Source organism: Pseudomonas sp. GW822-FHT02G04 (assembly GCF_058802085.1).
The window spans coordinates 115,343-173,013 of sequence record NZ_JBXANU010000011.1 but is presented as its reverse complement, the minus strand read 5'-3'; the positions used below and the strand labels follow the sequence as shown (position 1 = coordinate 173,013).

The window sequence follows — 57,671 nt, the reverse complement described above, 5'->3', positions numbered from 1 at the left end:
GCTAATCCCCCTCACTGGTTCAGGCGGAAATCCTTTTCGGCCGCGGCGAAGCGCGAAAGCATGCCGCTGGTCGGTGCGCCCATTTTGCTGACGATGTAGATCGCCAGGCTGGCGAAGATGAAACCAGGGATGATTTCGTACAGGCCCAGCAGTTCGAAGTGTTTCCAGACGATCACAGTGATCGCGCCGACCAGGATGCCGGCCAGCGCGCCGTTGCGGGTCATGTTTTTCCAGATCACGGAGATCAGGACAACTGGACCGAACGCAGCACCGAAACCTGCCCAGGCGTAGCTGACCAGACCCAGTACACGGTTTTCCGGGTTAGCCGCCAGAGCGATAGCGATCAGGGCAACCAGCAGCACCATGGCACGACCGACCCAGACCAGCTCAACCTGAGAAGCACTTTTACGCAGGAAAGTTTTGTAGAAGTCTTCGGTCAGGGCACTCGAGCACACCAGCAGTTGGCAGCTCAGCGTACTCATCACTGCCGCCAAAATGGCCGACAGCAGCACACCGGCAACCCACGGGTTGAACAGGATTTTCGCCAGTTCGATGAACACACGTTCGTGGTTTTCGCTCACGGGCATGGCCACGGCAGGGTGTGCCGAGAAGTAAGCGATGCCGAAGAATCCTACAGCGACGGTGCCGCCCAGGCACAGGATCATCCAGGTCATGGAGATGCGACGAGCGTTGGCGATCGACTTGACCGAATCCGCCGCCATGAAACGCGCCAGGATGTGCGGCTGGCCGAAGTAGCCCAAGCCCCAGCCCATCAACGAAATCACGCCGATAAAGGTGGTGTTTTTCAGCATGTCGAAGTTGCTTGGGTCTTGCGCTTCAATGGCCAGGAACGTGGTGTCGATGCCGCCAGTGGCCAGCAGAACGATGATCGGCGTCAGCAACAGGGCGAAGATCATCAGCGTGGCTTGTACGGTGTCGGTCCAGCTCACTGCCAGGAAACCACCAACGAAGGTGTAGGCAATCGTCGCCGCAGCACCGGCCCACAGCGCTGTCTCGTAGGACATGCCGAAGGTGCTTTCAAACAGACGAGCGCCAGCGACGATGCCGGAAGCGCAGTAGATGGTGAAGAACACCAGGATCACGACCGCGGAGATAATCCGCAGCAGGCCGCTTTTATCTTCGAAACGGCTGGAGAAGTAGTCCGGTAGGGTCAGCGCATCGCCGTTGTGCTCGGTCTGCACGCGCAGACGGCCGGCGACGAACAGCCAGTTCAGGTAAGCACCGACGATCAGGCCGATGGCGATCCAGCTTTCGGAAAGACCGGACATGTAGATAGCGCCCGGCAGGCCCATCAACAACCAGCCGCTCATGTCGGAAGCACCGGCAGAGAGTGCGGTCACGACGCTGCCCAGGCTACGACCGCCCAGAATGTAGTCAGAAAGGTTGTTGGTGGAGCGATAGGCCATGAAGCCGATCAGCACCATTGCTGCGATGTAGATCACGAACGTGATCAGGGTTGGGTTGCTTACGCTCATTGAGTTACGCCCTGGCATTGTTTTTATGTAGCGGCGGCGTGAACCGCTCGCAAACGATGACGTTTGACAGACGATTCGGGGGCCCGCGCATTTATGACTGATGTTTCCCCAGGAAAGCCATCAGCCGGTGCACCGATCTTTTTGACCGGTTGCACCTTGGCCGCGAATGCTATTCAACAATGCAAATAAGGTGCAACCAGTTTCGTTCGAATAAGTTGCACCTAATCGGATTTACCTGAAAACAGTCGGTTTTTGCTCCTTTTTAGGGCGTTTTCCGGATTGAGCTAGAAGCAAAAGCACCAAGCAGGAGCCGTACCGGTGTATCAGAATTTATTTCCTGACGAGCTGCTTATTATTCCGGCAAAAAAAGGGTTGCACCCGGTTGCACCTCAACCAACGCACAGCTAATCTTGCCGTCAGCTGATGCCACGCGGTCGTGGCAAACATGAGGATAAAAATATGGCTACCACCACCCTTGGGGTCAAACTTGACGACCCGACCCGCGAACGCCTCAAGGCCGCCGCGACCTCGATTGATCGCACGCCGCACTGGCTGATCAAGCAGGCAATTTTCAATTACCTGGAAAAACTCGAGGGTGGTGCAACCCTATCCGAGCTGAATGGTTTGAACAGCAAGGAAGTTGACGAGGTGGGCGAGGTCCACGTCGATCACGCGCACCAATGCTTCCTGGAATTCGCTGAAAGCATCCTGCCGCAATCGGTGCTGCGCGCCTCGATCACTGCCGCTTACCGTCGCCCGGAACCTGAAGTGGTGCCGATGCTGATCGAGCAGGCGCGCCTGCCGGCACCGATGGCCGAAGCCACCAACAAGCTCGCCGCCTCGATTGCCGAGAAACTGCGCAATCAGAAGAGCGCCGGCGGCCGTGCCGGGATTGTTCAGGGCCTGCTGCAGGAATTTTCCCTGTCGTCCCAGGAAGGCGTGGCGCTGATGTGCCTGGCCGAAGCGCTGCTGCGCATCCCGGACAAAGGCACTCGCGACGCCTTGATCCGCGACAAGATCAGCACCGGCAACTGGCAGCCACACTTGGGCAACAGCCCGTCGCTGTTCGTCAACGCCGCCACCTGGGGCTTGTTGCTGACCGGCAAACTGGTCGCCACCCACAACGAAGCCGGCCTGACCTCCTCCCTGAGCCGCATCATTGGCAAAAGCGGCGAACCGATGATCCGCAAGGGCGTCGACATGGCCATGCGCCTGATGGGCGAGCAGTTCGTCACCGGCGAAACCATCGCCGAAGCCCTGGCCAACGCCAGCAAGTTCGAAGCCAAAGGCTTCCGCTATTCCTACGACATGCTGGGTGAAGCCGCGCTCACCGAGCACGATGCGCAGAAGTACCTGGCCTCGTACGAACAAGCCATCCATGCGATCGGCAAAGCCTCTCACGGTCGTGGGATTTATGAAGGCCCGGGCATTTCCATCAAGCTCTCGGCCCTGCACCCGCGTTACAGCCGCGCCCAGTACGAGCGCGTGATGGACGAGCTGTACCCGCGCCTGCTGTCGTTGACCCTGCTGGCCAAGCAATACGACATCGGCCTGAACATCGACGCCGAAGAAGCCGACCGCCTCGAGTTGTCGCTGGATCTGCTGGAGCGCCTGTGCTTCGAGCCGCAACTGACTGGCTGGAACGGCATCGGTTTCGTGATCCAGGCTTACCAGAAGCGTTGCCCGTACGTGATCGACTACGTGATCGACCTGGCTCGCCGCAGCCGTCATCGCCTGATGATCCGCCTGGTGAAAGGCGCGTACTGGGACAGCGAAATCAAACGCGCCCAGGTCGAGGGCCTGGAAGGCTATCCGGTCTACACCCGTAAGGTGTACACCGACGTTTCCTACATCGCCTGCGCACGCAAGCTGCTGTCGGTGCCGGAAGTCATCTACCCGCAATTCGCCACGCACAACGCCCACACCCTGTCGGCCATCTACCACATCGCCGGTCAGAACTATTACCCGGGTCAGTACGAATTCCAGTGCCTGCACGGCATGGGCGAACCGCTGTACGAACAGGTTGTAGGCAAAGTCTCCGACGGCAAGCTGAACCGTCCGTGCCGCGTTTACGCTCCGGTCGGCACCCACGAAACACTGCTGGCGTACCTGGTGCGTCGTCTGCTGGAAAACGGTGCGAACACCTCGTTCGTCAACCGCATCGCCGACCAATCTATTTCGATTCAGGAGCTGGTGGCCGATCCAGTGGCCAGCATCGAGCAAATGGCGACGCTGGAAGGCGGCTTCGGCCTGCCGCACCCGCGTATTCCGCTGCCGCGTGATCTTTATGGTGCCGAGCGCGCCAACTCCAGCGGCATCGACATGGCCAACGAACATCGCCTGGCTTCGCTGTCCTGCGCTCTGCTCGCCACAGCCCATAACAACTGGAAAGCCGCGCCGATGCTCGGTTGCGCCTCCAGCACTGAAACCCCTGCGCCAGTCCTCAACCCGTCCGATCTGCGTGACGTGGTGGGCCATGTGCAGGAAGCCACCGTCGAAGACGTCGACAACGCGATCCAATGCGCCTTGAATGCTGCGCCGATCTGGCAGGCCACGCCGCCAGCCGAACGCGCCGCAATCCTGGAACGTGCCGCCGATTTGATGGAAGGCGAGATCCAGCCGCTGATGGGCCTGTTGGCTCGCGAAGCCGGCAAGACCTTCGCCAACGCCATCGCCGAAGTGCGTGAAGCCGTGGACTTCCTGCGTTATTACGCGGTGCAGGCACGCAACGATTTCACCAACGACGCCCACCGCCCATTGGGCCCAGTGGTGTGCATCAGCCCGTGGAACTTCCCGCTGGCAATCTTCAGTGGCCAAGTGGCTGCTGCTTTGGCCGCCGGTAACCCGGTACTGGCCAAGCCTGCCGAGCAAACCCCGCTGGTCGCTGCTCAAGCCGTGCGCCTGCTGCTCGAAGCCGGGATTCCGGAAGGCGTGCTGCAACTGCTGCCGGGCCGTGGCGAAACCGTCGGCGCCCGTCTGGTCGGCGACGATCGGGTCAAAGGCGTGATGTTCACCGGTTCCACCGAAGTCGCGCGCCTGCTGCAACGCAACGTCGCCGGTCGTCTGGATGCCCAGGGCCGTCCGATCCCGTTGATCGCTGAAACCGGCGGCCAGAACGCGATGATCGTCGACTCCTCGGCACTGACCGAACAAGTGGTCATCGACGTGGTGTCGTCGGCGTTCGACAGCGCCGGTCAACGTTGCTCGGCGCTGCGAGTGCTGTGCTTGCAGGAAGATTCCGCTGACCGTGTCATCGAAATGCTCAAGGGCGCCATGGCGGAATGCCGACTCGGTAACCCGGAGCGCCTGTCCGTGGACATTGGCCCGGTGATCGACGCCGAAGCCAAGGCCGGCATCGAGAAGCACATCCAGACCATGCGCGACAAAGGTCGCAACGTGTACCAGGTGGCGATCGCCAACAGCGAAGAAGTCAAACGCGGCACCTTCGTGATGCCGACCCTGATCGAACTGGAAAGCTTCGACGAGCTGCAACGGGAGATCTTTGGCCCGGTGCTGCACGTGGTGCGCTACAAGCGCAAAGACATCGACCAACTGATCGGCCAGATCAACGCATCCGGCTACGGCCTGACCCTGGGCGTGCATACTCGCATCGACGAGACCATCGCCAAGGTGATCGACAACGTCAACGCCGGTAACGTCTACGTCAACCGCAACATCGTCGGTGCCGTGGTCGGCGTGCAACCGTTCGGCGGCGAAGGCCTGTCGGGTACCGGTCCGAAGGCCGGTGGTCCGCTGTATCTGTACCGCCTGCTGTCGACGCGTCCTACCGATGCGATCGAACAATCCTTCGCTCGCGGCGATGCCATCGCAGCGCCGGACGTGCGTCTGCGCGATGCCATGAGCCAACCGTTGACCGCGCTGAAAGCCTGGGCCGACAGCAACAAGCTCGCGGACCTGAGCGCCCTGTGCGTGCAGTTCGCGGCGCAATCCCAGAGCGGGATCACCCGCGTGCTGGCCGGCCCGACCGGCGAGCGCAACAGCTACGCCATCCTGCCGCGCGAACACGTACTGTGCCTGGCGGACGTCGAAGGTGATCTGCTAACTCAACTGGCCGCAGTATTGGCCGTCGGCGGTTCGGCGGTGTGGCCGGACGCTGAACCGGGCAAGGCCTTGTTCGCACGTCTGCCGAAGGAAGTTCAGACGCGGATCAAGCGGGTTGCCGACTGGACCAAAGACGAAGTGGTGGTTGATGCAGTTCTGCATCATGGCCATTCCGATCAGCTGCGTGCGGTGTGCCAGCAAGTGGCCAAGCGTGCGGGGGCGATTGTCGGGGTTCATGGTTTGTCGCAGGGTGAGACCAACATTGCACTGGAGCGTCTGGTGATCGAGCGGGCGTTGAGCGTGAACACCGCTGCGGCGGGTGGTAACGCCAGTTTGATGACTATCGGTTAACTCCCTCGTGATCGTTCCCACGCGCAGCAAAGGAATGCAGCCCGGGACGCTCCGCGTCCCATCGGTGCCAGGCTCGAAATCGGCAGCGCGGCTGGAACGCGGAGCGTCCCTTGAGGCATTCCCACGCAGAGCGTGGGAACGATCATCCGTCAGCAACATAAAAATGGGCGCCCTCACCGGCGCCCATTTTTTTGGCCTCTCCATCACCGTTGTCAATCATCCTGTTCAGCCTCTATTCCCACGCCTAGACTCGGTCCATCCCAATTAAAGGTAGGCCGCCATGTCCGAGACGTTGCTCAGTTCCCGCAATCTGGCTTTCGAGCTGTATGAAGTCCTTGATGCCGAGGGCCTGACCCAACGTGAGCGTTTCGCCGAGCACAATCGCGAGACCTTCGATGCCGCCATCGGCACCGCCCGCAACATCGCCGAGAAGTTCTTCGCCCCACACAACCGCAAGGGCGACGAGAACGAGCCGCGCTATGAGGACGGTCAGGCGATCCTGATTCCGGAAGTGAAACCGGCGGTGGATGCCTTCCTCGAAGCCGGTTTCCTCAACGCCGCGCGCAGTTTCGATGCCGGCGGTATGCAACTTCCTACACTACTGTCCCAGGCTTGCTTCGCGCACTTTCAATCGGCCAACGCGGCGTCGACCTCCTACCCGTTCCTGACCATGGGCGCGGCCAACCTGATCGAAAGCTTCGGCACCGATGAGCAGAAGCAACGCTTCCTGCAACCGATGATCGACGGTCGCTTCTTCGGCACCATGGCGCTGACCGAGCCGCACGCCGGCTCGTCACTGTCGGATATTCGTACCCGCGCCGAGCCTGCGTCCGACGGTACCTATCGACTCAAGGGCAACAAGATCTTCATCTCCGGCGGCGATCACCCGCTGTCGGAAAACATCGTGCACATGGTGTTGGCCAAGTTGCCGGACGCACCGGCCGGGGTGAAAGGTATTTCGCTGTTTATCGTGCCCAAGTTTTTGGTCAACGATGACGGCAGTCTCGGCAAGCGCAACGATGTGCTGCTGGCCGGGCTGTTCCACAAGATGGGCTGGCGCGGCACCACCTCCACCGCGCTGAACTTCGGCGATAACGGCGAGTGTGTCGGCTATCTGGTGGGCAAGCCGCACCATGGCTTGAGCTACATGTTCCAGATGATGAACGAGGCGCGGATCGGCGTCGGCATGGGCGCGGTGATGCTGGGTTACGCCGGCTATCTGTATTCCCTGGAATACGCCCGCGAGCGTCCGCAAGGTCGGGTGCCGGACAGCAAGGATCCGACTACGGCACCGGTGGCAATCATTCAGCACGCCGACGTCAAACGCATGCTGCTGACCCAGAAAGCCTACGTCGAAGGCGCGTTCGACCTCGGCTTGTACGCGGCGCGGCTGTTCGACGACACCACGACGCTTGAGGGCGAAGCCGAGCGCAAACAGGCCCATGAGCTATTGGATTTGCTGACACCGATCGTCAAATCCTGGCCGTCGGAGTTTTGCCTGAAGGCCAACGAACTGGCGATCCAGATTCTCGGCGGTCACGGCTACACCCGCGAGTATCCGGTGGAGCAGTATTACCGCGACAACCGTCTGAACCCGATCCATGAGGGCACCCACGGCATTCAGTCGCTGGACTTGCTGGGGCGCAAACTGGCGCAGAACGGCGGCGCGGGGCTCAAGCAACTGATCCGTCTGATCGCCGACACCGCCGAGCGGGCGCAGGCGCATGAGTCGCTGACTCCATTGCGTGAACCGCTGGAAAAACTGGTGGCGCGCCTGCAAACCGTGACCATCGGTCTGCTGACCGATCTGGCTCAGGGCAAGGTCAACAGCAGCCTGGCGAACTCGGCGCTGTACCTGAAAGTGTTCGGTCATACGGTGATCGGCTGGCGCTGGCTGGAACAGGCGATTCGCGCCGAGGAAGGGTTGGCCAAAGGGAACGCGGCGGATGTGAGCTTCTATAAAGGCAAGCTACAGGCGGCGCGGTATTTCCTGACGTGGGAAGTGCCGGGTTGCCACCATGAACTGGCAATTCTTGAGGCGCGGGATGATGTGTGTCTGAGCATGCAGGATGAGTGGTTCTGACCCGCTGACACCGATCGTTCCCACGCTCTGCGTCACGGCCGCGGAAGGGACGCGGAGCGTCCCGGGCTGCATTCCCACGCAGCGCGTGGGTACGATCAATTAGCTCAACTTGAACCCACCCATCTGCCGCGCCAAATCATCGGCCAAACGCTGCAACGTCTGACAGTCTTCACGGCAAGCCCTGACCTCCCCCGCCGTGGCTCGAGCCAGGTCGGAGATCCCCTGCACGTTGCGGTTGATCTCTTCGGTCACCACCGACTGCTCTTCCGTCGCCGTGGCCACCTGATGGTTCATGTCGCTGATGCGCTCGACCTGCCCGGTAATCGCCGTCAACGACGCCCCGGTGCGTTGGCTCGACTCAACTCCTGTGCCGGTCGCCGCTTGCCCGGCGTGCATTGAAGACACCGCATTTTCCGCCCCCTGCTTGAGGCTGCCGATCATCTGCTGAATTTCGTCGGTGGACGACTGAGTCCGCCGCGCCAGGGTCCGCACTTCATCGGCCACCACCGCAAAGCCGCGCCCCATGTCCCCGGCCCGTGCCGCTTCGATGGCCGCGTTGAGCGCCAGCAAGTTGGTCTGCTCGGAAATCCCGCGAATCACCGCCAGCACTTGATCGATGGACGCCACCTGATGGGCCAACTCGCCCACCGCTCCAGCGGCGACACCAATTTCGTCGGACATACTTTCTATATGCCTGATCGACCCGCCCACCACTTCCCGCGCCTGCAGCGCTTCATCCCGCGCTGTTTGCGAAGCAACCGCCGCGTTGCCGGCGTTCTGCGCGATTTCCTGCACGGTCAGGCCCATCTCGTGAACGGCGGTGGCGACCATGTCGGTCATTTCCTGCTGACGTCCGGAACGCTCAGCGGTGTTGTCCACCACCCGCGCCACCTGACCGACCGCCGTGCGCAAATGTTCACTGGTGGTCAGCACTTCGCCGATCATCTCGCGCTGACTTTCCAGGAACCGATTGAAACCGCGAGCGAGATCACCCAGCTCATCGGCGCGACTGGAATCTAACCGGTGGGTCAAATCTCCACCACCGCTACCGATGGCTACCAGCGCCGCTGTTACCTGACGAATCGGTCGCACCAATCCACGGGCCAGCAATACCACCAGCAACAGGCACACCAGCGCCACCGCGAGGCCAATGCCGCTGCTCATCCACATCGCCCGACGAGCTTCGGCGTAGATCTGCGACTGCGGCACTTCGGCCACCAGGGTCCAGCCCAGATCACGCAGCGGCAGGCTCAAGGCCAGAAACTCTTCGCCATCGCGGGCAAAACTGCTGCTGCCAGACGCGGCGGAGGTCATCACCGCTTGCGCCGCCGAGGCGCCGATCTGTTCGACCAGCGTACGTTTGCCGCTGAACTGTGCCTCGGGATGAACCTGGATCAAACCGTCGGAACGCACGAGATAGACCTTGCCGCGCTCACCGAAGTTGAAATTCTGGATCAACTCCGACAGCTCTTTCATGCTCAGGCCCAGCCCGGCAACGCCCACGACTTTGCCGGCCTGTTCGACCTTGAGGTCGATGAACAGCGCCAACTCGCCGGTGGCGGTGTCATTGTCGATATTGAGGGTGCGCGGCTGATTGCCGTCAAGGAACGAATAGAACCAGGCGTCATTGGGATTGGAGCGGCTAAGCGTGCGGTCCAGGCCCTTTTCGGTGAAGTAATGGTTTGAAGTGGCACCGATGATCAGCGCGGTAAAGGCCTTGTGCTCGGCACGGATGCCTTCCAGATAACTGACGAAACCGGCGGTCTGGGTGCCGTTTTCACCCCCGGCCAGCCAGTCGCGCACCATGCTGTTACTGGCGATGTCCTTGGCGGCGGTGAGGGGCTGGACGAGGATGCGCTCGATGTCGTTGCGCATCGCTTCGATGCTCGACGGCAGCGCCTGCTCGACCAGATAGCGCTGGGCGAGGCGGTTGACCACGAGGGTATAAATGCCAACCACGATCAGAATACTGACCAGCAGGGCGGTGCCCATGCTCAGGATCAACTGCCATTGAATACTGCGTCGCCAGAACTGCATGGAGCACCCCCAAAGAATAAGAGGCTGAAACACTGCAACAGCCATGCCGATTGTATACAACTCAATCGACAATTTATTCTTTGGTTGTGCGCAAAGCCGATCAGGCCTGATTGATCGTCTTGGCGATCACTTCAACCGTGGCGCTGACTTGCTCTTGGTAACGGTCGAGTTCCTGCTGGTGACGCTTTTGCATTTCGATCTGCTGCGAGCACAGATTCATCGCCGCCAGCACCAGCAAGCGGTCACCGATCAGCGCCGGGTACTTCTTTTTGGTCTCGGCCAGTGCGGCCTTCAACATCAATGCCGCGTCCAGCAGGGTCTGCTCTTCCCCGGCCGGCGCCTTGATTGAATAGTCTTCACCCAGAATCGAGACGACTTTTACCCCTGCGGCGCCGTAACTCATGCGCTGACAGGGCCGGCGCTGACGCGCTCAACCAAGGCCTGAATGCGTGCAACGGTGGCGCCTTGTTTCTCTTCCTGTTCCATCAGGCTCAGTTGCAGGCTTTCGTTTTCATCCTTGACCTGGGCCAGTTCTGCACTCAGGGATTGGTTGGTGCCGAGCAGGGTCTGGTTCTGTTGCACCAGGTCACTGACCAGTTGTTCCAATTGGCTTAGGGATGCTTCTAACATTTTGATTTTCCGGGCATTTTCAAAGGGCGCGTACGATAAAGAAAAGTCACTGTGGAAGCCAGGGTTATGCAGGCGCAAGGCCTTGATTTTCCTGGCGGTCGACCTTCCTCGCGAGTTTTAAAGACTGCGATTGACGGCTCTGGTTCCTGCACTTCGTCGTCGCGGCCCTTCTGCGACAAATGCGCGCAGCGACTCAAGACTTTAGTCGTATGACCGATAAGTCATCCATACAACAGTCTCAGCCTCGCACGGAGGCGCTTTTTTCGGTGAACACCATGTCCCTACGAAATATGAATATCGCACCGCGGGCGTTCCTCGGTTTCACCCTGATTGGCGCCATGATGCTGATCCTGGGTGTGTTCGCCCTGAACCAGATGAGCAAGATTCGCGGCGCCGCCGAGGAGATCACCTCGAACAGCGTACCGAGCATCAAGAGCCTCGACGAATTCACCCAGCTGACCCTGCGCCTGCGTGTGCTGGCCTATCGTCTGCTTGTAAATCGTGAGCCGGACGTCCAGCAGAAAACCATCGAGCTGATGGAAACCCGTAACCAGCAGATTCGAGCGGCTCAGGCGAGCTATGAAAAGTTGATCGCCAGCCCGCAGGAACGTGCAGCCTATGATCAGTATGTGCAGTTGCTCGGTCAGTACCGCCAGATCGAAGACCGGATGAAGAGCCTGTCGCGCAACAATCAGGTCGACGAAATGCGCACGCTGGTCAACACCGATGTGCTGAACAACTCTGAAGCCATCAACACCGTGCTCAACCGCTTGCTGGAGATCAACACCCAGCAGACCGTCGACACCAACCAGCAAGCCGTCGACCAGTACTCCTCGGCCTTCAACCTGGTGGTGACCCTGCTGGTGATCGCCACCGGCCTGACCCTGCTGTTCGCCTGGCTACTGACCAACAGCATCACCAAGCCGATCGCCAATGCCCTGAGCGCCGCCGAAGAAATCGCCGAAGGCAACCTGACACGTCCGATCAAGGTCGATGGTGAAGACGAAGCCGGTCGTCTATTGGCCGCCATGGCGAAGATGCAGGACAAACTGCGCGACACCCTGCAACGCATTTCCGGTTCGGCCACGCAACTGGCGTCCGCCGCGGAAGAACTCAACAGTGTCACCGACGAAAGCGCCCGTGGCCTGACCCAGCAAAACAACGAAATCGAGCAGGCAGCCACCGCCGTCAACGAAATGACCAGCGCCGTGGAAGAAGTCGCGCGCAATGCCGTGAGCACTTCCGAAGCCTCGAAAAACGCCACCACTTCGGCGGGCGACGGTCGTGACCTGGTGCAGGAAACCGTCAGCGCCATCGAACGCATGAGCGCCGACGTGCAGAGCACCGCCACGCTGATCGGCGATCTGGCCAACGAGTCGCGAGACATCGGCAAAGTGCTGGACGTGATTCGCGGCCTGGCCGACCAGACCAACCTGTTGGCGTTGAACGCTGCCATCGAAGCGGCCCGTGCCGGTGAAGCCGGCCGTGGTTTTGCGGTGGTTGCCGATGAAGTGCGTGCCCTGGCCCATCGCACCCAGCAGTCGACCAGCGAAATCGAACGCATGATCGGCAGCATCCAGAGCGGCACCGAACACGCCGTGGATTCGATGCGTAACAGCACCGAGCGTGCCGAGTCGACCTTGAACATCGCGCGCGGCGCCGGCCTGTCGCTGGACACCATCAACAGCGCCATCGTCGAAATCAACGAGCGCAACCTGGTGATCGCCAGCGCGGCCGAAGAGCAGGCGCAAGTGGCCCGTGAAGTGGACCGCAATCTGGTGAACATTCGTGACCTGTCGGTGCAATCGGCCACCGGTGCCAACCAGACGAGTGCGGCCAGCAACGAACTGTCGCGCCTGGCGCTGGACCTGAACAACATGGTTGGGCGGTTTAGCCTGTAACGGCTACTCCCCCCTGTGGCGAGGGAGCTTGCTCCCGTTCGGCTGCGCAGCAGTCGCAAATTAACCTACGCGTTGAATCTGGCGCACCGCAGCGCCGGCTTGGGGGTCGCTGCGCGACCCAACGGGGGCAAGCCCCCTCGCCACAGGGGATGATCGCCGTCAAAAGCTTTTTGACAGCATCACATTTCAACAGGTTAGAATCGCTGGCACGCGGACTGCATGGTCAGTTTGCGCCCGCCTTTATGCTTCTGGAGTACTGCCTTTGAATGCGACGACCATCAACAGCCTGTTCTTGATCGGCGCGTTGCTGGTAGGTGCGAGCATTCTGGTGAGCTCACTTTCATCGCGCCTCGGGATCCCGATTCTGGTGATCATCCTCGCGGTGGGCATGTCGGCCGGTGTCGACGGTGCCGGCATTATTTTCGACAACTACCCCACGGCTTATCTGGTCGGCAACCTCGCCCTGGCAGTGATCCTGCTCGACGGCGGCTTGCGCACCCGGGTGGCGAGTTTTCGCGTGGCATTGTGGCCGGCGCTGTCGCTGGCCACGGTCGGGGTGTTGATCACCACCGGGCTGACCGGCATGGCGGCGGCGTGGCTGTTCGACCTGAACCTGATTCAGGGCCTGCTGATCGGCGCCATCGTCGGCTCCACCGATGCCGCGGCCGTGTTCTCGCTGCTGGGCGGCAAAGGCCTGAACGAACGGGTGACCGCGAGCCTGGAGATCGAATCCGGCAGCAACGACCCGATGGCGGTGTTCCTCACCGTAACCCTGATCGACATGCTCGCCAGCGGCCAGACCGGCCTGCACTGGAGCCTGCTCGGGCACTTGCTGCGTGAGTTCGGTATCGGCGCCGTCATCGGCCTCGCCGGGGGTGGGCTGATGCTGCAACTGGTCAATCGCATCCATCTGGCCACCGGCCTTTATCCGATTCTGGTGATTGCCGGCGGCCTGGTGGTGTTTGCCCTGACCAACGCCCTGCACGGCAGCGGCTTTTTGGCGGTGTACCTGTGCGGCCTGGTGATCGGCAACCGCCCGGTGCGCAGCCGCCACGGCATTTTGCATATGCTCGACGGCATGGCCTGGCTGGCCCAGATCGGCATGTTCCTGGTGCTGGGGCTGCTGGTCACGCCCCATGACCTGTTGCCGATTGCTTTGCCGGCACTGGGCCTGGCGCTGTGGATGATTCTGTTTGCCCGCCCGCTGTCGGTGCTGGCTGGCCTGCTGCCTTTCAAGGCGTTCCATGGACGCGAGAAGGCATTCATTTCCTGGGTTGGCCTGCGCGGCGCCGTACCGATCATTCTGGCGGTGTTCCCGTTGATGGCGGGGCTGCCCAATGCTCAGCTGTATTTCAATCTGGCGTTCTTTATCGTGCTGGTGTCGCTGTTGGTGCAGGGCACAAGCCTGCCGTGGGTCGCCAAGCTTCTGAAAGTGACCGTCCCGCCGGAGCCCCTGCCGATCTCCCGGTCGGCGCTGGAAGTGCATGTCACCAGCGAGTGGGAGCTGTTCGTTTATCGCCTCGGTGCCGAGAAATGGTGCATCGGCTCTCCCCTTCGCGAGCTGAAAATGCCCGAAGGCACCCGTATCGCAGCCCTGTTTCGTGGCCAGCAGCTGCTCCATCCGTCGGGTAGTACGGTGCTCGAAGTCGATGATTTGCTCTGCGTGATCGGCCATGAACACAACCTTCCGGCCCTCGGAAAACTCTTCAGCCAGGCACCGCAACGGGGGCTGGATTTGCGCTTCTTCGGCGACTTCGTACTCGAAGGAGACGCCCAGCTGGGCGCGGTTGCTGCCCTGTACGGGTTGAAAGTCGAGGGCATCGATCCGAACATGTCCCTGGGCCACTTCATTGCCCAGAAAGTGGGCGGCGCTCCAGTCGTCGGTGACCAGGTGGAGTGGAACAACACCCTCTGGACCGTCGCGGTCATGGAAGGGAACAAGATAGGTAAAGTGGGCGTCAGATTCCCCGAAGGAAGTCGCCCCGGCCCCGGCCTGTTCCTCTAAACTCCATTCTTCATCACGTTTCGATCGGTCTCTATGTCAACTCTGCGCACTTTTTTCATCATGGCCCTGCTGGGCTTGAGTCTTTCCATCAACACGCTGCAAGCCGCCGAGCCGCCATCCAGCGAAGCCGTGCAGGCGAGCCTGGACAAGATCGCCGACCGCAAACTGCCGGAGGCCGATCAGAAAGCCCTGCAAGCGGTCCTGCAGAGCACGCTCACCCAGCTCAACAACCGGCGTGATTACGACCAGAAACTGATCGATCTCAAGCAGCAGTTGAGCAATGCGCCAAAGCAGAACATCGAGAACCAGCGCGAGCTGACCCGCCTCAAGGCCACCAAAGTGGTGCCGGTGGGACAACGCTATACCAAAGAGACGATTCAGCAGCTCGAACAACTGCTGACCGAACGTTCCACTCAACAAAGCGACCTGCAGAAGGCCCTGGCCGAAGCGAACAGCCTGATCATTACCGCCCAGACCCGCCCCGAGCGCGCCCAGGCCGAGATATCTGCCAGCCAGACGCGCATCCAGCAGATCAACAACATCCTCAAGCTCGGCAAGGACAGCGGCAAGACCCTGACCGCCGAGCAACGCGACCAGCTCAACGCCGAACTCGCGGCACTCAACGCCTTGATCCCGTTGCGTCGCCAGGAACTGGCCGGCAACAGCCTGTTGCAGGACCTGGGCAACAGCCAGCACGACTTGCTGTCGGAAAAATCCGATCGCCTGGATCAGGAGATCCAGGACCTGCAAACCCTGATCAACCAGAAACGCCTGGCCCTGTCGCAAGAGACAGTGACCCAGCAGTCCATCGAGGCACAGAAGGCCGGCGGTAGTAGCCTGTTGGCCACCGAAAGCGCGGCCAACCTGAAGCTCTCCGATTACCTGCTCAAAAGCACCGACCGCCTCAACGAAGTTACCCAACAGAACCTGCAGACCAAGCAGCAACTGGACAGCGTGACCCAGAGCGATTCGGCGCTGGACGAACAGATCAACGTGCTCAAGGGCAGCCTGCTGCTCTCCAAGATTCTCTACAAACAGAAACAGTCTCTGCCGCGTCTCAGGCTCGACCGCGACCTGGCCGACCAGATTGCCGACATTCGCCTGTATCAGTTCGAAGTCAGTCAGCAACGGGAACTGCTCAGCAACCCGATCACCTATGTCGACAACCTGCTGGCAACTCAACCGCCCGAGCAAGTCACCCCGCAACTGCGCAAGAGCCTGCTGGAGTTGGCCACCACCCGCGCGGACCTGTTGGAGCGCTTGAATCGCGAACTGAGCGCGGTGCTCAACGAATCCATCACCCTGCAACTCAATCAGAAACAACTGCTCAGCACCGCGCAAAGTCTGCGGGCTACGCTGGACGAGCAAATGTTCTGGATTCCCAGCAACAAGCCGCTGGATTTTGAGTGGATGCACGGCGTGCCGGAACGCCTGCAACGTCAGGTCACGACCCTGCCGTGGGCTTCGAGCCTGAGCGAATTGGCCGATGGCCTGACGCAGCGGCCGCTGCTGTTCTTGCCGCTGGCCCTGCTGATCGGGGCACTGCTGTGGCGCCGTAAAAATCTCTATGCCCGCCTGAACAAAGTTCACCAGGACATCGGCCACTTCAAGCGCGACAGCCAGTGGCACACCCCGCAAGCGATTCTGATCAACATCCTGCTGGCGATGCCGGTTTCCCTGGGTCTGGCCTTGTGCGGCCTGGCCTTGCAGATCGACGCACGCGGGCAGAACGCCAATATGGGCGCGGCGCTGTTGCAAATGGCCCAGGCCTGGCTGGTGTTCTACACCGCCTACCGCATCCTTGCGCCGGGTGGCGTGGCCGAACTGCATTTCCGCTGGGAAAAGCCCCAGGTCGAATTCCTTCAAGGCTGGATTCGCCGGCTCGGGCTGGTGGTGATGGCCCTGGTGACCGTAGTGGCGGTCGCCGAGCTGCAACCGGCGGCGCTGGCCGATGACGTGCTTGGCATGCCGGTGGTGCTGACCTGCTACGCCTTGATGGCCTGGCTGCTCAGCCGCCTGCTGGTCAGCAGCCCGACCCACGAAAACGCCTCGCTGTTCCGCAAGGCCGTGGGAATCATGTTCACCGTCCTGCCGATCGCGTTGTTCGTTGCCGTGTGCTTCGGCTACTACTACACCGCGCTGAAACTCAGTGACCGGTTGATCAACACCCTGTACCTGCTGATGTTCTGGCTGGTGATCGAAGCCACCTTCGTGCGCGGCCTCAGCGTTGCGGCACGGCGCCTGGCCTATCAGCGCGCCCTGGCCAAACGCCAGGCCGCGAAAGAGGCCGGCGACGGCGAAGCGGTGATCGAAGAGCCGACCCTGGACATCGAGAAGGTCAACGAACAGTCCCTGCGACTGATCCGCCTGGCCCTGCTCGGCGGTTTCATCGCGGCGCTGTACTGGGTCTGGTCGGACCTGATCTCGGTGTTCTCGTACCTGGACAACATCACCCTCTACGAATACACCAGCGGCACCGGCGCCAATATGAGCATGGTGCCGATCAGCATCGGCGACATGCTCGGCGCGCTGATCATCATCGGCATCACCTTCGCGCTGGCGCGCAACTTGCCGGGTCTGCTGGAAGTGTTTGTGCTGTCGAAGCTGAACCTGGCCCAGGGCAGTTCCTACGCCACGACCACGTTGCTGTCCTATGTGATCGCCGGTGTCGGTTTTGTTTCGACCCTGTCCACGCTCGGCGTGAGCTGGGACAAGTTGCAATGGCTGGTGGCGGCGCTGTCGGTCGGTCTCGGTTTCGGGATGCAGGAAATCTTCGCCAACTTCATCTCCGGCATCATGATCCTGTTCGAACGCCCGGTGCGGATCGGCGACACCATCACCATCGGCAACCTGTCGGGCACGGTGAGCAAGATCCGCATCCGTGCCACAACCATCACCGACTTCGACCGCAAGGACATCATCGTCCCGAACAAGACGTTCATCACCGGGCAACTGATCAACTGGTCGCTGACCGACACCATCACCCGGGTGACCCTCAAGCTCGGCGTCGACTACGGCTCCGACCTGGACCTGGTGAAAGAGCTGCTGCTCAAGGCGGCCCGCAATAACCCGCGTGTGCTGAAGGACCCGGAACCCCAGGTGTACTTCCTGAACTTCGGCGAAAGCACCCTCGACCACGAGTTGCGCATGCATGTGCGTGACCTCGGTGACCGCAACCCGGTGCTCGATGAGGTCAACCGCTTCATCAATCGCGAATTCAAGAAGCAGCACATCAACATCTCGTTCCGCCAGATGGAGGTCTATCTCAAGAACCTTCAGGGCCAGGAGTACAAAATGGTGCCGATCGAACCGGAAACCAAAACCATTGTTCCGGCACCCACCAGCAAACCGCGGCAAGAGCCGCCGCCTGTCGAACTCGACTAAGCGCGCTATCCCTAGCAGAATGCTCGGACATTCTGCTGGAGATGGCCGTTGAAAGCCCTCGACGAACTGACCTTCGACAATCGCTTCGCCCGCCTGGGCGACGCGTTCTCAACCCATGTACTGCCTGAGCCCATTGCTGCTCCGCGACTGGTGGTCGCCAGCCCCGCCGCCATGGCGCTGCTGGACCTGGACCCGGCCGAGGCCGAAACACCGGTGTTCGCCGAGCTGTTCGGCGGCCACAAGCTGTGGGCCGAAGCCGAGCCGCGGGCGATGGTCTATTCCGGGCATCAGTTCGGCTCCTACAACCCGCAGCTGGGCGACGGTCGCGGCCTGCTGCTGGGCGAGGTCTATAACGAAGCTGGCGAGCATTGGGACCTGCACCTCAAGGGCGCCGGTCAGACGCCTTACTCGCGCATGGGCGATGGACGCGCGGTGCTGCGCTCCTCGATCCGCGAGTTCCTTGCCTCAGAAGCCCTGCATTCCCTGAACATTCCCACCACGCGCGCACTGTGCGTGATCGGCTCCGACACGCCGGTCTGGCGTGAGAAACAGGAACGCGCGGCCATGGTCCTGCGCCTGTCGCCGAGCCATGTGCGCTTCGGGCATTTCGAATTCTTCTACTACACCAAGCGCCCCGAGCAGCAGAAAGAACTCGGCGAGCACGTGCTGGCCATGCACTTCCCGCACTGCCTGGAGCAGCCAGAACCGTATCTGGCGATGTTCCGCGAAATCGTCGAGCGCAATGCCGAACTGATCGCCAAATGGCAGGCCTACGGGTTCTGCCACGGCGTGATGAACACCGACAACATGTCGATCCTCGGCATCACCTTCGACTTCGGCCCGTTTGCCTTCCTCGACGACTTCGACGCCCACTTCATCTGCAACCACTCCGATGACCAGGGCCGCTACTCCTTCAGCAACCAGGTACCGATCGGCCAGTGGAACCTTAGCGCCCTCGCCCAGGCCCTGACGCCGTTCATCAGCGTCGAAGCTCTGCGCGAAACCCTCGGCCTGTACCTGCCACTGTTCCAGGCCCACTACCTGGACCTGATGCGTCGCCGCCTCGGCCTTACTACCGCCGAAGATGACGACCAGAAACTGCTGGAACAGCTACTGCAACTGATGCAGAACAGCGGCGTCGATTACAGCCTGTTCTTGCGCCGCCTCGGCGATGAATCACCCGAACTGGCCGTCGCCCGCCTGCGTGATGACTTCGTCGACATCAAGGGCTTCGATGCCTGGGGTGAGCGCTACAGTGCCCGAGTTGCCCGTGAAGGTGAGGCTGATCAGGCACTGCGCCGCGAACGGATGCATGCGGTGAATCCGCTGTACATCCTGCGCAATTACCTGGCGCAGAAAGCCATCGATGCAGCGGAAAGCGGCGACTATTCAGAAGTTCGTCGTTTGCATGCGGTACTGAGCAATCCGTTCGAGGAGCAGCCGGGGATGGAGAGCTACGCCGAGCGGCCACCGGAATGGGGCAAGCATCTGGAGATCAGTTGTTCGTCGTGAGACTGAACAACACTGAATATTCAGACGGGTACTCGCCTGCGCTTTTGGTCATAGGCTTCGATATGGTCGCCTATGAACTCCACCAGGTTACTGCCTACAAACTTGCGCCTTGATAAACATCATTTCCGACTCCAGATCAGTTCCATAGATTGCCTACTCATCCGGAACCCGATCATGACCGACCCACTCCTCATCCCCTGCCCCCACTGCAATGGCCTGAACCGCATCCCCGCCGAGCGCCTCAACGACCATCCAAAATGCGGCCGCTGCAAGGCCGAGGTCTTGTTGAACAAGCCGTTCGAATTGAAGCAAGGCGATTACGCCAGTCAGATCAAGGGTGACCTGCCGTTGCTGGTGGATGTATGGGCGGATTGGTGCGGGCCGTGCAAATCGTTTGCACCGGTGTTCGAACAGGCGGCAGGGCAGTTGGCGGGCAAGTGTCGGCTGGCCAAGCTGGACAGCGAGGCGAATCAGCAGTTGTCGGCGCAGTTGGGGATTCGCTCGATCCCGAGCCTGATTCTGTTCAAGAACGGCCGGGAAGTGGCTCGCCAGAGCGGAGCCTTCCCGTTACCGCAGTTGATGAGCTGGTTGCGCAGTCAGGGGATCTGATAATGGCCTGAAAAGATCGTCCGAAGGCCCGGGCCGCGTTCGGACGATCTTTTGCCTTTCAGGCATTTTCCAGCAGGTTGTGCAGATCGACGAATTGCTGGGTCAGCTTGTGCCGCGGGTCGAGGTGGATCAGCGGCGTGTTGGCCTGATGGGATTCGCGCATGCGCACCGAACTGGCCAGGTATACCGGCAGCACCGGCAGCCCTTCGGCGATCAGTTCGTCGAGGATTTGCTGGGGCAGGCTGGCACGAGCCTGGAACTGGTTGACGACAATACCTTCGACTTCCAGCCCTTCGTTGTGATCGTCCTTCAATTCTTCGATTTCCGCCAGCAGGCCATACAGCGCCTGGCGCGAGAAGCTGTCGCAATCGAAGGGAATCAGCACACGATCAGCGGCGATCAACGCCGAGACAGCATAAAAATTCAGCGCCGGCGGGGTATCGAGGTAGATCCGGTCGTAATCGCCGTCCAGCTCCTCGAGCAATTTGCGCAGCTTGTTGATCTTGTGTTTGGCCTCAAGCTTGGGCTGCAAGTCTGCCAGCTCGGCGGTGGCAGTGATGACGTGAAGGTTGTCGAACGGAGTTTCGTAGATGTCGACCTGACCTTTCTTCGAGAACGGCCCGGAGGACAGGGTCTGCTTGAAGAAGTCGGCGATACCCATCGGGATATCCTCACCGGTGAGCCCCGTCAGGTATTGAGTGGAGTTGGCCTGGGCATCGAGATCCACCAATAACGTGCGATAGCCTTCGCTGGCGCTGACCGCCGCCAGATTGCAGGCAATGCTTGATTTGCCCACGCCACCTTTCTGATTGAACACCACGCGCCGCATGTCTAAACCTCCGTGTATCAAAGAATGACCGAGTGTAGTAGTCCACATCGCTGCTTAGCTACCTCGCCAGCATCTAGACTACACAGTCATAGGCAAATCTCTGGCCGGAAAAGCTGCCAACTCGTCCATTGATAGCCGACAGTGCCGACAGACATGTCCGCCGCAGCGTGGATAATGGCAAAACGACAGCTTTTCGCGAACCAGACGGTACATTTCGTTGCGCAAAATGTAACCAGCATTTGCTACACACCCGCAGCACCGGGATAATGCGCGCCACTCGGCGTTAAGCGCCACGTCAGGTCAGCCGCGGCTCTTGCGACTCACCGCGTTAAAGGAAGCCCGCAGGGGCGGGATGAATGTCTGTGATCAACTTCAACATCGCCCAATGGCGCGCTTGGGCCCCTGGGCTTGAAAGCGTGGATGATTGGCAGGCCTGGAGCCGACAACCGGTCGTGCTCGAGCCCAGCGATGCCGCCCCGGATGTGTCGTTTCTGCCGGCCATGCAGCGTCGGCGACTCAGCCGTCTGGCGCGGATGGCGTTCAGTGTCGGCTGGCCCTTGGCCGATGGTCGGCAGGATCTACCGTTGGTCTTTATTTCTCGCCACGGCGAAACCCCGCGCACCTTCGAAATTCTCAGCGATCTGGCGACCGACCAGCCATTGTCGCCCACCCAGTTCAGCCTGTCGGTACACAACGCGGTCATCGGTCTGTGGTCGATCATGCGCGGCGAAACCAGCGAAATGACCGCCCTCGCCGCGGCCGGCGATGGCCTTGAACACGGCATGCTGGAGGCGGCAGCGCTGCTTGAGGAAGGCGCGCCCGCGGTACTGCTGGTGGTGACTGAAGAGCAACCGCCCACTGCCTACTCGGCCTGGATCGACGATGTGCCATTCCCTTACGCAGTCGGCCTGTTGATCACCCCCGGCAATCAGTGGCAGCTGTCGCTGAACAGCGCCCCGCACACGTTGTCCAAAGCCCGCTGGCCCCATGCCCTGAATCTGTTGCATACGCTGCTCGGCCAGCAGACTACCTGCCAACATGCCTGGAAAAATCGTGTATGGACCTGGCAACGCAACCCGTAACCGATAAAAACCGCGACGCCTACTACTGGCGCCTGCTGGCCACCGCCGCAAGCTTCACCCTGTTCGGGTTGAGCAGCCTGTGCCTGCGACTGGTGGTGTTCCCGCTGTTGAACTGCTTGCCGGGAGACGCTCAGGTTCATCGTCAGCGTGCGCGACATACGGTCAGCCGGTGTTTCTGGTTTTTCATTCGGTTCATGGCGCGCAGCGGCGTGCTGACCTATGACATTCAGGGGGCGGAAAAACTCGGACGACCAGGCCAGATGATCGTCGCCAACCACCCCTCGCTGATCGATGTGGTGTTTTTGATCGGTCTGGTGCGTCACGCCAATTGCGTGGTCAAGAAAAGCCTCTGGGAAAACCCGTTCACTCGCGGTCCGCTACGCTGTACCGAATACATCAGCAACGATGGCAGTATGGACATGCTCGACGCCGCTGCCGACGCGCTGAAAAGCGGTCAGACCCTGATCATCTTTCCCGAGGGCACCCGGACCCGACCCGGCCAACCGCCGGCCTTTCATCGGGGGGGTGCGGCAATCGCGCTGCGTGGTGCGAGAATCCTCACCCCGGTAATTATCAAGGTCAACCCGACCACATTGACCAAGGCCGAACCCTGGTATCGGATCCCCAAACGCCGCGTGCACTTCAGTTTCCGCGTCGGGGCCGATATAGACCCACAGGCCTTCGCTACGCAAGGACCTGCGCCCCAGGCCTCGCGCAAGCTCAATGACTATTTGCACTCTTACTTTATCAAGGAGCTCGCCGAAGATGAGCGATCAGAACACCGTTAGCCTGATGCTGGAAATCAAAGAGCTGATCATCGAAGCCCTGGGCCTCGAAGACATCAGCGTCGACGACATCGGCGACAACCAGACGCTGTTCGGCGAAGGCCTGGGCCTGGACTCGGTAGACGCGCTGGAGCTCGGCCTGGCGATCCAGAAAAAGTACGGCATCAAAATCGATGCCGACGCCAAGGACACCCGTAATCACTTCAGCAACGTGGCGAGCCTTGCGGCGTTCGTCACTGCAAAACAGACAGCTTGAGACCGGACCATGCAAACTCGTGACGATATTTTCAACACCCTGCGCGATGCTTTGGTCGAACTCTTCGAGCTGGACCCCGAGCGCATCAGTCTGGAGTCCAACCTGTACCAGGATCTGGAAATCGACAGCATCGATGCGGTCGACCTGATCGATCACATCAAACGCCAGACCGGCAAGAAAATCGCCGCCGAAGAATTCAAATCGGTGCGTACCGTCAGCGACGTGGTCGAGGCGGTTTACCGTCTGGTTCAGCCAGCCGCATGAGCCGACTGATCGGCCTTGGCCTGCTGCTCGCAGGCCTGCTGTACCCCTTTGCGGTGTATTTCGGCATGGAGCATTTTGCCCCGTGGCAGTTCGGTCTGCTGCTGGGCAGCCTGTGGCTGGCGCGGGCGCTGACCGGCGAACGGCGACCCGGCAGCCTGTGGATGGCCACGGTCGCCATCGCGTTCTGCCTGCTGCTGGCAGTGTTCGACAGCCCGGTGCTGCTGCGCTGGTACCCGGTGCTGATCAGCGCGTTCATGCTGGTGCTGTTCGGTCTTAGCCTGAAATACGGCCCGCCGATGGTCGAACGCCTGGCCCGCCTGCGAGAACCGGAATTACCGCCCAGAGCCATTCGCTACACCCGCCAGGTGACGATTGCCTGGAGCGTGTTTTTTCTATGCAACGGTTTGTGCGCCGCCGCCCTGACCCTTTGGGCGCCGCTGAGCTGGTGGATGTTGTACACCGGCCTGATCTCCTATGGATTGATCGGCCTGATGTTTGCCATTGAATGGCTGATACGACAACGGGTACGAGGCCACCCATGAATTGGATAAAACTTGAGCAACTGCTGCTCAAGGCTCAGCCGGAGCGTGCCGTGACGGTCGAGCCGGCGTTGAATCACGCGCAATTGTGCGACCGGGCCCTGAGCCTGGCTGCCGGCCTGCAAGCCCAGGGTGTGCAGCGCATCGCCGTGCACCTTGAAGACGCCGCCGACCTGGCCATTGCCCTGCTCGGCGCCTGGCGTGCCGGGGTCAGCGTACTGCTGCCCGCCGACCTGCAAGCGCAGACGCGCCAGCGCTGGTCGACCGAGGTCGATCTGTGGCTGACCGATCAGGCCGACGATGCACACCTGAGCGATTATCGGCATCCGCCGCTGCCGGCCCACCCGCTGCACCTGGATCGTTGTCAGCTAAGCCTGTGCACCTCCGGCTCCAGCGGCGAACCCAAGCGCATCGATAAAACCCTGCGCCAACTGGCCAATGAAGTCGAAGCGCTGGAGCACTTGTGGGGCGCAGATCTGGGCGAAGCCTGCATCATCGGCAGCGTCGCTACCCAACACATCTACGGCTTGCTGTTTCGGGTCCTGTGGCCGTTGTGCGCCGGGCGTTCGTTCGTGCGCAAGCAACTGGCTTTCCCGGAAGACTTGCAACGCGCCAGCCGCGAACACCCGGCCTTCGCCTGGGTCGCCAGCCCGGCATTGCTCAAGCGCATGGGCGACAACCTCGACTGGCCAGCGCTGAGCGCAGTGCGCCGAGTGTTCTCCTCTGGTGGTGCGTTACCCGCCGAAGCCTCGCAAAGCCTTTACGAACGCCTGCAACAATGGCCGACCGAGATCCTCGGCAGCTCGGAAACCGGCGGCATCGCCTGGCGTCAGGACCAGGATCTCTGGCAGCCCTTCGCCGGTGTGGAGCTGAGCCAGGACTGCGACGGCGCCCTGCTTATCGCATCGCCGTACCTGCCGACAGGCCATATCGAACACACCGCCGATGCCGCGCGCATCGCCGCCGACGGCCGTTTCGAGCTGTTGGGGCGGCTGGACCGGATCGTCAAACTGGAAGAAAAACGTATCTCGCTACCAATGCTCGAACACGCGCTGATGGCGCACGCCTGGGTCGCCGAAGCGCGCCTGGGAGTGGTTCAGGAAAACCGCGCCTCATTGGGCGCGCTGCTGGTGCTCAACGAGCGAGGTATGCACGCGTTGCGCAATCAGGGACGACGCAGTCTCACGCAAGCGTTGCGTCAGCATCTGAGCCAGCATTGTGAAACGCTGGCCCTGCCACGACGCTGGCGCCTGTTGCGGCAACTGCCGCTGAACGCGCAGGGCAAACTGCCCCAGGCCGAAGTTGAAGCCTTACTGCTGGCACCCCGGCCAAAGGCGCCGCACGTGCTGGAGCAGGTCGAAGTCGATGGTGAGTGGAGCCTGCAACTGGCCGTCCCGCCGGACCTGGCGTACTTCAGCGGGCACTTTCCCCGGGCGCCGGTATTGCCCGGTGTGGTGCAGGTGGAGTGGGCATTGAGCCTGGGTCAGCAGTTGATGGACCTGCCGGCAAAATTCGCCGGCATGGAAGTGCTGAAATTCCAGCAACTGGTGCGTCCCGGTGATGAAATCCAGTTACACCTGCGCTTCGACCCGGCGCGCGGCAAATTGTATTTCGCCTATCGCAACGAAACCGCCACCTGCTCCAGCGGGCGGATTTTGCTGGAGGCTGCCAGCGATGCATAACCTGTGGCGAGGGAGCTTGCTCCCGCTGGGCTGCGAAGCGGCCCCAAAACCATCCGGCGCAGACTTAATGGCGAGCGCTTCGCGCACGAACGGGAGCAAGCTCCCTCGCCACAGTCAGTCTCTGCACAACCAGGGTTCTGTGGAGGTTTCAGATGCATAACCCCTGCGCCGTAATCCCGGTCTACAACCACGAAACCGCAATCACTGCCGTGGTCGATGCGCTGCTTGCCTGTGACCTGCCATGCATTCTGGTGGACGATGCCAGCAGCCCCGCCTGCGCCAAGGTACTCGACCAACTGGCGCAGCGCGACCGGGTTTATCTGATCCGGCTCACCGTCAATCAGGGCAAGGGCGGCGCAGTGATGACCGGTCTGCGGGAAGCTTCGCGCCTGGGTTTCAGCCATGCCCTGCAGGTAGACGCCGACGGCCAGCACGACCTGCAAGACGTCAAAGTCTTCATCGAATACTCACGCAACCATCCTGGGGCGGTGATCTGTGGCTATCCGCAATACGACGCCAGCGTGCCGAAAGGTCGTTTGTACGCGCGCTACCTGACTCACGTCATGGTCTGGATCAACACCCTGTCGCTGCAGATTCGCGACTCGATGTGCGGTTTCCGCGTCTATCCGTTGCCACCAACCCTGGCACTGATCGACTCGGCCAGGATCGGCAAGCGCATGGACTTCGACTCCGACATCCTGGTGCGCCTGGCCTGGCGCAATCTGCCAATGCAGTGGCTGAAAACCAGGGTCCATTACCCGCTGGATGGCGTTTCGCATTTCCGGCTGTTCTACGACAACGTACTGATTACGAGCATGCACACCCGGCTGTTCTTCGGCATGTTGCTGCGGGCACCGGTGATCCTCTGGCGACGGTGGCGAGCATGAGCGACAACGTAGACAAACAGCACTGGGCAGATCGCCAGGAGCGTGGCAGTTTCTGGCTGATGAAGTTCACCGCATTCTGCGCAAAGGTCTTGGGCCGCCGACTGTTGAGCCCGCTGCTGTACGGCATCGTGTTGTACTTTTTCCTGTTCGGGCGCAGCGCCCGCCAAAGCGCCTGGCAATACCAGCAGCGGCTCGCCGACTGGAGCGGGCGCAGCGAATTGCGTCCGACTCATTGGCGGGTGTTCGGCCAGTTCATGGCCTTCGCCGATTCCATGCTCGACAAACTCGACGTGTGGAACGGCAAGCTGAGCATCGAGCAGATCGAAATCATCGACCCGGCGCTGCTGCGCAATAAACTGCGCGGCACACGTGGGCAGATGCTGGTGGGCACGCACTTGGGCAATCTCGAGGTCTGCCGGGCACTGGCCGAGATCGGCGAGAAAGTCACCATGAACGTGCTGGTGCACACCAAGCACGCCGAGCAGTTCAACCGCCTGCTGGGCGAAGCCGGAGCAACCAATCTGCGGCTGATCCAGGTCAGCGAACTGGACCCGGTGATCATGCTGCAACTGCATGAGCGCCTGGAGCGCGGCGAGTGGCTGGCAATTGCCGGCGACCGCGTACCGCTGCATGGCGGTCGTAGCGTGACCGTGGATTTTCTCGGTCATCAGGCAGCCTTCCCGCAAGGCCCGTGGTTGCTGGCCGGTCTGCTGAAATGCCCGGTCAATCTGCTGCTGTGCCTGAAGAAACCCACGGGCGACTATCGACTGACCCTCGAACCGTTCACCGAGGCGGTGGTGTGGAAACGCAACGAGCGCGAACAGGTCATTCATCAGTGGGCTTCGCGCTACGCCGAACGCCTGGGTCACTATTGCCTCGAAGCGCCCCAACAATGGTTTAACTTTTACCCTTTCTGGAAGACCGATGACGACGCCAACGCTTGAGCCGGTAACCTTCGGCGAACTCCCTTTGTGCATCGAAGACGTGCTGGCCCTGGCCAACCGTCAGGTGCCGACGCAGTTGCAGGGCGACCCCGAGTTTCGCCAGCGCATCGCCAAAGGCCCGCAGTTCCTTGACTCCCTGCTGGACAAGGAAGGCGTGATCTATGGCGTGACCACCGGTTATGGCGATTCCTGCGTGGTGGCGGTACCGCTGCATCACGTCGAGGCGTTGCCCCGTCATCTGTTCACGTTCCACGGCTGCGGCCTGGGCAAACTGCTCGACGCCCAAGCCACCCGCGCGGTGCTGGCGGCGCGTTTGCAGTCGCTGTGCCAGGGCGTGTCCGGGGTACGCGTGGAGTTGCTGGAGCGCCTGCAAGCGTTCCTCGAACACGACATCCTGCCGCTGATTCCGGAGGAAGGTTCGGTGGGCGCCAGCGGTGATCTGACGCCGCTGTCCTACGTCGCCGCGACCTTGTCCGGCGAGCGCGAAGTGATGTTCCGCGGCGAACGCCGACAAGCTGCCGATGTGCACCGCGAACTGGGTTGGCAGCCGCTGGTGTTGCGCCCCAAGGAAGCCTTGGCGTTGATGAACGGCACCGCCGTGATGACCGGCCTTGCGTGCCTGGCTTACGCCCGTGCCGATTACCTGCTGCAACTGGCCACGCGTATCACCGCGCTGAACGTGGTCGCTTTGCAGGGCAATCCGGAGCACTTCGACGAGCGCCTGTTCGCCGCCAAACCCCATCCAGGGCAGATGCAAGTCGCCGCGTGGTTGCGTAAGGATCTGGCGATCGACGCGCCGACCGCGCCGCTGCATCGCCTGCAAGACCGTTACTCCCTGCGTTGCGCGCCACACGTGCTCGGTGTGCTGGCCGACAGCTTGAACTGGCTGCGCTCGTTCATCGAGATCGAGCTCAACAGTGCCAACGACAACCCGATCATCGACGCCGAAGCCGAACGCGTGCTGCACGGCGGGCACTTCTACGGCGGCCACATTGCGTTCGCCATGGACAGCCTGAAAAACCTGGTGGCCAACGTCGCCGACTTGCTCGACCGTCAGCTCGCGCTGCTGGTGGACGAACGTTACAACCATGGCTTGCCGAGCAACCTGTCCGGCGCCACCACCGACCGCGCGATGCTCAACCACGGCTTCAAGGCGGTGCAGATCGGCACCAGCGCCTGGACCGCCGAAGCCCTGAAAAACACCATGCCGGCCAGCGTCTTCTCGCGCTCCACCGAGTGCCACAACCAGGACAAGGTCAGCATGGGCACCATCGCCGCCCGCGACGCCATCCGCGTGCTGGAGCTGACCGAACAGGTCGCCGCTGCCACGCTGCTGGCGGCCAATCAAGGCGTCTGGCTGCGCGGCCAGGCTGAAGACGCGCGCCCACTGCCACCGGCCCTGGCCGCGATGCACGAAGAATTGGCCAAGGACTTCCCGCCGGTCATCGAAGACCGCGCCCTGGAAGGCGAATTGCGCCTGTGTCTGCAACGCATCGCCGAGCAACACTGGAGGCTGCATGCGTAGCAAGGGAGTGCTTCACACCGATACGGAAATCCTCGTCCCGTTCTTTGACGTCGACACCATGAACGTGGTCTGGCACGGCCATTACGTCAAATACCTGGAAGTCGCCCGCTGTGCGCTGCTGGACAGGATCGGCCACAACTACGACGCCATGGTTGCGTCGGGTTACGCATGGCCGGTGATCGATTTGCAGTTGCGCTATGTGCGCGGCGCCGTGTTCGGCCAGAAGCTGAATGTGCGCGCCAGTCTGGTGGAATGGGAGAACCGTCTGAAGATCAATTACCTGATCAGCGACCTTGCAACCGGCGAACGTCTGACCCGCGCTGTTTCAGTGCAGGTCGCCGTCGACATGAGCAGCCGCGAAATGCAGCTGGCCTCACCCAAGGTGTTTACCGACGCGGTTGAAAGGGTGCTGCCATGAATTCGCTTTTCAAATGCCTTGGCGCTTTAGCGTTGCTCGGGCTTTCATCGTTGGCGCAGGCCTTCGATCTGCAGCAACTGAGCGATCAACTGGCCAAACCCGATGTGATCCACGGCAACTTCATCCAGGAAAAACACCTGCGCGCCCTGCCCCAGCCGCTGACCAGCAAGGGCACCTTCGTTCTGGCGAAGAATCACGGCTTGCTCTGGCTGCTGAAAACGCCGCTGCAACAGGACTACCGCATCAGCCCCCAGGGCATTGCCCGGCGTGATGCCAACGGCTGGCAAATGCTGCCGAACAAGAGTGCCGGCGCCGAACAGAACCGTTTGTTCCTCGCCGTGCTGCAAGGCGACAGCAGTGGCCTGCAACGGGATTTCGAGCTGTCGCTGAGCGGCGATGCCCAGAACTGGAAACTGACCCTGACCCCGCGCTCGATGCTGCTCAAGCAGGTGTTCAATCAGATCAACATTGACGGCGGCGAACTGGTGCACAGCATCGAGCTGCTCGAAACCCAGGGTGACCGAACCCTGTTGCGCATGCAGGACAGCACCAGCGCCCAACCTTTGAGCGATGCGGAGCAACATGACTTTGCCGAGTGAACGGATGCTGCCGCGACTGTTTCTGGTCCTGCTGCTGGCGGTGCTCGCACTCGCCGGTTGGCAGTGGCGCAACGGCACTCCGCTGTCGGCCAACCTGATGGAACTGGTGCCAGGCACCGCGCCGGACGCGCTGGAACTGCGCGCCGAACAACGCATGCAAGAACCGTTGAACCGGGAAATGCTGGTGCTGGTCGGCCATAAAGACCGCCAGCAAGCCATCGCCATGGCGCAAAAACTCGGCGAGCAGTGGCAGGCCAGCGGCGTGTTCGAAAAGGTCCAGTGGAACCTGCAGGCCGACTTGCCGGCGCTGCGCACGCAATTGCTGCAAGGCCGATTGGCGATGCTGTCCGCGGCCGACCGCCAGCAACTCATCGAGCACCCCGACGCCTTTATCCAGCAACGGGTGCAAGCCCTGTTCGACCCGTTCACCGGGTTCAGCCTGGTGCCGAGCCAGGACGACTGGCTCGGCCTGACCGGGCGCATCCAGAACAGCCAGCCACAGCGCGGCTCGGTGCAGTTGGACATCGGCAGCGGCGTGCTGGTCGCCGATGCCGACGGCAAGAGCTGGGTGATGCTGCGGGCGCGAACCGTCGGCAACGCATTCGACATGAACCTGCCGCTGCAAGTGGCTGACCTGCTCCAGCACAGTCGCGAAGAAGCCGCCCAGGCGGATGTGCAACTGCTCGCCGCCAGCGGCCTGCTGTATGCCGCCAACGGTCAACGGCAAGCTGCGCGCGAGATTACCTGGGTCGGCGGCGGCGCCACGCTGGGGATTCTGTTGCTGCTGTTGTTGGCCTTCCGGCGTTGGCGGGTGGTGCTGGCGTTCGTCCCGGTGCTGGTAGGCATGCTGTTCGGCGCGGTGGCCTGCGTGGCGCTGTTTGGTCACATGCACGTGATGACGCTGGTGCTCGGCTCAAGCCTGATCGGCGTGGCAGTGGATTACCCGCTGCATTACCTGTCCAAAAGCTGGAGCCTGAAACCCTGGCACAGTTGGCCGGCGTTGCGCCTGACCCTGCCGGGGCTGACGCTGAGCCTGATCACCAGTTGCATCGGCTACCTGGCCCTGGCCTGGACGCCGTTCCCGGCCCTGACCCAGATTGCCGTGTTCTCCGCCGCCGGCCTGCTGGGCGCCTATCTGTCGGCGGTGTGTCTGCTGCCGGCGCTGCTCAAGGGCGCGCAACTGCGTCCGGCACAATGGCCGATGCGCATCGCCGAGTCTTTGCTGGCGCTGCGTGAATCGTTGCTCAAATACGTACGCACGCCGGTGCTGCTGGCGCTGCTGATCGCCTTCTGTGTCGGCGGTCTGTTGCAGCTGCAGACCAAAAACGACATTCGCCAATGGATCGGCGCACCGCAACAACTGACGGACGAGGCGCAGACCATTGCGCGCGTCACCGGCCATCAACCCACCAGCCAGTTCTTCCTGGTGCGCGCGGCCAATCAGCAGGAGTTGCTCGAACGCCTGACGGCACTGAGCGAGCGTCTGGATCAGTTGGTCAATCTGGAAAAACTCCAGGGCTACCTGTCGCTCAACCAGCTGGTCAGTACGCCGAGCGAACAGCGCAAAGTGCGTGATGCACTGGGCAAGCTGCCGCAATTCTGGCAACCGTTGCTCGACCTTGGCGTGCCTGCTGACGCGCTGCAAGCCGAGCTGGTGAAGTTACAGGCGCTGCCCACCGAAGACATCGACGCGGCGCTGGCCGGCCCATTGGCCGAGCCCTACCGCACCCTGTGGCTGGGGCCGACCGATAACGGCGTGGCTGCGATGGTCAGCCTGCAGGGCTTGAACAATCCCGCGCTGTTACGGGTCCAGGCGCTGGACTTGCCGGGTGTGCAACTGGTCGACCGCCTCGGCGAACTGAACAAGGTGTTCGCCGCAACTCAAATCAGCGCCGCTGAATTGAAACTCGCTTCCTGCGTGTTGATCGTGCTGGTGCTGATCCTGCCATTCGGTCTTGGTGGCGCGCTGCGAATCGTCTCCCTGCCGCTGCTGGCGGCCCTGTGCAGCCTGGCAAGCCTCGGCTGGCTCGGTCAGCCGCTGACACTGTTCAGCCTGTTCGGCCTGCTGCTGGTGACGGCCATCAGCGTCGACTACGCGATCCTCATGCGCGAACAGATCGGCGGCGCCGCCGCGAGCCTGTTGGGCACCATGCTGGCAGCCGCAACCACATGGTTGTCGTTTGGCCTGCTGGCGGTGTCCAGCACACCGGCGGTGAGCAACTTCGGCCTGTCAGTGAGCCTCGGCCTGGCGTACAGCTTCATCCTGGCGCCATGGGCCGGGCGACAAACCCACGCCGCGCCGGTTGCGGAGCCGACAGCGTGATGGTCGCGGCGTTCTGGGTAATGGCCCTGGTGTTGTTCGCCGTGGCCACCCGTGTCGGTCGTCATTTCGGGCTGATCCCGATCGTCAGCCAGTTGTTGCTGGCGACCTTCGGCCTGCCGCTGCTGATGTACTTCTGGATCGAACCGGGCTGGCAACTGAGCGGCGCCGTACTGATCTCGCCGGGTTGGCTGAAAAACCTCTACAGCCTGAGCTTTGCCTTGCTGCTGGGGCACATCCTCAGCGACGTGATCGACCTGCGACTGGATCGCCAGAGCCTGAAAATCGCCCTGCCGAGTTTCTGCATTCCGTTTGCCTGCGGGCTGGCGACAGCGGTCTGGCTACTGCCGCCGCTGCCGTGGATCAGTTCGTTGGCGGTCGGTCTGTTGTTCGCCATCACCGCGATTCCGGTGTTGTACCTGTACCTGCGACACATCAACTACCCGCCCGCCGCCACCCGACGCCTGGTGCAGACCGCGATCCTGATCGACCTGACCTGCTGGACCCTGTTCGCGTTCGCCCAGGGCAGCATGCACCTGAGCAGCCTGTTGCTGCCGCTGGCCGGCGCCTGCCTGCCGTTGTTGCTGCGACTGCTCGGCTTGCGCCAACCGTTGCTGCACAGCGGCTGCTTCTTCGCACTGCTGGTGGTTGCCGAACACTTCAAGCTCAATGCGCTGATTTTCGGCATCGGTTACCTGCTGTGCATGGCCGCGCTCAAGGTGCCGTTGGTGCTGCCATTGCCAACAGCGTGGATGAGCGGTTTGCAGACCTGGGTCGCCATCCCGCTGATCCTCACGTTCGGCATCGTGCAGATCAACGTGCACAGTGCCATCGACACTCTCGGCGGGATGCAACTGGCCGCACTATTGCTGTTGCCGATTGCCAGCAAGTTGTTGGGCAACTGGCTGGGCCTCGGCTGGGCCGGCGTCTCGTTTGAAGGTGCCAGCCGCTGGCGGGAAAGCCTTTTACTGAATATCCGCGGCTTGAGCGAGATCGTCTTTCTCAACCTGCTGCTGCAACAACAACTTATCAGCCCGGCGCTGTATTTCGCGCTGATGTTGATGGGCCTGATCGCAACCCTGCTGCCGGCACTCGCCGGCATGCACCGAATTCCTTTGAACATCGCCGCCCCGGCAAGGAGCTCCCGTGCCAACAGTTGAAATGGAACGTCGTCAGGTGGTGGTGATCGGTGCCGGCCCCTCAGGTGCCATCGCCGCCGCGCTGCTCAAGCGCAAAGGCCATGATGTGCTGATGATCGAGCGCCAGCATTTCCCACGGTTTTCCATTGGTGAAAGCCTGTTGTCCCACTGCCTGGATTTCGTCGAAGAAGCCGGCATGCTCGACGCGGTCAATGCGGCCGGTTTCCAGTTGAAGAACGGTGCGGCATTCGCCTGGGGCGATCAGTACAGCACCTTCGATTTCGGCGAGACGTTCAGCAACGGCAAGCCGACGACCTTCCAGGTCCAGCGCGCCGACTTTGACAAGCTGCTGGCCGACCAGGCTGAACTGCAGGGAGTCGACGTCCGTTACGGCGAAGCCATCGTCAGCGTTGATTTCAGCTTGGCGAAACCGCAGCTCGATGTGCTTCGCGAAGATGGCAGCCAATACCGCGTCGAGGCCGATTTCGTGCTCGATGCCAGCGGCTACGGTCGCGTACTGCCACGCTTGCTGGACCTTGAGGCACCGTCGAACTTTCCGGTGCGCCAGGCGGTGTTCACCCACGTCGAAGACTGTATCGACAGCCCGGCTTTCGAACGGGAAAAAATCCTCATTACCACCCATCCGACCCAGCGCGACATCTGGTTCTGGACCATCCCGTTCAGCAACGGTCGCTGCTCGGTGGGCGTCGTGGCAGCCGCCGAACACTTCGCAGGCCGCACCGAGAATCTGGACGACTGCCTGCGCGGTTTTATCGCTGAAACTCCAAGCCTGGCCGGGGTGCTGAACAACGCCGTATGGGATACCCCCGCGCGGACCATCGGCGGCTATTCGGCCAACGTCAAAAACCTGCATGGCCCTGGCTTCGCCTTGTTGGGCAATGCCGCAGAATTTCTCGATCCGGTGTTCTCCTCCGGCGTGACCATCGCCATGCGTTCGGCGAGCATGGCCGCCGGGGTGCTGCACCGCCAACTGCAAGGTGAAAGCGTCGACTGGCAAACCGAGTTCGCCGAACCGCTCAAGCGCGGCGTCGACACCTTCCGTTGCTACGTCGAAGGCTGGTACGCAGGAACCTTTCAGGATGTGATTTTCTATCAGGGCGGCACCGAGGATATTCGCCGCATGATCAGCTCGATCCTCGCGGGTTACGCCTGGGATGAGCGCAACCCGTTCGTCAGCGAAGCCAAACGTCGACTGCGGATGATTTCAGAGCTTTGCGCAAAGGATGCGACATGAGTTATTTGAGCGACAACTACGTCGAAGAAACCCGTTTCGGTTTCTGGTTCCTGCGCAGCCATACCTGGCAGCACCATGTATTGCGAGTGGCGATCAACGATTTGCGCAGCCTGTTCAGCGAGCCATTGCCCAACAACCCGGTATTGCTCGATGCCGGTTGCGGCCAGGGCAAGTCGTTCCAGTACCTGCGCCAGACCTTCGCGCCCAAGCAGCTGATCGGGCTGGATGCCGACCCTCACAGCCTGAACCTGAGCGGCGAAGAAGCGGCCCGCCAGGGCATGGATGTAGAGCTGATTGGCAGTGACTGCGCCAGCATCAAAGTGCCGGACGCCAGTGTCGATCTACTGTTCTGTCACCAGACCTTCCATCATCTTGTGGAGCAGGATCAGGCCCTGGCCGAGTTCTACCGGGTGCTCAAGCCGGGCGGCTATTTGCTGTTCGCCGAATCCACCGAGGCTTACATTGATACATGGGTAATTCGCTGGCTGTTCCGCCACCCGATGCACGTGCAAAAGAGCGCCGCGGGCTACCTGGAGATGATTCGTCGGCAGGGTTTTGAATTTGGCCCGCAGAACGTGTCTTACCCTTACTTGTGGTGGAGTCGCGCCAAGGATTTCGGCCTGCTCGAACGCTTCGGCTTGCGCCAGCCAAAACCCTTTGGCCAACGGGAAGAAACCCTGGTCAATGTAGTCGCGCGCAAGCCCCTTGAAGAGAGTGCCTGATGATCCGTTTCCTGCTTCTGGGTTGTGTCCTGCTGCTGAGCGCCTGCGCCAGCCAGACGCCGCTGCCCGAGCGAACCCCGAACCTGGCGTTGCCGCTGCAACTGCACATCGAACGGCAGATGGCCGAACAACGTCAGGACTGGCTGCTGGTGATCCAGCGGGAAGGCCCTGGCATTCGCTGGTCGATGATGGACCCGTTGGGGATCCCCGTGGCACGACAGAAACTGATCGATGGCCAATGGCAGGCTGACGGGCTGCTGCCACCCAATCCGGAAGCCCGGGAGCTGTTCGCCGCCCTGTTGTTTGCATTGACCCCTGAAGGCGAGTTGCACGGCAACTATCCCGCCGCCCGGCAGCATGACGGGCAACGGTCGTTGTCGGCGCGCTGGAACATCCGCTATTCACAACCAAGTCTTTCGCAACCAAGTCTTTCGCAACCACCGAGCTTTGAATTGAACGTGTCCCAAGGCCCGCACTACCGCGTCACCCCGTTAGGCGAGAACACACCATGACCGCTTACCTGAACGCCCTCGGGGTGATCTGCGCCCTCGGTCGCGACAAGCAGGAAGTCGCCCGCAACCTGTTTGCCGGCGATTGCTCGGGCATGCGTAGCGAGGCCGGCTGGGTGGCGGAGCGCTCGTTGCCAGTGGCGGCGGTGCGCGGTGAGCTGGCACCGATTCCGGCTGAGCTGGCTCACCAAAGCAGTCGCAACAATCAATTGCTGCTGGAGGCCGCGCTGCAAATTCGCGAAGACATCGAGCAGGCGATCCAGACCTACGGCCGCGACCGTATCGGTGTCATTCTGGGCACCAGCACCTCAGGCATCGACGAGGCCAGCCGCGGCCTGGCCCATTACATCCATGAGCATCACTTCCCGGCCGATTATGACTATCAGCAGCAAGAGCTCGGCGCACCGGCGACGTTTCTCGCCGACTGGCTGCAATTGAGCGGCCCGGCCTATGTGATCTCCACCGCCTGCACCTCCAGCGCCCGCGCGCTGATGAGTGCCCAACGGCTGCTCGACCTGGGCATGTGCGACGCCGTGTTATGCGGCGGTGTCGATAGCTTGTGCAAGCTGACCCTCAACGGTTTCTCGGCCCTGGAAGCGGTGTCCGAGCAGCGCTGCAACCCGTTTTCGGCGAACCGCAACGGCATCAATATCGGCGAAGCCGCGGTGCTGTTTGTGATGAGCAAAACCGCCGGCAGCGGCCAACCGATTGCTTTGCTCGGCAGTGGTGCCAGCTCCGATGCGCACCATATTTCGGCGCCGGAACCCACCGGCCGTGGCGCCCGGCAAGCGATGCGCAAGGCGTTGAGCCGCGCAGGCCTGCAAGCCCAACAGATCAGCTATCTGAACCTGCACGGCACCGCTACCCAACACAACGACGCCATGGAAAGCCTGGCCGTGACCGCGCTGTTCCCGCAAGGCGTGCCCTGCTCGTCGACCAAACCGATGACCGGCCATACCCTCGGCGCCGCGGGTGCCCTGGAAGCGGCGTTCTGCTGGTTGAGCCTGAGCGCGGATAACCACGAGCATGCCCTGCCGCCCCATGTCTGGGACGGGCAGCCCGACCCCGAGTTGCCGGCGTTGCATTGGGTGACCCCGACCGACCACCTGACGTCCATTGCACCCCGCTACCTGATGAGTAATTCCTTTGCCTTTGGTGGCAATAACGTCAGCCTGATTATCGGAGACGCCTCATGATTACCTGGCCGCTCGCCGAACTGCTGCCCCATGCCGGCGACATGATCCTCATCGATCAGATCCTGTCGTTCGACGACGAGCAGATCTACACCCGACTCACCGTCAAGCCCGGCGGCCTGTTCAATCGCCCCGACGGCAGTCTGCCGGCCTGGGTCGGCATCGAGCTGATGGCCCAAAGCGTCGCCGCTTACGCCGGCTGCCATGCGCGCCAAAAAGGCAATGCAGTGGAGCTGGGCTTCCTGCTCGGCAGCCGCAAATTCGAATGCAACGTGGAACACTTCCCCGCCGGCACTGAGCTGACCATCCACGGGATACGCTCGCTGGAAGACGACAACGGCATGGGCGTATTCGAATGCCACATCACCGCCCCCGGCATCCACGCGACCGCCCGGCTGAATGTGTTCCGCCCACCTCAAGCCGCTCAATATCTGCATGAACCCCAAGGAGTCGAGTGATGACTGAATCCGTACTGGTCACCGGCTCCAGCCGTGGTATTGGCCGTGCTATCGCGTTGCGTCTGGCCCGGGCCGGGCATGACATCGTGCTGCACTGCCGCAGCGGCTTGGCGGACGCCGAAGCTGTCAAAACCGAAGTGGAAGCCTTGGGCCGCAACGCGCGCATCCTGCAATTCGACGTCAGCAACCGCGCCAGCTGCAAAGCCATTCTCGAAGCCGACGTGGAAGCTCACGGCGCCTATTACGGCGTGGTGCTTAACGCCGGCCTGACCCGCGACGGTGCTTTCCCAGCCCTGAGCGAGGAGGATTGGGATGTGGTGATGCGCACCAACCTCGACGGTTTCTACAACGTGTTGCACCCGGTGATGATGCCGATGATCCGTCGTCGCGCCGCCGGGCGGATTGTCTGCATTACTTCGGTGTCCGGGCTGATCGGCAATCGCGGGCAGGTCAATTACAGCGCGTCCAAGGCCGGTTTGATCGGCGCGGCCAAGGCGTTGGCGATTGAACTGGGCAAGCGCAAAATCACTGTTAACTGTGTCGCACCCGGCCTGATCGACACGGCGATGCTCGATGAAAACGTGCCGGTGGAAGAACTGATGAAAATGATCCCCGCACAACGCATGGGCACCCCGGAAGAGGTGGCCAGTGCAGTGAATTTCCTGATGTCGGCGGAAGCCTCGTACATCACCCGGCAGGTTCTGGCCGTCAACGGAGGCCTGTGCTGATGAAGCGCGTCGTCGTCACCGGCATGGCCGGCATTACCTCATTGGGCAGCGACTGGGACACCATCGCCGCCAACTTCTCCGCCAACCGCAGCGGCATTCGTCGCATGCACGAGTGGGATCGCTTTACCGAACTCAATACCCGCCTGGCAGGCCCGATCGACGACTTCCAGGTGCCCGGCCACTGGACGCGCAAGCAACTGCGCAGCATGGGCCGGGTATCTCGGCTGGCAGTCGGCGCGGCAGAACAGGCCCTGGCGGACGCCGGGCTGCTGGGTGATGAGTCGATCAAGGACGGGCGCATGGGCGTGTCCTGCGGCTCGTCCACCGGCAGCACCGACGAGATCAAGGCGTTCGGCAAAATGTTGCTCAATTCGGTGGCCGAAGGCCTGAACGCCAACTCCTACGTGCGGATGATGCCGCACACCACGGCAGCGAATATCAGCATCTTCTTCGGCCTCACTGGCCGTCTGATCCCGACCTCCAGCGCCTGCACCAGCGGCAGCCAGGGCATCGGTTATGCCTACGAGTCGATCAAGTTCGGTCGCCTGCCACTGATGCTCGCCGGCGGCGCCGAAGAGCTGTGCCCGACCGAAGCCATGGTGTTCGATGCGCTCTACGCCACCAGCCTGAAAAACGATGCCCCGCAAACCAGTCCGCGCCCTTACGACAGCGGCCGCGATGGCCTGGTAATCGGTGAGGGCGGCGGCATGCTGGTGCTCGAAGAACTCGAACACGCCCTGGCGCGTGGTGCCCGCATCCACGCCGAGATCGTCGGTTTCGGCAGCAACGCCGACGGCCAGCATGCCACCCGCCCCGAGCTGATCACCATGCGCCGGGCCATGGAGCTGGCTTTGGAAGACGCCGGGCTCGACCCAAGCGCCATCGGCTATGTAAATGGTCACGGTACGGCGACAGAACAGGGCGACATTGCCGAGACACTGGCGACCAACAGTTTGTTCGGCGAACACATGCCGATCAGCTCGCAGAAGAGCTTCCTCGGCCACACCCTGGGAGCCTGCGGCGCGCTGGAATCCTGGTTCAGCATCGAAATGATGAACCGCGACCTGTACGTGCACACCTTCAACCTCGATGAAGTCGATCCCCAGTGCGGCAAGCTCGATTACCTGCGCGGTGAATTCCGGCAGATGAGCAACCAGTACGTGATGAACAACAACTTCGCATTTGGTGGGGTCAACACCTCGTTGATCTTCCGCCGCTGGTCGTAAACGAAATACCAGGGTCAAGGAGACCAGCATGCCGGCGCCAACGCCGTGACCAACATCGTCAGCTTCTACAAGAGCAATGAGCGCAAGGATGCCAACCTATGAGTGCCACGCTGGGGCGATCATGGCCGGGGTTGCGTTGAAGGGGGATTTGGCGAAGGTTCAATAACTCAAGACGCGCCCCTGTCCCGGTCAGTCTGGTTCTACCTGAGGTGCATGGACCTTCCCATCTAATGCCGCTGGGTCCTCGAACTCTGTCTGCAGTAGCGCCAAAAACGCTTCTCGAGCAGGGTGTCGACCTGAGTTTTCATGCCAGTAAAACAGGTTGTCGATACTCGTCAGTTCCGCGAATTCGTATCCTTGCCAACCTGCACTGTGGCGGTATTGCTCATAGATCCCGCGTGGTACCAACGAAATGCCAGCACCGGCACTGACACAGCCAACTATGGCGCCATAGCTCGCGATGCTGACGATCGGCAACACTTGGCCATGGCGCAACAGCCATTGCTCAAGCGCGAAGCGGTACGGACAACCCGTCGGCCACATGAAAATTTCCTTGCCTTGCAGATCCGCCGCCTTGCGTAAAGGCCCATGGGACGCGGACGCTATGAGGATTAAATCTTCACGGTACATCACCGCACGCTTGAGCCCGGGGCGTTCAATGTTCACCGCCACGATCACCCCATCAAGTCGGTGATGCTGAGTATCGTCCAGCAGTTGAGCCCAAGTGCCGGTGCTCAACTCCAGCGACACCTGTGGGTACAGCGCATGGTACTTGGCCAATAACCGGGGCAACCGTCCCGTAGCACTAGACTCAATGGCGCCAATGCGCAGAGGACCGCCAGGCGTATTGGTGGGCGCTACCGCGCGCCGGGCCTCATCAGCCAAACCCAGAATTTTCGTCGCGTAATCAAGAAACACCTCCCCAGCAGGAGTGATCCGCAACCCTCGACCGTCGCGGAAAAACAGTGGCGTGCCAAGCTCCCGCTCCAGGGACTTGAGGCGTGCGGTGATATTGGACGGCACGCAGTGCAGCAACTCGGCGGCGCGCGCGATGCTGCCAAGATCGGAAACCGTCTTGAACATGCGCAGTTGGGACAATTCCATGACTCACCCAAAGTGAATGTTCAGGTCAGTTTAAGTCACTTGTAGTGAGGTGATGTGTTTTTGATACTCCAATTAGCGCGCGTTGCGTGACGCCGTCGCCCTTTCATTTCCCTTGATGAGCAGGAGTTTTTTTATGGAGTTAGTTGAGCGAAAAATCCAGTCCCTCGCCGAAAGTGTGTTCATCCATAAAGCATTGGATAACGCATTCTACCAACGATGGATGGGTGGCTCGCTCCCCCTCGCCGACGTTGAGGTGTTTGCTCGAAACTATCTGGCGCGTACCACGCAGACTTCTCGTATGGTTGCCTTGTCATTTATGGGCACTGACGACCTATATGCTCAAGTCGAAATCGTCAAAAACCTGTACTCCGAAATGGGCTACGGCAACCCGGAAAAGGCCCACCTCGCCTTGCTGGAAAGTTATTTGATTGACCTTCTCAGCCGTCTCGCTGATCGACCGTACAGCATGGATGAACTTATGTCCGTGCCTGTGCTTGAAAGCACTATTGCGTTCAGCCGCGAGCAGTTGAGTCTTTATACCGACGGTGGTGACAACAACAATCCGCGCCATGTGCTCGGCACATTGTTGGCTCAGGAGTGGCTGGCCTATTCGATGCTCACCCGTTTATACGAAGGAGCGCGTAACTATCAGCACCTGTATGCCAATAACGACGACTTTCATGAGCACTGCGAGTATTTCTACATCCATATCGGGGATGCGGAAAAAGAACACAAGATCCAGGCCGTGAAAGCCGCCACCCAGGAATGCACCACCGACCAGCACATAGAGGAAGTCAGCGCGTCGTTCAACCGCTTCCTGGTCATCACTGAGCAGTACTGGAACGGTATAGCCCGTGCCATGCCCAGCGTGCAAAATCGTGTTGCGTCCGGGATGACGATTTGATGAATACAAGGCCCAACGTAAAAATCGCTTTGGCGGCGTTTTTTGTAATCCTTTGCTGGGCCTATTCCCCCATTGGAATCCACATCGGGCTAAAGGCTTACGAGCCCGGTCATCTCGCGCTGGTGCGATTTCTCATCGCCTCAACATTCATGGCCGGGGTCGCATTGGTGGTGCGTATTTCCCTGCCCCGACTTAAAGACTTGCCACTGCTGGCCGTGCTGGGATTCCTTGCCGTCAGCCTGCATCACATAGCTCTCAACTACGGCCAACAAGGCGTTAGCGCCGGGGCCGCCAGCGTACTGGCACAATCCACGCCGCTGTTCAGCACATTGTTGGCGCATTTCGCGTTCAAGGACCGGGTCAACGGCTGGCAATGGATCTGTGTGCTGTGCGGCCTACTCGGCGCCGCTGTGGTAGTCACTGGGGACCGTGGTTTTGGCGAGCTGGACGCGCACGGGCTGCTGATCCTGCTGGCAGCGCTTTCCTGGAGTCTGTATTTCGCCTTGCAAAAACGCCACTCCCAACGTTATGACGGACTGACGATGGTGTGTTACACCATTTGGTCAGGCACGGTACTGCTCCTTGTGTATGTCCCGGGCCTGTGGAGCGAAGCGCAAAACGCCTCAACTTCAGTCAACTTGGCGGTGCTCATTCTGGGCATCTTCCCCAGCGCCCTTGCGTACCTCGCCTGGGCATACGTACTGGCGCACAGCAACGTGAGCCGCGCTTCCATTTCGCTTTACCTGATACCGCCCACAGCCATGTTGATGGCCTCGTTGGTTCTGAGCGAACGCCCTTCGGCCATGGTCATCGTCGGAACGGTCATTGTGCTGACGAGCGTACTTGCCCTCAATCTGGAACCATCGCAAGTAGCGGTTCCTGCCGACAAAGTTTGAACAGAGATCGTGACCACCTATGAATGATGCAGAAATTCCGACTCTGGCCTACGAACACCATGTGCTGATCTGCACCAACCTGCGCCCCGATGGTCGCCGTAGTTGCTCGGGCTCAGGCGCTCATGAACTGCTCAGTGCTGCAAAACGCAAGCTCGCCAAAATGGCTGAACCAGGAGCATCGCGCGCCAACGCATCGGGCTGCCTGGGCCGCTGCGACCACGGCCCGGTTATGGTGATTTACCCAGCTAACCTGTGGTTCTCGTGCAAGACGCCGCAGCAGGTTGAACGCATTCTCGATCAACACCTCTTCCGTCCCGATAAGCCATTGTGACCCAAGGGGCTTAAGCAGGAATCCACACCATGACCTGGACAGATGAGGACATGCGCATCGCCCAATGGATGTTGGCCGAATACCGTAAACAAGACTATCTACCGCAAGCGTTCGCCGCTCGGGAGATCCGCCTGCTGTTCGGTGAAGCTCATGTGTACCAAAATCGCCACGGCAACTGGGCCGTGAACAAGCCGATCCTCGAAGCCTTTAAAGCTCTGACTGCTGAGTACGTGGTATGGAGCCGAAGCTTCCAACTATGGAGGCAAAGAACCGCACAAGATACGGCGGGCATACGCGTGGGCCGCTGACAAGAGATCCCGATGGATACCGAAGCAGAGTTTCTTCAACTCATGCGGAAAATCCGGGTCGTGAACAAGAACGCACCGGACGAAATTCTCGATCCTTTGCTAAAACAATTTTGCGAGATTACAGAGCATCCTGACGGAACCGACCTCATTTACTGTCCCGAAGAAAGTGCAGACAACTCAAATGAAGGAATCACACAGACTGTGAAGGAATGGCGTGCAGCTCATGGCCTACCGGGATTCAAAGGCGAGTGACCCAAGTGGCAATATTGGCCGAGGTTGAGCTTTAAGTATGGGCTCAGTGAACGGGACAGCCCCCACGCTGCGCGCAAGGGCCACCCAGACACTTACTGCGCTTGAATCAACTTGCTTTCAGCGACGCCAGCGCGGCCTGTCTTGTCGTCGACGACTTGCAGGTTGTTACGCGCCTTGATGAAACCCACTTTCACTTCCTGCCAGACAAAGTAGTTTTTGCCCGCTTCTGCGGTGAGTTTCAGTTCCGAGTCGTTTTCCGCCGAAGACACCAGAGTCTGCTGGCCAGCCGGGACAGCCAACATCAGATAGGACTTGGCGACTGTCTGCCCTACAGGCTTGCCATTGAGGGTCACCGGCATTTTCACCCCGGCACCCATGCTCTCGTTGCGATAAACATAGATATTGGCTTTGTCGGGGCTTACCTGGAACGTCTTCGCTTGAGCGTCCAGGGTTTCATCGGCCATTTTTACCGAAGCACAACCACCGGTCAGAGCAAACAATGCCAGCAATGCGGTGAACGTTAACTGCTTGAACATCCTGTATCTCCCTGGTTTGTGATGAGTCCAATGACAGTATCGGCCGATACGCTAAAAGACCTAGGGCTGCTCCCAATAAAAACCTTGAAGCCCTATGGCGTCAGCTTACGCGTCAACAACGCCACAAACGCCTTCGCCATCGGCGACTTCTGATCCTTGCGCTGCACCAGCCACACTGCCGAAATCGCCTCTGGATCGAGCAATGGCCGATACACCACACCATCGATACGCATCCGCTGATAAGACGCCGGCAACACCGACACACCCAAACCCGCCGCTACCAGCCCGATGATGGTCATCGCCTCGCCAGCCTCCTGGGCAAAATGCGGGCTGAAGCCGGCGTCCCGCGCCAGGCTGAGCAGTTGTGCGTACAGACCGCTGCCATAGCTGCGCGGAAAAAATACGAACGGCTCGAGGGCCAGGGCGGACAGGAACAGACCTTCTTCGCTGCCATCCACCAGCGGATGCTTGGAGCTGAGCACCGCCACCAACGGCTCACGCATCAATTCCACAACGCTGAGCGAGTCCGGCAAGCCCAGCGGTCGCATGATGCCGACCTCAATCGACTCGTCCACCAGCGCATCGGCCACTTGGGTGCTGCTCATCTCCCGCAGGTTCAGGTGCACCGCCGGGAAGCGCTGGCGAAATGAGAAAATCGCCTGGGGAATGGTCGAGTTGAACGGCGCCGACGAGGTGAAGCCGATCTTCAGTTCACCCAATTCACCGAGTTGTGCCCGCCGAGCTACATCCGCCGCTTTGTCGACCTGAGCCAGCGCCAGTCGCGCCTCTTCCAGAAACAGCCGACCGGCCTCACTCAACTCGACCCGACGATTGGTCCGCTCGAACAGACGCGCCCCCACTTCCTGCTCCAGCGCCTGAATCTGCTGGCTCAGCGGCGGCTGCGAGATGCCCAGCACCTGGGCGGCGCGGCCAAAATGCAGCTCTTCGGCGACGGCAATGAAGTAGCGCAGGTGACGCAATTCCATGAAAACTCCATTAGGTCGTTAAACCTATCAAACAGGTCGAACAATATATTGGATAGAAACATTAGCCAGCTATATGATTTTTTCATTGCCTGATCGGCTGCGCCCTCCGAGGTCCGAAGTGAAAACTGCTGTCGCCCCACTCGCCCATGAAATTCCGCCCGCCGCGCTGAATGATGTCGTCGCTGAACGCAACGAGATCTACATCGAGAAAGGCACACCGATGTTTATGCGCACGGTGCTGGCACTGTTCTGCGGCGGCTTCGCGACCTTTGCCCTGCTCTACTGCGTGCAGCCGATGATGCCGCTGCTGTCCCGCGAGTTTTCCATCAATGCGGCCCAGAGCAGCCTGATCCTGTCGGTCGCCACCGGCATGCTTGCTATCGGCTTGTTGATCACCGGCCCCATCTCCGATCGCATCGGACGTAAACCGGTGATGGTCGCCGCACTGTTCGCTGCCGCACTGTGCACCATCGCCAGCGCGATGATGCCGAGCTGGCAAGGCGTGCTGGTGATGCGGGCGCTGGTGGGGTTGTCGTTGAGTGGTCTGGCGGCGGTGGCGATGACTTACCTGAGCGAAGAGATCCACCCGCAGCACCTCGGCCTGGCCATGGGCTTGTACATCGGCGGCAACGCCATCGGCGGCATGTGCGGACGCTTGATTGTTGGCGTACTGATCGACTTCGTCAGCTGGCACACGGCAATGCTGGTCATCGGCGGCCTGGCGCTGATTGCCGCCGCGGTGTTCTGGAAAATCCTCCCCGAGTCGCGCAACTTCCGCGCTCGTTCGCTGCACCCGCGCAGTTTGCTGGACGGCTTCACCATGCACTTTCGCGACGCCGGCCTGCCGCTATTGTTTGTCGAAGCGTTCGTGCTGATGGGCGCGTTCGTCACCCTGTTCAACTACATCGGCTATCGCTTGCTGGCCGAGCCCTACCACATGGACCAGGCCTTCGTCGGGTTGCTCTCGGTGGTGTACCTGTCGGGCATCTACAGCTCGGCGAAAATCGGCGCCCTGGCCGACCAGCTCGGCCGGCGCAAAGTGCTCTGGGCAACCATTGTGGTGATGCTCGCGGGCCTTGCGTTGACGATGTTTACGCCGCTGCCGGTGGTGATCATCGGCATGCTGGTCTTCACCTTCGGCTTCTTCGGCGCCCACTCCGTGGCCAGCAGTTGGATCGGCCGTCGGGCAGTCAAAGCCAAGGGCCAGGCGTCGTCACTGTACCTGTTCAGCTATTACGCCGGGTCGAGTGTCGCGGGTACGGCGGGCGGTGTGGCCTGGCATCTGGGGGGCTGGAACGGGATCGGGCTGTTCATCAGTGGATTGCTGGTGATTGCACTGCTGGTGGCGTTGAAATTGGCGAAGTTGCCGCCGCTGGAGAATTTGAAAGCTTAAAGCAAAAGATCGCAGCCTTCGGCAGCTCCTACACCGGTCATGTGAACCCCGAATGGTTGGGTTTCCACCCTGTAGGAGCTGCCGCAGGTTGCGATCTTTTTATTTTGATGCAAAAACGCCCGGCAAATGCCGGGCGTTTTTTATTGGGCGACGATCACTCGTGATACTGCGCCGACAGTTCATGCACCGCGCGCAGGAATGCACCGGCATGTTCCGGATCAACTTCCGGGGTGATGCCATGGCCTAGGTTGAACACGTGGCCGCTGCCCTTGCCGTAGCTGGCGAGGATCCGGCCGACTTCGGCGCGGATGGCTTCTGGCTTGGCGTAAAGCACGGTCGGGTCCATGTTGCCTTGCAGGGCGACTTTGTTGCCGACGCGTTGACGGGCCTCACCGATGTCGCAGGTCCAGTCCAGGCCCAGTGCATCAGCGCCGGCGTCGGCGATGCTTTCCAGCCACAGACCACCGTTCTTGGTGAACAGGATGACTGGCACTTTGCGGCCTTCGTGTTCGCGGATCAGCCCGCTGACGATTTTGCGCATGTAGGCCAGGGAGAATTCCTGGTACGCCGCCGCCGAGAGATTACCGCCCCAGGTGTCGAAGATCTGCACCGCTTGCGCGCCGGCCAGGATCTGGCCGTTGAGGTACGAGGTGACCGACTGCGCAAGCTTGTCCAGCAGCAGGTGCATGGCTTGCGGGTTGTCGTAGAGCATGGCCTTGGTCTTGCGGAAGTCTTTCGACGAACCGCCTTCGACCATGTAGGTGGCCAGAGTCCACGGGCTGCCGGAGAAGCCGATCAGCGGCACACGGCCGTTCAGTTCCCGGCGGATGGTGCTGACTGCGTCCATCACGTAGCCGAGGTCTTTCTGTGGATCAGGAATCGGCAAGGCTTCGATGTCGGCCAGGGTGCTGACGACTTTCTTGAAGCGCGGACCTTCACCGGTCTCGAAGTACAGGCCTTGGCCCATGGCATCGGGGATGGTCAGGATATCGGAGAAGAGGATCGCCGCGTCCAGTTGCGGGTAGCGGTCGAGCGGCTGCATCGTGACTTCGCAAGCGAACGCCGGGTTCATGCACAGGCTCATGAAGTCACCGGCCTTGGCACGGCTGGCGCGGTATTCAGGCAGGTAGCGACCGGCCTGACGCATCATCCACACCGGGGTGACGTCTACGGGTTGCTTGAGCAGGGCGCGAAGGAAACGGTCGTTCTTCAGGGCAGTCATGTCGGCATCCGGAAAAAAAGTGCGGGCATTTTCTCAGAGCGCGACGCAAAAGGCACGGCAAGAGCCGATCCTTTTGTCTATCGGGTCAATTTGTCGCGGTTTCGGCATCGAAAGATCGTTCCCACGCAGAGCGTGGGAACGATCAGTGGAGGGTTAAACGCCCAGGTAATCCAGGATCCCTTCAGCGGCATTGCGGCCTTCGAAGATCGCCGTTACCACCAGGTCGGAACCGCGCACCATGTCGCCACCGGCGAAGATTTTCGGGTTGCTGGTCTGGTGCTTGTACTGGCCTTGTTCCGGCGCCACGACGCGGCCCTGGCTGTCGGTCTGGATGCTGAACTGCTCGAACCACGACGCCGGGCTTGGACGGAAACCGAACGCGATGACCACGGCGTCGGCCGGGATGATCTCTTCGGAACCCGGGATCGGCTCGGGGCTGCGACGGCCACGGGCATCCGGCTCGCCGAGACGGGTCTCGACCACCTTCACGCCTTCGACGCGGTCTTCACCGACGATTGCGATCGGTTGGCGGTTGTAGAGGAATTTCACGCCTTCTTCCTTGGCATTCTTCACCTCTTTGCGCGAGCCTGGCATGTTCGCTTCGTCACGACGATAGGCACAGGTCACCGCCTTGGCACCCTGACGTATCGAAGTACGGTTGCAGTCCATCGCCGTGTCGCCGCCGCCCAGCACCACCACTTTCTTGCCTTTCATGTCGACGAAGTCTTCCGGCGACTTTTCAAAGCCCAGGTTGCGGTTGACGTTGGCGATCAGGAAGTCCAGCGCGTCGTGCACGCCCGGCAGGTCCTCGCCGGCGAAGCCGCCCTTCATGTAGGTGTAGGTGCCCATGCCCATGAATACCGCATCGAATTCTTCGAGCAGTTGTTCCATGGTCACGTCCTTGCCCACTTCGGTGTTCAGGCGGAACTCGATGCCCATGCCGGTGAAGACTTCGCGGCGATTGCTCAGCACAGTCTTTTCCAGCTTGAACTCGGGGATGCCGAAGGTCAGCAGACCGCCGATTTCCGGGTTCTTGTCGAACACCACCGGCGTCACGCCGCCACGCACCAGCACGTCGGCACAGCCCAGGCCCGCAGGGCCCGCACCGATCACCGCAACACGCTTGCCGGTCGGTTTGACCTTGGACATGTCCGGGCGCCAGCCCATGGCGAACGCGGTGTCGGTGATGTACTTCTCGACCGAACCGATGGTCACCGCGCCAAAACCGTCGTTGAGGGTGCAGGCACCCTCGCACAGACGATCCTGAGGACACACCCGGCCGCAGACTTCCGGCAAGGTGTTGGTCTGGTGCGACAGCTCGGCGGCCTGGAGGATGTTGCCCTCGGCCACCAATTTGAGCCAGTTGGGAATGAAGTTGTGCACCGGGCACTTCCATTCGCAATACGGGTTACCGCAACCCAGGCAGCGGTGGGCCTGATCGGCCGACTGCTGGGGTTTGAACGGTTCGTAGATTTCCACGAACTCTTTCTTGCGTTGACGCAACAGTTTCTTCTTCGGATCCTTGCGCCCGACATCGATGAACTGGAAGTCGTTATTCAGACGTTCAGCCATTGTTAAAACCTCATCAAACTCTTCAGGCGCATATCACTGCGGGTTGGCACGGGTGCTGGAAAGCAACGATTTCAGGTTGGCAGCCTTGGGCTTGACCAGCCAGAAACGACGCAGATAGTCATCGAGGTTTTCAGCGAGGTTACGACCCCACTCGCTGTCGGTTTCCTCGACGTATTCGTTCAGCACGCGTTGCAAGTGGCTGCGATAGGCTTCCATCGCCTCACCGCTGATCCGCTGGATTTCCACCAGTTCGTGGTTGACCCGGTCAACGAAGGTGTTGTCCTGGTCGAGCACGTAGGCGAAACCGCCGGTCATGCCTGAGCCGAAGTTGTAACCGGTCTTGCCCAAGACGCAGACGAAACCACCAGTCATGTACTCGCAGCAGTGATCGCCAGTACCTTCCACCACGGTGTGAGCACCGGAGTTACGCACCGCGAAACGCTCGCCCGCGGTGCCGGCGGCGAACAGCTTGCCGCCGGTGGCGCCGTACAGGCAGGTGTTGCCGATGATGGCACTGTCCTGAGTCTTGTAGAGGCTGCCTTTCGGCGGAACGATGACCAGTTTGCCGCCGGTCATGCCTTTGCCGACGTAGTCGTTGGCGTCGCCTTCCAGGTACATGTTCAGGCCACCGGCGTTCCACACGCCGAAGCTCTGACCCGCCGTGCCTTTGAAGCGGAAGGTGATCGGCGCGTTGACCATGCCCTGATTGCCGTGCTTGCGGGCGATTTCACCGGAGATCCGCGCGCCGATGGAACGGTCGCAGTTGCAGATATCCAGAGCGAAATCGGCACCGCTCAGGTCGTTGATCGCCGAGGTGGCCATGTCGACCATTTTCTCGGCCAGCAGGCCTTTGTCGAACGGCGGGTTGCGGTCGACCTGGCAGAATTGAGGCTTGTCTGCCGGGATGTGATCGCTGCCGAGCAACGGGGTCAGGTCCAGGTGGTTCTGCTTGGCGGTCTGGCCTTCGAGGACTTCCAGCAGATCGGTACGGCCGATCAGCTCTTCGAGGGAGCGCACGCCCAGCTTGGCCAGCCACTCACGGGTTTCTTCGGCGACGTAGGTGAAGAAATTCACCACCATGTCGACGGTCCCGATGTAGTGATCCTTGCGCAGCTTCTCGTTCTGAGTCGCGACGCCGGTGGCGCAGTTGTTCAGGTGGCAGATGCGCAGGTATTTGCAGCCCAGGGCGATCATTGGCGCGGTGCCGAAGCCGAAGCTTTCAGCGCCGAGGATCGCGGCCTTGATCACGTCGAGGCCGGTTTTCAGGCCGCCATCGGTTTGTACCCGGACTTTGCCACGCAGGTCGTTGCCACGCAGGGTCTGGTGGGTTTCGGCCAGGCCGAGTTCCCACGGGGCGCCCGCGTATTTGATCGAGGTCAGTGGCGATGCACCGGTGCCGCCGTCGTAGCCGGAGATGGTGATCAAGTCCGCGTAGGCCTTGGCCACACCGGCCGCGATGGTGCCAACGCCTGCTTCTGCCACCAGCTTCACCGAAACCAGCGCGTTCGGGTTGACTTGTTTCAGGTCGAAAATCAGCTGCGACAAGTCTTCGATCGAATAGATGTCGTGGTGCGGCGGTGGCGAAATCAGGGTCACGCCCGGCACTGCGTAACGCAGCTTGGCGATCAGACCGTTGACCTTGCCACCTGGCAGCTGACCACCTTCGCCGGGCTTGGCGCCCTGAGCGACTTTGATCTGCAGCACTTCGGCGTTGACCAGGTATTCCGGGGTCACACCGAAGCGGCCAGTGGCGACTTGCTTGATTTTCGAGCTCTTGATGGTGCCGTAGCGCGCCGGGTCTTCGCCGCCTTCGCCGGAGTTGGAACGCGCGCCAAGGCGGTTCATGGCTTCGGCCAGGGCTTCGTGGGCTTCCGGCGACAGGGCGCCCAAAGAGATACCCGCGGAGTCGAAGCGCTTGAGCACCGATTCCAGAGGCTCGACTTCGCTGATGTCGAGCGGCGTGTCCAGGGTCTTGACCTTGAACATATCGCGGATCATCGACACCGGACGGTTGTCCACCAGCGCCGTGTATTCCTTGAACTTGCTGTAGTCGCCCTGCTGCACAGCGGCTTGCAGGGTGTTGACCACGTCCGGGTTGTAGGCGTGATATTCGCCACCGTGGACGAACTTCAACAGACCGCCTTGCTGGATCGGCTTGCGCGGGCTCCAGGCTTCGACCGCCAGGGCTTTCTGCTCGGCTTCGATGTCGACGAAACGCGCACCCTTGATGCGGCTTGGCACACCACGGAAGCTCAGTTCGCAGACTTCTTCGGACAGACCGATGGCTTCGAACAACTGCGCACCGCGGTACGACGTGATGGTCGAGATGCCCATCTTCGACAGGATCTTGAGCAGGCCTTTGGTGATGCCTTTGCGGTAGTTCTTGAACACCTCATAGAGGTCGCCCAGCACTTCACCGGTGCGGATCAGGTCGCCCAGCACTTCGTAGGCCAGGAACGGGTAGACCGCCGAGGCGCCGAAACCGATCAGCACCGCAAAGTGGTGCGGATCGCGAGCGGTCGCGGTTTCCACCAGGATGTTGGAGTCGCAACGCAGGCCTTTTTCGGTCAGGCGGTGGTGCACGGCACCGGTCGCCAGCGACGCGTGGATCGGCAACTTGCCCGGAGCAATGTGACGGTCACTCAGCACGACCTGGGTGCGACCGGCGCGAACGGCTTCTTCAGCCTGATCGGCGACATTGCGCACCGCGGCTTCGAGGCCGACGCTCTCGTCGTAGTTGAGGTCGATGATCTGACGCTCGAAGCCTGGGCGATCGAGGTTCATCAGCGAACGCCACTTGGCCGGAGAAATGACCGGCGAGCTGAGGATCACGCGCGAGGCGTGTTCCGGCGACTCCTGGAAAATGTTGCGCTCGGCACCGAGGCAGACTTCCAGCGACATGACGATGGCTTCGCGCAGCGGGTCGATCGGCGGGTTGGTGACCTGCGCGAACTGCTGACGGAAATAGTCGTACGGCGTACGCACGCGCTGGGACAGCACGGCCATCGGCGTATCGTCGCCCATCGAGCCGACGGCTTCGTAGCCTTGCTCGCCGAGCGGACGCAGCACCTGGTCGCGCTCTTCGAACGTGACCTGGTACATCTTCATGTACTGCTTGAGCTGATCGACGTCGTAGAACGCCGAACCGTGGTCGTTGTCTTCCATGGTCGCCTGAATGCGCAGGGCATTCTTGCGCAGCCATTGCTTGTACGGATGACGGGACTTCAAGCGGTTGTCGATAGCGTCGGTGTCGAGGATCTGACCGGTTTCGGTATCCACGGCAAAGATCTGGCCCGGGCCGACACGCCCCTTGGCAATCACGTCTTCAGGCTGGTAGTTCCAGACACCGATTTCCGAGGCCAGGGTGATGAAACCGTTCTTGGTGGTCACCCAACGCGCCGGACGCAGGCCGTTACGGTCGAGCAGGCACACCGCGTAGCGACCATCGGTCATTACCACGCCGGCCGGACCGTCCCACGGTTCCATGTGCATCGAGTTGTATTCGTAGAACGCACGCAGATCCGGGTCCATGGTTTCGACGTTCTGCCACGCAGGCGGAATGATCATCCGCACGCCACGGAACAGGTCGATGCCACCGGTGACCATCAGCTCGAGCATGTTGTCCATGCTGGAGGAGTCGGAACCGACACGGTTCACCAGCGGGCCGAGTTCATCCAGATCCATCAGATCATTGGTGAACTTGGTGCGACGGGCCTGCGCCCAGTTGCGATTGCCGGTGATGGTGTTGATTTCGCCGTTGTGGGCAAGGAAGCGGAACGGCTGCGCCAGCGGCCATTTCGGCAGCGTGTTGGTCGAAAAGCGCTGGTGGAACACGCAGATCGAAGTTTGCAGGCGCTGGTCGCTCAGGTCTGGATAGAAGGCGGTCAAATCCGCCGGCATCATCAGGCCTTTGTAAATAATGGTCTTGTGGGAAAAGCTGCAGATGTAGTGATCGACATCGGCGGCGTTGGCCACGGACGAACGACGACGGGCGCTGAACAGCTTGATCGCCATGTCCTGATCGCTCAGGCCTTCACCACCGACGAACACTTGCTCGATCAGCGGCAGGCGCTCGAGGGCCAGGCGGCCGAGGACGCTGGTGTCGATCGGCACTTTGCGCCAGCCGACCAAGGTCAGGCCTTCGGCCAGGATCTCGCGGTTCATGTTCTCGCGAGCGGCTTCGGCTTTGACCGGATCCTGGTTGAAGAAGACCATGCCCACGGCATATTGCTTGGGCAGTTCGACGCCGAAGGTTTCCTGGGCGATGGCACGCAGGAACACATCCGGCTTTTGAATCAGCAGACCGCAACCGTCACCGGTCTTGCCGTCGGCGTTGATCCCACCGCGGTGGGTCATGCAGGTCAGGGCCTCAATGGCCGTTTGCAAAAGGGTATGACTGGGCTCGCCCTGCATATGGGCTATCAGGCCAAAACCGCAGTTATCCTTGAATTCATCTGGTTGGTACAGACCTGCTTTCATAGACACTTTCTCACCAGGCTGCCTCTTGTCGAGGCAAATTTCTTTTCAATTCAACCAGTTACCATCCACGCCGAACGTACGCCAGCTTTGCGGGGCAAAAGGGAGGTCATTGTACACACCGACACAGAGGCCCACAAATTTGACGACGAAATGTCGCAAATCTATGTCGCATTTGTGAAAGGTTTAAAGCGATATGCTGTGCTAGTCAAAACTTTTTTAATTTTGACCGCAGCGACTCAAAGACTACTGTGACGCAGACACCACAAGGCACGCGGCCTGTAGAGGCGGCATGCGCTTGTAGAAATTTTGAGGTGCTTGGAGAGGCGGCCTGGGTAAGGCCGCCGAATCTTCAGCGAGTTGTTGCCAGTTCCTGTTGGACGCTGGCGACAGTGCGAGGCCAAGGTTTACCAGCCTGAACCTTCGCTGGCAAGGCCTTGATGGCAGTAACAGCTGCATCGCGGTTGGCGAAGCTACCGTAGGTGATGACGTAAAGCGGCTTGCCGTTAAGCACTTTCTTGAAATAACGGTACTCGCCGCCCTGCTCCTTGACGAAGTTTTGCGCGGTCGATTCGGAGCTGGTGCCAAGGATCTGCACTACGTAGCTGCCCGGCGCCTGGCCTGCGTACCAGCTGCCACCAGCGGCTTTGGCCACGGTAGCTGGCTTCTCGGCGGGTTTGGCCACGACGGCCGGCTTGGCGGGCGCTGGAGCCGGTTTGGCAGCCGGTGCAGGCGCTGGCGCTGGCTTGGCCACAGGCGCGACAGGCTTGGCAGTCGCGACCTGAGTCGGCGCAGGCGTCGGTTTGGCGGCCGGTGTCGGTGTAGGCCCTGCTGGAACACCTGCCGGCGGCGCGGTGGTGGTCACGGTCGGCGGTGTGGCGCTGGAGCCTTCGACCGGTACGCCATCATCGCCTTCAGTAATGCCTCCGGCCGCTTCGGCCAACGGACCACGCATCACCGGCTGCGAGTTACCGACCAGCGGTAATGGCATCGGTTGCGTGTTACCGGCGAATTCCACAGCGGGAGCGCCGCCACTGTTAGGTTTTGGCGTGCCCTGACCCAACGGCAGTTGCGCTTGTTCGTTGGCAGGTGCGCCGGTGGTCGGTGCTTTGTTGCGACCCGGCATCAACCAGGCGGCAGCTACCGCGACCACGACGACGGCGGAAATCGCCAATACGTGTTTCTTCGGCATGTTGAACCCCATACTTGGACGCTTGACCGCTGAGCGGCTGGCAATCATGGCTTCGATCATTGCATCGCGGGCGACCTGGTTGATGTTGCCAGGCCAACCGTCGGAGCTTTCGTGAATATCAGAGATCTGATCCGCGGTGAAAAGTTCGATTCCCCGGCCAGCACCTTCGAGACGCTGATCCAGATATTCGCGGGTTTCTTCTTCGGTGTAGGGCTGCAATTCGATGACGTGAAAACGCTCTTCCTCGAGGCTCAGCGCATCAAGTTGAGCAATCAGCGAGGACTCGCCGAACAGGAATACGTGCGGACGACCTTCCGGCGCGCCGGCAGCCAGGGCCAGCAAGGCCTCCAGTGCAGACTCGTCGAGTTGCTCGGCGTCATCCACCAGCAAATAGACTTCCTGCCCCGTGAGCGCAAGCTGCACCACTTGAGCCAAGATCGCACCGATCTCGGCCTGCGCAACGTCCAGCGCCTGAGCCACTTGATTCAGCACGCCAGCGGCATCGCCGGCGCCACGGGCGGAAACCACCACGCTCTGCACTGACTGTTTGTTGGTGCTGGCTACCAGGGCCTGACGCAACAGGGTTTTGCCGCTGCCTTGCGGGCCGGTAACCACCAGCAGCAACTGGCTGTAGCGAGCCAGGTGATGCAACTGGCCCAGCACCGGCTTGCGCTGGGCCGGGAAGAATTTGAAGCCAGGCACCCGTGGAGCGAAAGGGTCATGACTTAACTGGTAATGGCCGAGGAAAGCCTCGTCGGCATGCAAACTAGTCATCGGGATCTTATTAACCTTTAAGCTGAGCCAGGGCGCGGTAATCCGCTCCCAGCGTGGCCTGTAAAACCTCTTTCGGATAATCGTCGGTCACCACTGCTTCGCCCATGTGGCGCAGCAGCACCAGGCGCAAACGACCGTCGATCACTTTCTTGTCAATTGCCATGTGTTCGAGAAAATCGGCTTCGGTCATCTCTTCCGGCGGGATGACCGGCAGGCCGGCGCGCTGGAACAGGCGAATACCGCGATCACGCTCTTCTTCACTGATCCAGCCCAGACGCGCGGACATTTCCAGAGCCATCACGGTGCCAGCAGCGACCGCTTCACCATGCAACCAGACACCATAGCCCATATGGGTTTCGATCGCGTGGCCAAAGGTATGGCCCAGGTTCAACGTGGCACGCACGCCGGTCTCTTTCTCGTCGGCACCCACTACTGCAGCCTTGGCCGCGCAGGAACGTTCGATGGCGTAAGTCAGGGCGGTCTGGTCCAGGGCGCGCAGGCGATCGACATTTTCTTCGAGCCAGGTCAGGAACGGTTCGTCGCAGATGAGCCCGTACTTGATGACTTCCGCAAGCCCGGCAGACAGTTCGCGGGCCGGCAGGGTGTTGAGGGTGGCGGTATCGATCAGCACCACGTTGGGCTGATAGAAGGCGCCGACCATGTTCTTGCCCAGCGGATGATTGATCCCGGTCTTGCCGCCCACCGAAGAATCGACTTGCGACAGCAACGTGGTCGGCACCTGAATGAAATCGACGCCGCGCTGGTAGCAGGCCGCCGCAAAGCCGGCCATGTCACCGATCACGCCGCCACCAAGGGCAATCACCGTGGTGCGACGGTCGTGCCGAGCGGTCAGCAGGCCATCGAAAATCAGTTGCAGGGTTTCCCAGGTCTTGAAGGCTTCGCCGTCGGGCAACACCACGGAAATGACCGAGAACTGCGCCAGACTGCGGGTCAGACGCTCGAGGTAGAGCGGCGCGACGGTCTCGTTGGAGATGATCGCCACCTGCCGCCCGCGAATATGCGGGGCCAGCAGCTCAGGCCTATCCAACAAACCTTCGCCAATATGAATCGGGTAGCTGCGCTCGCCTAGATCGACCTTGAGTGTCTGCATGTGTCCCCACAGTGAAGATGGAATCAGGCGTCCTGCCTTGAGTTTACGAATTCCATGGCGTCTGCTGGTGTGACGCCGTCCGGTAGCCATCCGCCACAACCTTGAGCGGCTGCGACAAGACGCCGAGGATAGCGCATTTCGCCCCATGCATTAACGGGGCGGCAGCTGCTGCAAGCGTTCGAGAATATCGAGCACCACCATCCGCGGCGGCCGCTCATCGGTTTCCACCACCAGGTCGGCGATCTCCCGATACAGCGGGTCACGGATCGCCAGCAAGTCCCGCAGGGTCTTGGCCGGATCGGCGGTGCGCAACAATGGCCGATTGCGATCGCGAGCCGTTCGGCCCACTTGCTGCTCGACAGAGGCGTGCAGATAGACCACCCGACCACCGGCGTGCAGCGCCCGACGATTGGCTTCGCGCATCACTGCCCCACCACCGGTCGCCAGCACCACGCCGTCGGACGCGCACAGCTCGGCAATCATCGCCTGCTCGCGGTCGCGAAAGCCCGGTTCGCCTTCCTTATCGAAAATCCACGGGATATTGGCGCCCGTGCGCAATTCAATTTCCTTATCGGAATCTTTGAACGGCAGGCGCAGCTCTTTGGCCAGCAACCGGCCGATGGTGCTTTTTCCAGCCCCCATCGGTCCAACAAGAATCAAATTTCGCACAGAATCAATGACTCACAGCAATCGCCTGATTGTTCATGATACGCGGAGTGAGAAATACCAGCAGCTCGGATTTTTTCTCCGAAACCACGTCACGCCGGAAAAGGCGGCCAAGATACGGCACATCACCGAGAAATGGCACCTTATCTACAACCTTGCTCTGAGTATTTGAGAAAACCCCACCAATCACGATGGTCTCGCCGTCGTTGACCAATACCTTGGCGTTGACCTCGTTTTTCTTGATCGGCGGTACATCCTGCACTTTGTTCAGGTAGTCCGGTTCGTCCTTGGTGACCTTGACCTCCATGATGATGCGGTTGTCCGGAGTGATCTGCGGCGTCACTTCCAGGGACAGCGAGGCCTCCTTGAACGACACCGAAGTGGCGCCGCTGGAGCTGGCTTCCTGATAGGGAATTTCGGTGCCCTTGAGGATTTTCGCGGTTTCCTTGTCAGACGTGACCACCTTGGGCTGCGAGACGATTTCCCCGTTGCCGGTTTTCTCCATGGCCGTCAGCTCA

The 57,671-nt window shown here is 60.9% G+C and carries 48 protein-coding genes and 3 pseudogenes (1 of these 51 cut by a window edge); 35 read left to right on the top strand and 16 right to left on the bottom strand.

Annotation, left to right across the window (positions count from 1 at the left end; all coding sequences use genetic code 11):
• Nucleotides 1-11 precede the first annotated feature (11 nt).
• Nucleotides 12-1,496, bottom strand: a complete 1,485-nt coding sequence (gene putP / locus AC1RO5_RS16365; protein ID WP_493176229.1) for a sodium/proline symporter PutP — start codon at nt 1,494-1,496, stop codon at nt 12-14.
• A 459-nt stretch (nt 1,497-1,955) separates the two neighbouring features.
• On the opposite strand from putP, the gene putA reads away from it, so the two are divergent.
• Together putA and AC1RO5_RS16355 are read left to right on the top strand one after the other, a co-directional pair.
• Entirely contained in the window at nt 1,956-5,909 is a 3,954-nt protein-coding gene (gene putA / locus AC1RO5_RS16360; protein WP_493176227.1) for a trifunctional transcriptional regulator/proline dehydrogenase/L-glutamate gamma-semialdehyde dehydrogenase, read from the top strand.
• Nucleotides 5,910-6,189: 280 nt separating this feature from the next.
• Nucleotides 6,190-7,992 carry an acyl-CoA dehydrogenase gene (locus tag AC1RO5_RS16355; RefSeq protein ID WP_493176225.1) on the top strand — a complete coding sequence of 601 codons (1,803 nt, stop codon included), beginning with the start codon at nt 6,190-6,192 and terminating at the stop codon, nt 7,990-7,992.
• A 99-nt stretch (nt 7,993-8,091) separates the two neighbouring features.
• Here the strand turns inward: AC1RO5_RS16355 and AC1RO5_RS16350 are convergent, their stop codons facing one another.
• From AC1RO5_RS16350 to AC1RO5_RS16335, 4 genes and pseudogenes are all read right to left on the bottom strand, one after another.
• Nucleotides 8,092-8,823, bottom strand: a complete 732-nt coding sequence (locus tag AC1RO5_RS16350; protein WP_493176247.1) for a methyl-accepting chemotaxis protein — start codon at nt 8,821-8,823, stop codon at nt 8,092-8,094.
• Between the two features lie 132 nt (nt 8,824-8,955).
• Nucleotides 8,956-9,984: pseudogene (locus AC1RO5_RS16345) on the bottom strand (HAMP domain-containing protein); the annotation flags it as partial.
• A 145-nt stretch (nt 9,985-10,129) separates the two neighbouring features.
• Nucleotides 10,130-10,432 (bottom strand): cell division protein ZapA, encoded by a 303-nt coding sequence (locus tag AC1RO5_RS16340; protein ID WP_007936757.1) that lies wholly within the window; start codon nt 10,430-10,432, stop codon nt 10,130-10,132.
• Entirely contained in the window at nt 10,429-10,659 is a 231-nt protein-coding gene (locus tag AC1RO5_RS16335) for a hypothetical protein (protein WP_007936756.1), read from the bottom strand. Before AC1RO5_RS16335 ends, AC1RO5_RS16340 begins: the two co-directional genes overlap by 4 nt.
• A gap of 179 nt (nt 10,660-10,838) precedes the next feature.
• Between AC1RO5_RS16335 and AC1RO5_RS16330 the strand changes: the two are divergent.
• The 6 genes and pseudogenes from AC1RO5_RS16330 to trxC all read left to right on the top strand — a co-directional run.
• Nucleotides 10,839-11,705: pseudogene (locus tag AC1RO5_RS16330) on the top strand (MCP four helix bundle domain-containing protein); the annotation flags it as partial.
• Complete coding sequence (locus AC1RO5_RS16325) at nt 11,688-12,560, top strand: methyl-accepting chemotaxis protein (RefSeq protein ID WP_371916747.1); 873 nt, start codon at nt 11,688-11,690, stop codon at nt 12,558-12,560. The pseudogene AC1RO5_RS16330 and the gene AC1RO5_RS16325, both read left to right, overlap by 18 nt.
• A 262-nt stretch (nt 12,561-12,822) precedes the next feature.
• A complete protein-coding gene (locus AC1RO5_RS16320; RefSeq protein WP_007936754.1) occupies nt 12,823-14,565 on the top strand; it encodes a potassium/proton antiporter in 1,743 nt (580 codons plus the stop codon).
• 33 nt (nt 14,566-14,598) lie between these two features.
• Complete coding sequence (gene mscK, locus AC1RO5_RS16315) at nt 14,599-17,949, top strand: mechanosensitive channel MscK (protein ID WP_493176222.1); 3,351 nt, start codon at nt 14,599-14,601, stop codon at nt 17,947-17,949.
• Between the two features lie 48 nt (nt 17,950-17,997).
• Entirely contained in the window at nt 17,998-19,461 is a 1,464-nt protein-coding gene (gene selO / locus AC1RO5_RS16310; protein ID WP_493176220.1) for a protein adenylyltransferase SelO, read from the top strand.
• A 174-nt stretch (nt 19,462-19,635) separates the two neighbouring features.
• Complete coding sequence (trxC, locus tag AC1RO5_RS16305) at nt 19,636-20,070, top strand: thioredoxin TrxC (protein ID WP_030129872.1); 435 nt, start codon at nt 19,636-19,638, stop codon at nt 20,068-20,070.
• A 58-nt stretch (nt 20,071-20,128) separates the two neighbouring features.
• Here trxC and AC1RO5_RS16300 read toward each other — a convergent pair whose 3' ends face one another.
• On the bottom strand, nt 20,129-20,899 hold the full coding sequence (locus AC1RO5_RS16300) for a ParA family protein (RefSeq protein WP_493176218.1): 771 nt from the start codon (nt 20,897-20,899) through the stop codon (nt 20,129-20,131).
• A gap of 356 nt (nt 20,900-21,255) precedes the next feature.
• Between AC1RO5_RS16300 and AC1RO5_RS16295 the strand changes: the two genes are divergently transcribed.
• From AC1RO5_RS16295 to AC1RO5_RS16195, 21 genes and pseudogenes are all read left to right on the top strand, one after another.
• Entirely contained in the window at nt 21,256-21,981 is a 726-nt protein-coding gene (locus AC1RO5_RS16295; protein ID WP_007936748.1) for a beta-ketoacyl synthase chain length factor, read from the top strand.
• A complete protein-coding gene (locus AC1RO5_RS16290; protein WP_018928587.1) occupies nt 21,957-22,769 on the top strand; it encodes a lysophospholipid acyltransferase family protein in 813 nt (270 codons plus the stop codon). Before AC1RO5_RS16295 ends, AC1RO5_RS16290 begins: the two co-directional genes overlap by 25 nt.
• Complete coding sequence (locus AC1RO5_RS16285; protein ID WP_493176216.1) at nt 22,747-23,022, top strand: phosphopantetheine-binding protein; 276 nt, start codon at nt 22,747-22,749, stop codon at nt 23,020-23,022. Before AC1RO5_RS16290 ends, AC1RO5_RS16285 begins: the two co-directional genes overlap by 23 nt.
• A gap of 9 nt (nt 23,023-23,031) precedes the next feature.
• Complete coding sequence (locus AC1RO5_RS16280; protein ID WP_007936741.1) at nt 23,032-23,286, top strand: acyl carrier protein; 255 nt, start codon at nt 23,032-23,034, stop codon at nt 23,284-23,286.
• On the top strand, nt 23,283-23,828 hold the full coding sequence (locus AC1RO5_RS16275) for a COG4648 family protein (protein WP_493176214.1): 546 nt from the start codon (nt 23,283-23,285) through the stop codon (nt 23,826-23,828). The genes AC1RO5_RS16280 and AC1RO5_RS16275 overlap by 4 nt, the downstream gene beginning before the upstream one ends.
• Nucleotides 23,825-25,507, top strand: a complete 1,683-nt coding sequence (locus AC1RO5_RS16270) for an ApeI family dehydratase (protein WP_493176213.1) — start codon at nt 23,825-23,827, stop codon at nt 25,505-25,507. The genes AC1RO5_RS16275 and AC1RO5_RS16270 overlap by 4 nt, the downstream gene beginning before the upstream one ends.
• Nucleotides 25,508-25,659: 152 nt before the next feature.
• Nucleotides 25,660-26,394, top strand: a complete 735-nt coding sequence (locus AC1RO5_RS16265; protein WP_019650765.1) for a glycosyltransferase family 2 protein — start codon at nt 25,660-25,662, stop codon at nt 26,392-26,394.
• Nucleotides 26,391-27,338: a lysophospholipid acyltransferase family protein gene (locus AC1RO5_RS16260; RefSeq protein ID WP_493176212.1), complete on the top strand. Its 948-nt coding sequence runs from the start codon at nt 26,391-26,393 to the stop codon at nt 27,336-27,338. The genes AC1RO5_RS16265 and AC1RO5_RS16260 overlap by 4 nt, the downstream gene beginning before the upstream one ends.
• Nucleotides 27,319-28,863: an HAL/PAL/TAL family ammonia-lyase gene (locus AC1RO5_RS16255; protein WP_493176211.1), complete on the top strand. Its 1,545-nt coding sequence runs from the start codon at nt 27,319-27,321 to the stop codon at nt 28,861-28,863. The genes AC1RO5_RS16260 and AC1RO5_RS16255 overlap by 20 nt, the downstream gene beginning before the upstream one ends.
• Nucleotides 28,856-29,281, top strand: a complete 426-nt coding sequence (locus AC1RO5_RS16250; protein ID WP_018928594.1) for an acyl-CoA thioesterase — start codon at nt 28,856-28,858, stop codon at nt 29,279-29,281. Before AC1RO5_RS16255 ends, AC1RO5_RS16250 begins: the two co-directional genes overlap by 8 nt.
• Nucleotides 29,278-29,880, top strand: coding sequence for an outer membrane lipoprotein carrier protein LolA (locus tag AC1RO5_RS16245; protein WP_493176209.1), 603 nt, complete (start codon nt 29,278-29,280; stop codon nt 29,878-29,880). Before AC1RO5_RS16250 ends, AC1RO5_RS16245 begins: the two co-directional genes overlap by 4 nt.
• The gene (locus AC1RO5_RS16240) at nt 29,864-32,203 is read left to right on the top strand and encodes an MMPL family transporter (RefSeq protein WP_493176207.1); all 2,340 of its coding nucleotides are present in this window, start codon (nt 29,864-29,866) and stop codon (nt 32,201-32,203) included. The genes AC1RO5_RS16245 and AC1RO5_RS16240 overlap by 17 nt, the downstream gene beginning before the upstream one ends.
• Nucleotides 32,203-33,360, top strand: coding sequence for a sodium:proton antiporter (locus tag AC1RO5_RS16235; protein WP_493176245.1), 1,158 nt, complete (start codon nt 32,203-32,205; stop codon nt 33,358-33,360). The genes AC1RO5_RS16240 and AC1RO5_RS16235 overlap by 1 nt, the downstream gene beginning before the upstream one ends.
• Complete coding sequence (locus tag AC1RO5_RS16230; protein WP_493176205.1) at nt 33,347-34,594, top strand: NAD(P)/FAD-dependent oxidoreductase; 1,248 nt, start codon at nt 33,347-33,349, stop codon at nt 34,592-34,594. The genes AC1RO5_RS16235 and AC1RO5_RS16230 overlap by 14 nt, the downstream gene beginning before the upstream one ends.
• Nucleotides 34,591-35,316 carry a class I SAM-dependent methyltransferase gene (locus AC1RO5_RS16225; RefSeq protein WP_493176203.1) on the top strand — a complete coding sequence of 242 codons (726 nt, stop codon included), beginning with the start codon at nt 34,591-34,593 and terminating at the stop codon, nt 35,314-35,316. Before AC1RO5_RS16230 ends, AC1RO5_RS16225 begins: the two co-directional genes overlap by 4 nt.
• Nucleotides 35,316-35,828 (top strand): hypothetical protein, encoded by a 513-nt coding sequence (locus tag AC1RO5_RS16220; RefSeq protein WP_493176201.1) that lies wholly within the window; start codon nt 35,316-35,318, stop codon nt 35,826-35,828. Before AC1RO5_RS16225 ends, AC1RO5_RS16220 begins: the two co-directional genes overlap by 1 nt.
• Nucleotides 35,825-37,021, top strand: coding sequence for a beta-ketoacyl-[acyl-carrier-protein] synthase family protein (locus AC1RO5_RS16215; protein ID WP_493176199.1), 1,197 nt, complete (start codon nt 35,825-35,827; stop codon nt 37,019-37,021). The genes AC1RO5_RS16220 and AC1RO5_RS16215 overlap by 4 nt, the downstream gene beginning before the upstream one ends.
• A complete protein-coding gene (locus tag AC1RO5_RS16210) occupies nt 37,018-37,476 on the top strand; it encodes a hotdog family protein (RefSeq protein ID WP_413696038.1) in 459 nt (152 codons plus the stop codon). The genes AC1RO5_RS16215 and AC1RO5_RS16210 overlap by 4 nt, the downstream gene beginning before the upstream one ends.
• Nucleotides 37,476-38,204, top strand: a complete 729-nt coding sequence (gene fabG, locus AC1RO5_RS16205) for a 3-oxoacyl-ACP reductase FabG (RefSeq protein ID WP_493176197.1) — start codon at nt 37,476-37,478, stop codon at nt 38,202-38,204. Before AC1RO5_RS16210 ends, fabG begins: the two co-directional genes overlap by 1 nt.
• Nucleotides 38,204-39,430, top strand: a complete 1,227-nt coding sequence (locus AC1RO5_RS16200; RefSeq protein ID WP_493176195.1) for a beta-ketoacyl-ACP synthase — start codon at nt 38,204-38,206, stop codon at nt 39,428-39,430. The genes fabG and AC1RO5_RS16200 overlap by 1 nt, the downstream gene beginning before the upstream one ends.
• 15 nt (nt 39,431-39,445) lie before the next feature.
• Nucleotides 39,446-39,596, top strand: a pseudogene (locus tag AC1RO5_RS16195) (excinuclease); the annotation flags it as partial.
• Between the two features lie 23 nt (nt 39,597-39,619).
• Here AC1RO5_RS16195 and AC1RO5_RS16190 read toward each other — a convergent pair.
• Nucleotides 39,620-40,534: a LysR family transcriptional regulator gene (locus AC1RO5_RS16190; protein ID WP_493176193.1), complete on the bottom strand. Its 915-nt coding sequence runs from the start codon at nt 40,532-40,534 to the stop codon at nt 39,620-39,622.
• A 133-nt stretch (nt 40,535-40,667) separates the two neighbouring features.
• On the opposite strand from AC1RO5_RS16190, the gene AC1RO5_RS16185 reads away from it, so the two are divergent.
• From AC1RO5_RS16185 to AC1RO5_RS16165, 5 genes are read left to right on the top strand one after another with little or no spacing between them, the layout of a single operon-like run.
• Complete coding sequence (locus AC1RO5_RS16185) at nt 40,668-41,438, top strand: iron-containing redox enzyme family protein (RefSeq protein WP_493176191.1); 771 nt, start codon at nt 40,668-40,670, stop codon at nt 41,436-41,438.
• Nucleotides 41,438-42,334: a DMT family transporter gene (locus AC1RO5_RS16180; RefSeq protein ID WP_493176189.1), complete on the top strand. Its 897-nt coding sequence runs from the start codon at nt 41,438-41,440 to the stop codon at nt 42,332-42,334. Before AC1RO5_RS16185 ends, AC1RO5_RS16180 begins: the two co-directional genes overlap by 1 nt.
• Before the next feature lie 19 nt (nt 42,335-42,353).
• The gene (locus tag AC1RO5_RS16175; protein WP_493176188.1) at nt 42,354-42,665 is read left to right on the top strand and encodes a (2Fe-2S) ferredoxin domain-containing protein; all 312 of its coding nucleotides are present in this window, start codon (nt 42,354-42,356) and stop codon (nt 42,663-42,665) included.
• Nucleotides 42,666-42,694: 29 nt separating this feature from the next.
• Nucleotides 42,695-42,973, top strand: coding sequence for a DUF6953 family protein (locus tag AC1RO5_RS16170; RefSeq protein ID WP_493176187.1), 279 nt, complete (start codon nt 42,695-42,697; stop codon nt 42,971-42,973).
• Nucleotides 42,974-42,985: 12 nt separating this feature from the next.
• Nucleotides 42,986-43,225, top strand: coding sequence for a bacteriocin immunity protein (locus tag AC1RO5_RS16165; protein ID WP_493176185.1), 240 nt, complete (start codon nt 42,986-42,988; stop codon nt 43,223-43,225).
• A 92-nt stretch (nt 43,226-43,317) separates the two neighbouring features.
• Here AC1RO5_RS16165 and AC1RO5_RS16160 read toward each other — a convergent pair whose 3' ends face one another.
• Nucleotides 43,318-43,761, bottom strand: coding sequence for a DUF2846 domain-containing protein (locus AC1RO5_RS16160; protein WP_019581867.1), 444 nt, complete (start codon nt 43,759-43,761; stop codon nt 43,318-43,320).
• Nucleotides 43,762-43,853: 92 nt separating this feature from the next.
• Nucleotides 43,854-44,747, bottom strand: a complete 894-nt coding sequence (locus AC1RO5_RS16155) for a LysR family transcriptional regulator (RefSeq protein WP_493176184.1) — start codon at nt 44,745-44,747, stop codon at nt 43,854-43,856.
• Between the two features lie 118 nt (nt 44,748-44,865).
• On the opposite strand from AC1RO5_RS16155, the gene AC1RO5_RS16150 reads away from it, so the two are divergent.
• Nucleotides 44,866-46,140 (top strand): MFS transporter, encoded by a 1,275-nt coding sequence (locus AC1RO5_RS16150; protein ID WP_493176182.1) that lies wholly within the window; start codon nt 44,866-44,868, stop codon nt 46,138-46,140.
• A 154-nt stretch (nt 46,141-46,294) separates the two neighbouring features.
• Here AC1RO5_RS16150 and hemE read toward each other — a convergent pair whose 3' ends face one another.
• The 7 genes from hemE to AC1RO5_RS16115 all read right to left on the bottom strand — a co-directional run.
• A complete protein-coding gene (hemE, locus tag AC1RO5_RS16145) occupies nt 46,295-47,362 on the bottom strand; it encodes a uroporphyrinogen decarboxylase (RefSeq protein ID WP_018928609.1) in 1,068 nt (355 codons plus the stop codon).
• Between the two features lie 153 nt (nt 47,363-47,515).
• Nucleotides 47,516-48,934: an FAD-dependent oxidoreductase gene (locus tag AC1RO5_RS16140; protein WP_007936832.1), complete on the bottom strand. Its 1,419-nt coding sequence runs from the start codon at nt 48,932-48,934 to the stop codon at nt 47,516-47,518.
• 33 nt (nt 48,935-48,967) lie between these two features.
• Nucleotides 48,968-53,413 (bottom strand): glutamate synthase large subunit, encoded by a 4,446-nt coding sequence (gltB, locus tag AC1RO5_RS16135; RefSeq protein WP_493176180.1) that lies wholly within the window; start codon nt 53,411-53,413, stop codon nt 48,968-48,970.
• A gap of 349 nt (nt 53,414-53,762) precedes the next feature.
• Nucleotides 53,763-55,376 carry an AAA family ATPase gene (locus AC1RO5_RS16130; RefSeq protein ID WP_493176178.1) on the bottom strand — a complete coding sequence of 538 codons (1,614 nt, stop codon included), beginning with the start codon at nt 55,374-55,376 and terminating at the stop codon, nt 53,763-53,765.
• Nucleotides 55,377-55,386: 10 nt separating this feature from the next.
• On the bottom strand, nt 55,387-56,487 hold the full coding sequence (aroB, locus tag AC1RO5_RS16125) for a 3-dehydroquinate synthase (protein WP_493176176.1): 1,101 nt from the start codon (nt 56,485-56,487) through the stop codon (nt 55,387-55,389).
• Between the two features lie 150 nt (nt 56,488-56,637).
• The gene (gene aroK, locus AC1RO5_RS16120; RefSeq protein ID WP_019581860.1) at nt 56,638-57,156 is read right to left on the bottom strand and encodes a shikimate kinase AroK; all 519 of its coding nucleotides are present in this window, start codon (nt 57,154-57,156) and stop codon (nt 56,638-56,640) included.
• A 4-nt stretch (nt 57,157-57,160) separates the two neighbouring features.
• Nucleotides 57,161-57,671 carry the end of a type IV pilus secretin PilQ gene (locus tag AC1RO5_RS16115; protein WP_493176174.1) on the bottom strand. 1,565 nt of this gene lie beyond the right edge of the window, so the window shows 511 of its 2,076 coding nt (coding positions 1,566-2,076); its start codon lies beyond the right edge, outside the window; it ends in the stop codon at nt 57,161-57,163.

Coding starts and splice junctions, on each gene's coding strand:
- AC1RO5_RS16130 (WP_493176178.1), bottom strand. CDS start 55,376: ATGACTAGTTTGCATGCCGACGAGGCTTTCCTCGGCCATTACCAGTTA.
- trxC (WP_030129872.1), top strand. CDS start 19,636: ATGACCGACCCACTCCTCATCCCCTGCCCCCACTGCAATGGCCTGAAC.
- AC1RO5_RS16225 (WP_493176203.1), top strand. CDS start 34,591: ATGAGTTATTTGAGCGACAACTACGTCGAAGAAACCCGTTTCGGTTTC.
- AC1RO5_RS16200 (WP_493176195.1), top strand. CDS start 38,204: ATGAAGCGCGTCGTCGTCACCGGCATGGCCGGCATTACCTCATTGGGC.
- AC1RO5_RS16210 (WP_413696038.1), top strand. CDS start 37,018: ATGATTACCTGGCCGCTCGCCGAACTGCTGCCCCATGCCGGCGACATG.
- AC1RO5_RS16180 (WP_493176189.1), top strand. CDS start 41,438: ATGAATACAAGGCCCAACGTAAAAATCGCTTTGGCGGCGTTTTTTGTA.
- AC1RO5_RS16295 (WP_007936748.1), top strand. CDS start 21,256: ATGTCTGTGATCAACTTCAACATCGCCCAATGGCGCGCTTGGGCCCCT.
- AC1RO5_RS16240 (WP_493176207.1), top strand. CDS start 29,864: ATGACTTTGCCGAGTGAACGGATGCTGCCGCGACTGTTTCTGGTCCTG.
- gltB (WP_493176180.1), bottom strand. CDS start 53,413: ATGAAAGCAGGTCTGTACCAACCAGATGAATTCAAGGATAACTGCGGT.
- mscK (WP_493176222.1), top strand. CDS start 14,599: ATGTCAACTCTGCGCACTTTTTTCATCATGGCCCTGCTGGGCTTGAGT.
- AC1RO5_RS16290 (WP_018928587.1), top strand. CDS start 21,957: ATGGACCTGGCAACGCAACCCGTAACCGATAAAAACCGCGACGCCTAC.
- AC1RO5_RS16355 (WP_493176225.1), top strand. CDS start 6,190: ATGTCCGAGACGTTGCTCAGTTCCCGCAATCTGGCTTTCGAGCTGTAT.
- hemE (WP_018928609.1), bottom strand. CDS start 47,362: ATGACTGCCCTGAAGAACGACCGTTTCCTTCGCGCCCTGCTCAAGCAA.
- putP (WP_493176229.1), bottom strand. CDS start 1,496: ATGAGCGTAAGCAACCCAACCCTGATCACGTTCGTGATCTACATCGCA.
- AC1RO5_RS16170 (WP_493176187.1), top strand. CDS start 42,695: ATGACCTGGACAGATGAGGACATGCGCATCGCCCAATGGATGTTGGCC.
- AC1RO5_RS16165 (WP_493176185.1), top strand. CDS start 42,986: ATGGATACCGAAGCAGAGTTTCTTCAACTCATGCGGAAAATCCGGGTC.
- aroB (WP_493176176.1), bottom strand. CDS start 56,487: ATGCAGACACTCAAGGTCGATCTAGGCGAGCGCAGCTACCCGATTCAT.
- AC1RO5_RS16335 (WP_007936756.1), bottom strand. CDS start 10,659: ATGTTAGAAGCATCCCTAAGCCAATTGGAACAACTGGTCAGTGACCTG.
- AC1RO5_RS16220 (WP_493176201.1), top strand. CDS start 35,316: ATGATCCGTTTCCTGCTTCTGGGTTGTGTCCTGCTGCTGAGCGCCTGC.
- AC1RO5_RS16260 (WP_493176212.1), top strand. CDS start 26,391: ATGAGCGACAACGTAGACAAACAGCACTGGGCAGATCGCCAGGAGCGT.
- AC1RO5_RS16265 (WP_019650765.1), top strand. CDS start 25,660: ATGCATAACCCCTGCGCCGTAATCCCGGTCTACAACCACGAAACCGCA.
- AC1RO5_RS16280 (WP_007936741.1), top strand. CDS start 23,032: ATGCAAACTCGTGACGATATTTTCAACACCCTGCGCGATGCTTTGGTC.
- AC1RO5_RS16255 (WP_493176211.1), top strand. CDS start 27,319: ATGACGACGCCAACGCTTGAGCCGGTAACCTTCGGCGAACTCCCTTTG.
- AC1RO5_RS16270 (WP_493176213.1), top strand. CDS start 23,825: ATGAATTGGATAAAACTTGAGCAACTGCTGCTCAAGGCTCAGCCGGAG.
- AC1RO5_RS16325 (WP_371916747.1), top strand. CDS start 11,688: ATGGCGAAGATGCAGGACAAACTGCGCGACACCCTGCAACGCATTTCC.
- AC1RO5_RS16245 (WP_493176209.1), top strand. CDS start 29,278: ATGAATTCGCTTTTCAAATGCCTTGGCGCTTTAGCGTTGCTCGGGCTT.
- AC1RO5_RS16190 (WP_493176193.1), bottom strand. CDS start 40,534: ATGGAATTGTCCCAACTGCGCATGTTCAAGACGGTTTCCGATCTTGGC.
- AC1RO5_RS16275 (WP_493176214.1), top strand. CDS start 23,283: ATGAGCCGACTGATCGGCCTTGGCCTGCTGCTCGCAGGCCTGCTGTAC.
- AC1RO5_RS16155 (WP_493176184.1), bottom strand. CDS start 44,747: ATGGAATTGCGTCACCTGCGCTACTTCATTGCCGTCGCCGAAGAGCTG.
- AC1RO5_RS16235 (WP_493176245.1), top strand. CDS start 32,203: ATGGTCGCGGCGTTCTGGGTAATGGCCCTGGTGTTGTTCGCCGTGGCC.
- AC1RO5_RS16185 (WP_493176191.1), top strand. CDS start 40,668: ATGGAGTTAGTTGAGCGAAAAATCCAGTCCCTCGCCGAAAGTGTGTTC.
- AC1RO5_RS16140 (WP_007936832.1), bottom strand. CDS start 48,934: ATGGCTGAACGTCTGAATAACGACTTCCAGTTCATCGATGTCGGGCGC.
- AC1RO5_RS16250 (WP_018928594.1), top strand. CDS start 28,856: ATGCGTAGCAAGGGAGTGCTTCACACCGATACGGAAATCCTCGTCCCG.
- AC1RO5_RS16175 (WP_493176188.1), top strand. CDS start 42,354: ATGAATGATGCAGAAATTCCGACTCTGGCCTACGAACACCATGTGCTG.
- AC1RO5_RS16160 (WP_019581867.1), bottom strand. CDS start 43,761: ATGTTCAAGCAGTTAACGTTCACCGCATTGCTGGCATTGTTTGCTCTG.
- AC1RO5_RS16300 (WP_493176218.1), bottom strand. CDS start 20,899: ATGCGGCGCGTGGTGTTCAATCAGAAAGGTGGCGTGGGCAAATCAAGC.
- putA (WP_493176227.1), top strand. CDS start 1,956: ATGGCTACCACCACCCTTGGGGTCAAACTTGACGACCCGACCCGCGAA.
- AC1RO5_RS16215 (WP_493176199.1), top strand. CDS start 35,825: ATGACCGCTTACCTGAACGCCCTCGGGGTGATCTGCGCCCTCGGTCGC.
- AC1RO5_RS16285 (WP_493176216.1), top strand. CDS start 22,747: ATGAGCGATCAGAACACCGTTAGCCTGATGCTGGAAATCAAAGAGCTG.
- AC1RO5_RS16340 (WP_007936757.1), bottom strand. CDS start 10,432: ATGAGTTACGGCGCCGCAGGGGTAAAAGTCGTCTCGATTCTGGGTGAA.
- fabG (WP_493176197.1), top strand. CDS start 37,476: ATGACTGAATCCGTACTGGTCACCGGCTCCAGCCGTGGTATTGGCCGT.
- AC1RO5_RS16350 (WP_493176247.1), bottom strand. CDS start 8,823: ATGGTCGCCACCGCCGTTCACGAGATGGGCCTGACCGTGCAGGAAATC.